This is a genomic window from Streptomyces rhizoryzae (genome assembly GCF_023155275.1).
GTDB classification, from domain to species: Bacteria; Actinomycetota; Actinomycetes; order Streptomycetales; family Streptomycetaceae; genus Streptomyces; species Streptomyces rhizoryzae.
The window spans coordinates 1-44,069 of the sequence record NZ_JALMUV010000055.1 but is presented as its reverse complement, the minus strand read 5'-3'; the positions used below and the strand labels follow the sequence as shown (position 1 = coordinate 44,069).

Here is a 44,069-nt window from a genome sequence, read left to right as displayed (position 1 = left end):
CCGTGCCACCCGCCGCCCCACAGCCCTGCCGCCCAGCCGCCCAGCCGCCCAGCCCCCCTGCCCCCCTGCCCCCCGCCCCGCGACACCCGCACTCCCTCAGCCCCGTCTCTCACTCTCCACCCCGGCCCTCCCGGTCCAGGAAGACCGGATTGGTCAGGGCGGCCATCGGGCCGGGGAGGCCCGGGGTGGTCGGGGGGTGGCGGACCTCGGCGCGTATGTAGGCGGCGTTGTCGGGGGTGGTGTGCCAGGTGACGGTGCCGGTGCCGGACGCGGGGAGCGGGGCGGTGTGCCGGGCGCCCTGGTCCGTGACGAAGGCGACCGTGCAGCCGGGGGCGCCGGAGACCGCCAGGCGGGCGGTGACCGGGGCCGAGCCGGGGAGCCGCAGGCGCTCGCCGATGCCGGCGTGGGCGCCGCGCCCGCCGGTGACCCCGAAGGACAGGTCCACCCGGGACGACTCGGCGACCCACACCCGGCCGGCCCGGATGCCGTCCTGGAGGGCGCGGCGGGAGAGGTCGTCGGCCAGCACCACCGTCTGCGGCATCCCGACGACGTCCGGATCGCGGTGGGCGTCGCTGTGGCCGACCGCGGGCAGCCAGGCGCCGCCGCCCCGGGCGTGGGCGACCAGGGTGTTGTCCCACTCGGCGAGGGTGATCTCGTCGTCGGGGCCGTACGGGCCGTTCCACACCTCGACGGCGTCCGCGTCGCCGAAGCCGAACTTCCAGCCGCAGCCGATGCAGGGAGCGTGCGGATGCGCCGGGATGACCAGGCCGCCGGCCCGGCGGATGGCGCGGGCATACCTGCCGAAGGCGTTGTCCCGCGCGCGGTACCGCCAGTCGATGAACACGCCGGGGTCGGTGCCCATCGCCACCACGTGGCCGTTGCGGGTGGTGATCTCCTCGCCGGTCAGGATCAGCAGGTCATCGCCCCACAGGCCCTCCCAGGCGCGGTGGCTCGCGGTGGTGTTGTGCTCGGTGGTGGTCAGGAAGTCCAGCCCGGCGGCCCGGGCCAGCGCCGCGATCTGCGCGGGGGTGCGCCTGCCGTCCGAGTGGACGGAGTGCAGGTGGCTGTCGCCGCGGTACCAGGCGCGGCCGCGGCCCCGGGCCCGCTCGGGCGGGTAGACGGGCGGCGGGGTCGTGCCCGGCGGGCCGTACCGCAGGGTGACGGTGACCTCGTAGTCCAGGCCCTGCGGGGCGATGGTGTACGGGCCGAGGGCGATGTGCCAGGTGCCCGCGCCGATCGGGCCGGGGAGGTAGCCGGGGGTGGCGTCGTCGGCGCGGAGGAAGAACTCCGAGCGGGCCCCGCCCGACCAGCCGCGGAACCCGGCGCCGCCCGGCGCCGTGCCGCGCTCGTCGAAGAGGCCGATGTCGCAGGCGTTACCCGCGGTGCCCTCGGGGACGGGCGGCTTGCCGTAGCGGTACGCGACCGCGAGCTCCCGGACACCGGGCGGCACCCCGACCGGGACGTAGACGAAGTCCGGGGAGCCGGCGGGCAGATGGCCGGTGACCGTCCGGGTCTCCTCGGCCGGCGCCTCCCCGCCGCCCGGGGTGGCCCGGGCCGGGCCCGCGAAGCCCACCGGGCCGAGTGTCAGGGCGCCCGCCGCGCCGGCGGCCGCCGAAAGTTTCAGTACCTCGCGTCGCTCCATCCCCGCCCCCGTGCCGTCGTCGGTGTCCGGCCCGCGTCCGTTCCGCGGTGTGAAAACTGTTGTACGCGCGTGTGACATGCGGGAAAAGCCCTGTGGATAACTCGCGGACGGTGCGGCACCATGCGGTCACCCCACGCCCCTGAGCGCGCCGTACGTCCGACATCCACGCCGACGCGGAGGTAGCAGCAGCATGCGGATCGCGACCACGATTTTCCTCACCGACGAGACGATCCGGCCGGTCCGGCTCGCCGAGGAGCTGGAGCAGCGCGGGTTCGCCGGGCTGTACCTGCCCGAGCACACCCACATCCCGGCCTCCCGCGACACCCCGGCGCCGATGGGCGACCCGCTGCCCCGCGAGTACGGCCGCACCCTCGATCCGTTCATCGCCCTCGGGCAGGCCGCCGCGGTCACCGAGCGGCTGCGGCTGGGCACCGGCATCACCCTGGTCGCCCAGCACGATCCGGTCGACCTGGCCAAGCAGGTCGCCACCCTGGACCACCTCTCCGGCGGCCGCTTCACCCTCGGCGTCGGCTACGGCTGGAACGTCGAGGAGGCCGCCGACCACGGGGTGGACTGGTCGGTGCGGCGGGCCCTGGTCCGCGACCGGCTGGCGCTGATGCGCGCCCTGTGGGCCGAGGAACCGACGGCCTACCACGGGAAGTTCGGGTCCGTACGGGCGTCCCTCGCGCACCCCAAACCGGCCGGCGGGGCGCCGCGCATCCTGCTGGGCGGCGCGGCCGGGCCCCGGTTGTTCGGGGAGATCGCCTCGGGCGCGGACGGCTGGCTGCCGATCGGCGGGCGCGGTCTGGGCGAGGCCCTGCCGGCCCTGCGCCGGGCCTGGGAGGAGGCCGGCCGGGCGGGCGCCCCGGAGGTGGTGCCGTACGCGGTCCGCCCGACACCGGGGAAGCTGGCGCACTACCGGGAGCTGGGCCTGCCCGAGGTCGTCCTCCAGCTGCCGGCCGCCGGGGAACCCGAGGTCCTGCGGACGCTCGACGACTACGCGCAGTACCTGTGAGGCCACGCCCGCGGCCGGGCGGGAGCGGGAGGGGCCGGGGGCCGGCACGGGCCCCGGGGGAGCCGCCCGCCCCGCCCGCCTACGACCCGCGGCGTAAGCCCCCTCCACCCGGACCGGGACCGCAGACCGATCCGCCGCGGGCCGGGCGGGCGTAGCGTCGGTGGTACAGGCAATCGGACCACCTCCCGGAGGAGTTCCGCGGAGCCCCGGGAGACCAAGGAGACGCCATGCCCCGCCTCGACCACACGATCGTGCACAGCAAGGACCGCTTCGCCTCGGCCCGCTTCCTCGCCGACCTGCTGGACGCCCCCGAACCCAAGGCGTACGGCCCGTTCGCGGCGCTCAAGCTGGACAACGGGGTCACCCTCGACTACGCCGAGCACGTCGCCGGGGGCCGGGAGTTCATCGCCACGCACTACGCGTTCCTGGTGACGGAGGAGGAGTTCGACGGGATCCTGGCCCGTATACAGAAGCGCGAGCTGCCGTACTGGGCCGATCCGATGCACACCAAGGCGCAGGAGATCAACCACCACGACGGCGGCCGGGGGCTGTACGTGAACGACCCCGACGGCCACAACATGGAGTTCCTGACCCGGACGTACTCCGAGGAACTCCTCTCCTCCCTCTGACCCGTGAGGCACCCGCCCGGACCCGTGAGGCGCCCGCCGCACCGGTCCGGCGGGCTGCTGCCCGGGCGGGCTCCGTGCCACCGGTGGCCGCCCGCCGCGTGCCCGCGCGGCCACCGGGGTGTGCCCGGGCGCGGGTCGGGGAACGTGTCCGGGAACCGGTCCGGAGACAACCTCCGTTTGACGTGATCAGCGGCACACCACTCGCTTCCCCACCCGCGGCGGAGATGTCGGTGGCCGCTCGTATGCTCGGTGCATGACTTCCAGCGCGCAGGGACCTGACCAGGGATCACACCAGGGATCTGACCAGGCGTCCGGCCGGGCCGCGGCGGCCCCGCGGCCGACGGCCAACGCCATGCGCCGGGCGCTCAAGCGGGCCCGGGACGGCGTGGCCCTGGACGTCACCGAGGCCGCGGTCCTCCTCCAGGCCCGCGGCGACGACCTGGCGGACCTGTGCGCCTCCGCCGCCCGGGTGCGGGACGCCGGTCTGGAGTCCGCCGGCCGCCCCGGTGTCATCACGTACTCCAAGAGCGTCTTCATCCCGCTGACGCGCCTGTGCCGCGACAAGTGCCACTACTGCACCTTCGCCACCGTCCCCGGCAAGCTGCGCCGGGCCGGCCACGGGATGTTCATGTCCCCCGACGAGGTGCTGGCGATCGCCCGCCGCGGCGCCGAACTGGGCTGCAAGGAAGCCCTGATCACGCTCGGCGACAAGCCCGAGGAGCGCTGGCCCGAGGCCCGCGAGTGGCTGGAGGCCGCCGGGTACGACGACACCATCGCCTACGTCCGCGCCATCGCCATCCGCATCCTGGAGGAGACCGGGCTGCTGCCGCACCTCAATCCCGGGGTGCTGTCCTGGACGGACTTCCAGCGCCTCAAGCCGGTCGCCCCCTCGATGGGCATGATGCTGGAGACCACCGCCGAGCGCCTGTGGAGCGAGCCCGGCGGCCCCCACTACGGCTCGCCGGACAAGGAGCCCGCGGTCCGGCTGCGCGTCCTGGAGGACGCCGGCCGCAGCTCCGTCCCGTTCACCAGCGGCCTGCTGATCGGCATCGGGGAGACCTACGAGGAGCGCGCCGAGTCGCTGTTCGCGCTGCGCCGCGTCTCCCGCGCCTACCACGGCATCCAGGAGCTGATCCTTCAGAACTTCCGCGCCAAGCCGGACACCGCGATGCGCCGGATGCCCGACGCGGAGCTGGACGAGCTGGTCGCCACGGTGGCCGTCGCCCGGCACCTCATGGGCCCGTCCGCCTGCCTCCAGGCGCCGCCCAATCTGGTCGACGAGGAGTACGGCCGGCTGATCCGCGCCGGGATCGACGACTGGGGCGGCGTCTCCCCGCTCACCCCCGACCACGTCAACCCCGAGCGCCCCTGGCCACAGATCGACGCGCTCGCCGAGCACTCCGCCGCCGAGGGCTTCCGGCTGCGCGAACGCCTGGCGGTCTACCCGGAGTTCGTCCGCCGCGGCGAGCCGTGGCTGGACCCGCGCGTGCTGCCGCACGTCACCGCCCTCGCCGACCCGGAGACGGGTCTGGCCCGCGAGGACGCCGCGGTGGTGGGCCGCCCCTGGCAGGAGCCCGACGAGGGGTTCGTCCCCTCGGGCCGCACGGACCTGCACCGCACCATCGACACCGAGGGCCGCAGCGCCGACCGCCGGGACGACTTCGACGAGGTGTACGGGGACTGGGCGGCGCTGCGCGAGGCCGCCGCGCCCGGCATGGCCCCCTCCCGGCTGGCCGGCGACGTCCGGCAGGCCCTGGCGCAGGCCGCCGACGACCCGACGAAGCTCACCGACGACGAGGCGCTCGCCCTGCTGCACGCCGACGGCCCGGCGCTGGACGCGCTCTGCCGGATCGCCGACGACCTGCGCCGCGCCACGGTCGGCGACACCGTCACGTACATCGTCACCCGCAACATCAACTTCACCAACGTCTGCTACACCGGCTGCCGCTTCTGCGCCTTCGCCCAGCGCCGCACGGACGCCGACGCCTACACCCTCTCCCTCGCCCAGGTCGCCGACCGCGCCCAGCAGGCGTGGGACGTGGGCGCGGTCGAGGTCTGCATGCAGGGCGGCATCCACCCCGATCTGCCCGGGACGGCGTACTTCGACATCGCCCGCGCCGTGAAGGAGCGGGTCCCGGGCATGCACGTGCACGCCTTCTCCCCGATGGAGGTGGTCAACGGGGCGACCCGCACCGGCCTGTCGATCCGGGAGTGGCTGACGGAGGCCAAGGCCGCCGGGCTGGACACGATCCCCGGCACCGCCGCGGAGATCCTCGACGACGAGGTCCGCTGGGTCCTCACCAAGGGCAAACTCCCCACCGCCACCTGGGTCGAGGTCATCAAGACCGCCCACGAGCTGGGCATCCGCTCCTCGTCCACGATGATGTACGGCCATGTCGACCAGCCCCGGCACTGGCTGGGCCACCTCCGGCTGCTGGCCCGGATCCAGCAGGAGACGGGCGGCTTCACCGAGTTCGTCACCCTGCCGTTCATCCACACCAACGCCCCGGTCTACCTGGCCGGAATCGCCCGCCCCGGGCCCACCACCCGCGACAACCGCGCGGTGACGGCGATGGCCAGGATCCTGCTCCACCCGCACCTCACCAACATCCAGACCAGCTGGGTGAAGCTGGGCACCGAGGGCGCCGCGGAGATGCTCCGCTCCGGCGCCAACGACCTCGGCGGCACGCTGATGGAGGAGACCATCTCCCGGATGGCCGGGTCGAGTTACGGCTCCTACCGCTCCATCCAGGACCTGATCGGCATCGCCGAGCTGGCCGGCCGCCCGGCCCGCCCCCGGACCACGACCTACGGCGACGTCCCCGCCGAGCGCCAGGCCGCCGCGCTGGCGTCCGACGGCCACCTGCCCGAACTGCTTCCGGTGGTCGAGTAGCGCCGCCGGCGCGCCCCGCCGCCCGGGGCGCGCCGCCGTCAGGTCACCCCCCGCCGTACTCCGCCTCGTGCTGGAGGATGCACTGCTGCCACTGCGACAGGGCCTCCTCGCGGTCCCCGCCGGCGTCCTGGGCGGCGACGATCAGCGCGTCGGCGGCCATCGCCGCGAGCCGTACGGCGACGTGGCAGACATCGCGCTGGGGGAGCGGCCGGAGGAGTTCCACCGCGCCGTCGCTGTCCCCGGAGAGCGCCGAGGCGACGACGGCCATGGTGGTGCGGTCCCACTCGTACTCGGACATGGGAAGAGCATGCCCAGCGGGCGGCGCGCCCATCATCGGACGCCCGGCCGGGCGGGAAACCGCCGCCCGGCGGACCGGGGGCGCGCCACACGATACGAAGCTGAAACAAACCCCGCCCCGACCCGGTCAATTCCGGTCGATACAGTGCTGCGCCAGGGGCGACCGCAAGGCCCCGGAACCGGTGAGCGTCGGGAGAGCGCAGTGAGCGAACGCAGCGAGCGGCCGGCATGAGCGGGGCGCCAGGCACCGCCGCCATCTGGGGCCGCGCCGAGCAGCAGGACTTCCGCAGCCGGGTGCGCGGCTGCCTGCTGGGCGGCGCCATCGGCGACGCGCTCGGCGCCGGCATCGAGTTCGACTCGCTGGACGCGATCCGCGCGACACACGGCCAGGAGGGCGTCACCGGGCCGGTGCCCGCCTTCGGACGGCGCGGCGCGGTCACCGACGACACCCAGATGACCCTGTTCACCGTGGACGGCCTGATCCGGGCCCAGGTCCGCCGCGACACCGGCGCCTGGCACCCGCCCACCGACGTGCACCGCGCCTACCTCCGCTGGGCCGCCACCCAGCGCGACTGGGGCCCGGACGAACGCCGGGACGACGACGGCTGGCTGGCCCGCGAGGAGTGGCTCTACGCCCGCCGGGCCCCCGGCCGCGCCTGCCTCAGCGGCCTCGGCGACGAGGCCATGGGCACCCTGGAGGCGCCCAAGAACCCGGACTCCAAGGGCTGCGGCGCGGTGATGCGCTCCGCGCCGTTCGGGCTGCTCGTCGGCTGGGAGCCGCAGCTGGTCTTCCAGCTCGCCGTCGAGTGCGCCGCGCAGACCCACGGCCACCCCACCGGCTATCTGGCGGCCGGCGCGTTCGCCGTGATCAGCCACTGCCTGGCCCGCGGCGAGGACCTCGACGGCGCCGTCCAGAAGGCGCTGGCCCACCTCGCCACCCGCCCCGGCCACGAGGAGACCACCGACGCCCTCAAACGCGCCCTGGGCGCCGTCCGGCAGGGCATGCCGACGCCCGCCCGGGTCGAGTCGCTGGGCGAGGGCTGGACCGCCGAGGAGGCCCTGTCGATCGGTGTGTACTGCGCGCTGGTCGCCGAGGACGTCCGGCACGGCCTGCTGCTCGCCGTCAACCACGGCGGCGACAGCGACTCCACCGGCGCGATCTGCGGCAACCTCCTGGGCACCCTGCACGGCGAGACCGCCCTGCCCCCGGACTGGCTGGTCGAACTGGAGGGCCGCTCCACCATCCTCCAGCTCGCCGACGACTTCGCCATGGAGATGACCCAGGGACCGGCCCTGCACGGCCCCGCGGGCTCCGCCCCGGGCTGGCTCGCCCGCTACCCGCGCGCCTGAGCCCCCCGGGGCGCGCACCGGCCCGGCGCCCGCCCCGGGCCCTCAGCGCATCAGCTCCCCGGCGTTGACCAGCAGCGACTGGCCCGTGATGGCCCGCGCCCGGTCCGAGGCGAGGAAGACCGCCGCCTCCGCCACGTCCGCGTCCGTGGCCAGGTCCGGCAGCGCCATCCGCCCGGCGAGCCGGTCGCGCACCTCGGACTCCGGCACCCCCTCGGCCCGCGCCGTGTGCCGCACGTACGCCGCCACCGGCGGGCCCCACATCCAGCCCGGCTGCACGGTGTTGACCCGGATCCGGTCCGGCCCCAGCTCGCGCGCCAGCGAGTACATCGCCGAGACCAGCCCGCCCTTGGACGCCGCGTAGGCGGCCTGCGGCACCTGCGAGGGCGCGGCCACCGACGACTGGGTGCCGATCATCACCACCGAGCCGCCGCCGCCCGCGGTCATCGCGGGCAGGCAGGCCCGGGTCATCCGCAGGGTGCCGAAGAGGTTGACGTCCACCACCCGCCGCCAGGCGTCGAAGTCGGCGTCCCGCAGGCCCCCGATGTGGTCGTCCAGCGCGGCCACGTGGATCACCGCGTCGATCCCGCCGAACCGCTCCACCGCCAGCCCGGCCAGCGCCGCGCACTGCGCCTCGTCGCCGATGTCGGTCGCGCGCCAGGCGGTGCGCCCGCCCGCCGGGTCGATCCGGGCCGCGGCCGCCGCGAGGTTCCGCTCCGTCCGGGCGCCCAGCACCACCCGCGCACCGTCGCGCACGCACGCCGCCGCGACCCGGTGCCCGAGCCCCGCGCCGACCCCGGAGACGATGACGGTCCTGTCGCGCAGCAGCATGCACCCGCCTCCCTGTCACCCGCCCGCCAACCCGGCGCACCGGCAGCGTGTCTGACGCTGCGTCAGGTATTCCGCGCCGGGGGCCAGGGTAGGCGGGCCGGGCGGGAAAGGCCAGGGCGGCGCCCGGTGGGGGGCGCCGCCCGGCCGGTCAGTCCCAGGCCGCCGCCTGCGTCCCCTCGAAGCAGTACTTCACCCACGAGCGGGTGCGGTTCGGGCTGGTCGTCGGCACCGCGCAGAACCGCACCCGGAAGGTGCCGCCCACCGACGCCATGGGCGTGAAGATGTCGTGCCCGTAGTTGATCGAGGCGGAGCGCGACGAACCGCCCGTCACGCTCACCGTCACCATGTCCCCGGCCACCCCCGCCACCATCCGGCCCCAGACGGCGCCGCAGCGCTTGCTGTACCGCAGGTGCAGGCGGACCGGATTGCCCACCGCCGGCTCGTAGGTCAGGGCGTCCGCCGCGCACCCGGTGGCGGTCGGGTTCCGGCCGTCGCAGCCGGCGCCGGGGCAGGTGGCCGGCGGGTCCTCGAAGAGTTTGGGGAGCTGCTCGGCGGCGAGGGTGGCGAGCGCGCCGACCACGGACGTCACCACCCCGATCACCAGGGCGTGCCGGGCGTGCGCGCGCAGCCGGCGCCCGGCACCGCGCAGCAGCCGGCCCGGACCGCGCAGCCGCCCGACCGGGCCGCGCAACCGGGCGAGCAGCCGCCGGGGGAGAGAGGGGGGCGGGGGAGTCGGGGGATCCGCCGGATCCCGCACACGGGGGCCACTGGTCATCCGGCCTCCAGGAAGTCCTGCTCGACGGGCCGTCCGGCGTCCGCCGCCGGGCCGCGGGCCGCTGGGCCGAACCGCCGGTGCGTGATGCCGTGGACCCTTCAGTCTCCGGCACCGGCGGGCCCGCCGGGAAGTCCCTTTCCCGCCGCCTTCGGGCCACCCCGCCGCCCCGCCGCCCGGCCGCTCGCGCACCGCCCCGCTACGGCGTTCCCGCGGTCGGCCGCACCTCCCGCCCCACCGCCCCGTTACGCCGCGTCCCGCCCCGCGGTCCCCAGGGCCGTGCCCAGCCGCCGCAGCCCCTCACCGATCTCCGCCGGACCGTGCGTCACGAACGACAGCCGCATCGCCGCCGGGTCCGGCCGCCCCGCGAAGAACGGCGCCCCCGGCACGTACGCCACGTCGTGCCGCACCGCCTCCGGGAGCAGCGCCGCCGCGTCGTACCCGGCCGGCAGCGTCGCCCAGACGAACATCCCGCCCGCCGGACGGTTCCACCGCGACCCCGCGGGCAGCGCCCCCGGCAGCCCGGCCAGCAGCGCGTCCCGCCGCTCCCGGTAGGCGTCCCGGACCCGCGCCAGATGCGCGTCCAGGTCGGCGTGCGCCAGATACGCCGCCGCGGCGGCCTGGTCCACGGTCGAGGTGTGCAGGTCGGCGGCCTGCTTGGCGATCACGCAGGCCCGGCGCAGCGCGGCCGGCGCCCGCAGCGTGCCCAGCCGCAGCCCCGGCGCCATGACCTTGGAGAACGACCCGAGCAGCACCGTCCGGTCCTCCGCACCGGGGAACGACGCGATCCAGCGCTGCGGCTCACCCTCGAACCGCAGCTCCCCGTACGGGTCGTCCTCGGCGATCCACAGCCCGCGCCGGGCCGCGACCTCGGCGACCGCGGCCCGCCGCCGGTCGGACAGCGTCCGCCCGGTCGGGTTCTGGAACGTCGGGATGACGTAGAGCAGCTTCGGCTTCTCCCGCGCCGCGATCTCGTCCAGCGCCGCCGGGTCCAGCCCCTCGTCATCGGTGGGCACCGCCACCACCCGGGCCCCCGCCAGCGAGAAGATCTGGAGCGCCGCCAGGTAGCAGGGGTCCTCCACCAGCACCACGTCGCCCGGTTCCAGCAGCGTGGTGGCCAGCAGCGTCAGCCCCTGCTGGGAACCGGTGGTGACCAGCAGGTCGTCGGCGCCGGTGGGCAGCCCCCGGGCGGTGGTGCGGGCCGCGACGGCCGCCCGCAGCGCCGGATCGCCCTCGCTCGTGGAGTACTGGAGCGCCCGCCGCGGCGCCCGCGCGAGCACCTCCCGGAACGCCGCCGCTATCCCCTCGGTGTCGAACAGTTCCGGCGCGGGCAGCCCGCCGGCGAACGAGATGACCTCGGGCCGGGCGGTCAGCGCCAGGATGTCGCGTACGGGCGAGCTGCCGGTCCGGGCGGCCCGCGCGGCGAGACCGGGAACGGGGGCGGGGGCAGAGGTCAGGGCCTGGTCCGGCATGGCAGCTCCAATCACGGGTGCTCCGCGTTAACCGTCGTTAGCGTCGGATGCCGGGCAGCATAGAAAGCCTCCGGCCGATCCGGCAGGACTGCCCGCATACTGAACCGGCCCCGGGTGGGCACCGCCGCCGCACCCCTCCACATCTGACGCGGTGTCAGCTACACCTGTCGGCCATGACGACCGACGACCCCTGCCCCGACGGCGACCTCGCCGCCTACGCCGCGCTGCCCGCCACCGGCCCCTACGGCGTCCACCCCGGCCACGCCCTGATCACCATGGTCGAACCCCACCCCGGCCACGAACGCGCCTACAACCGCTGGTACGAGGACGACCACTACCTGGCCGGCGCGATGGCCATGCCCTGGATCTTCGCCGGCCGCCGCTGGGTCGCCACCCGCGAGCTGCAACTCCTGCGCTACCCGGCCGACTCCGCGATCGCCCGCCCGGTCACCGCCGGCTGCTACCTCGCCACCTACTGGCTCACCGCCGGCCGCTACGACGCCCACATGCGGTGGACCGTCACCGTGAACCGGCGCCTGCTCCGGGACGGCCGCATCAACCAGCACCGCACCCACGTCTTCACCGCCTTCCAGGACCACGCGGCGACCGTCTACCGGGACGGCGCCGAGGGCCCCCGGGACTTCCACGCGCTCGACCACCCCTACGCCGGGCTCGTCCTGGAGGTGATCGACACCGACGGCCCGGAGCACCGCGCGGCCCTGCTGGACTGGCTGTGCACCCACCACCTGCCGCACCGCCTGGCCGGCTCGCCGGCGGCCCTGGTCACCGTCTTCCGCCCGACGCCGCTGCCCGCCGACCGGATGCCCTACGTCCAGCAGGTCGAGGGCACCGGGACCCGGCTCACCCTGCTGTGGTTCCTCACGGAAGACCCGCGCCGCTGCTGGCCGGCGGGCCACTTCACCGGCCTGGACGCCGAGGTCGCCGCCGCGGGCCGGGGCCGCGTCGAACTGGTCGCGCCCTTCCTCCCCACCGTCCCCGGCACCGACCGCTACGTGACCGAACTCCGCTGACCGCGCCCGGACATGGCCGAGCCCCCTCGGCCGGGACGGCGATCCAGTCGAGAGGGCTCGTAACCGAGCTGGTGTCACACGGACTGCGGTCGGTGACGGCTCGGGTCAGGAGAGGTCGAACGCGCCGCCGGCGACGTCCGACACGAAGCTGCCCCAGGAGGAGTTGCCGAAGGTCAGACGCGGGCCCTCGGGGTCCTTGGAGTCACGCACCGCGATGGCCGCAGTGGTCGGCACGGCGATCTCCACGCAGGCGTTGGCGCCGGAGTACGAGGACTTGGTCCAGGAGAACGCGGAATTGGGCTGAACGGCCATGTTCACTCCACCTTACTCTGAGTTACCGCGGGTTCGGTGAGAACGACGCTACGCGCCAACATCACCAGCCGCAGAGGGCCCTTCACTCATCCGAATGGCATATTCCGTGATCTCTTCTCAGGTGCGCCGGCGCAGGTGTACCGTGCCGCCCCCGTTCATCGGTATGCAACATTCCGGGCGGGTGGGGCACCGGTGCCCCACCCGCCGCGCGGCCCTCAAGTCAGCGCATCCGCATGCCGCTTGGCGGCCTCGTCGATGAACTCCCGGCTGGCGTCCGCGCTCAGCGCCTGCGCCCGCAGGTGCTCGTACATGATCGTGTACTTGTGCACGTCGTTGGTCTTCTCCAGGTACAGGTCGCTGGTGACGCCCTCGATGTAGACCACGCTCGAATCCGCCGCGTCGTCGAACTCCAGGATCGAGAAGGTGCCCGACATCCCGGCGTGCGCACCCGTGCCGTACGGCAGCACCTGCACCGTGACGTGCGGCAGCCGGCTCACCTCCACGAGGTGCTCCAGCTGCTCCCGCATGATCAGGTGGCTGCCGACCACCCGCCGCAGCGCGCTCTCGTCCAGCACCACCCACAGCCGCAGCGGCCGCTCGCCGTCCCGCACCCGCTCCTGGCGCCGCATCCGGACCTGGATGCGCTTCTCCAGCTCCTCCGCGGCCAGCTCCGGGATCGTGCCGGGGATCACCGCCTCGGCGTAGCTGGGCGTCTGGAGCAGGCCCGGCACCAGCAGGGACTCGTACGTGCGCAGCGACGCCGCCTCGGTCTCCAGACCGATGTAGACGCTGTACGGAATGTCACCGAAGGCGTGCCACCAGCCTTGCTGGCGCGAATCCTTGGCCATCTGCATCAGCGAATCCACTATCCGGCGGTCCTCGACCTCGTAGACCCCGCACAGGTCGCGGACATCGCGCTGGCTGATGCTGCGGCGGCCGTTCTCCAGCCGGCTGATCTTCGACTGGGAGACCAGCAGCCGCTCGGCCACCTGCTCCGCCGTCAGGCCCTTCTCCTCCCGGAGCCTGCGCAGCTCCTGGCCCAATCGGCGCCGCCTCACGGTCGGGTTGACGTTGGACGCCACGGTACGTGCACCTCCGGCTCCGTACTGCTGTCATTTCCTCTGAGCAGACTGCCACTTCACGGGGACGCGGCGCAGTCGAATGACCACAGAAGGCGAGCGGACGTGCGCGCGGGGTGGCGGGCCCGGCCGTCGTCCGAACGGCCGGGCCCGCCACCCCGCGCTTCTCCCTGCGGCTCCCGAACGGTCCGGGGCGTGGTGCGGTGATGCCGGCGGGGTGCACCCGCCGGTGCGGGTGCGCCCCCGGTGGAGCGGTGGTGCCCGGCGGTACCCGGGGGCGGCGCCCTGCGGCGTCCGCGGGCTTGCGGGGTACCGGGTGCCGGTGGGTCTCAGCGGGCCCCGACGCGGGCCATGCTGCCGTGTCCGTGCCGCCGCGACTGGCCCGGTACGCCGGCCGCGTCGGCCGTCGGGTGGGCCGCCGCCTTGCGGGCCCCCGGGCCGCCGCCCGGTGCCGAACCCCGCCGCGGCTGCGCCGCGACGCCGTTCTGCACGTCCATGACGGCGTGCGCGACCAGTCCGCCCATCGGGTCGTGGCGGATGAGGTCCCGGAGCCGGGAGCGCGATGACCGCCCCTCGTTCCCCGGGTACAGGTGCTTGCCGAGGCCGACCGCGTGGGCCAGCGCGGCGAGCGCCGCGGTCCGCGGGTCCGGTGGGACGCCGGTGCGGATCGCGTTGTCGAGCCGGGCCCTGATCTCCCGGCTGATGGCCGTCTCCGTCGCCTGGTAGCGCGTCGTCGGCAGCACCCCGCACATCTGGCCCGCCACGGCATGCACCATGCCGCACCGTTCGAGATGCGTGAGGTAGGTCTGGCGCAGCCCCAGCCGGGGCCCGCCGATCCAGTGGACCGCGCGCACCGGACTGCCGCGGCGGCGCAGCAGTTCGAGAGCGGAGTCCAGGGTCGGATCTCCTGTCGGCCGTGCCATCACCACGGCGATACGATCCCCGTCTGGGGCTATCCGTCCTGCCAGGGCCAGCTCCACTAGCTGGGCCCCGGCAAGGCCGAGGTCGAGCGACTGCGGCTGCGCTGTGGTGCCCGTGGCCGGGTCCAAAGCCAGCAGCAGAAGCTCCTCCGGAATTGTTCTGCGGCTCCTGCCCATCCAAGCCTCCCCGCGTGGATGAATGACAGGGTGACCCCTCTCACATTCATCTGTCGAGGGTGCGTGGGGGGTTCGGGAGGGAACCGGTAGGTATGTCGTTCTCGTCTAGCACGTCGGCGACATCATCCGAGGGGTGCGGCGCAGACCGGTTCGCGTGGCGGTGGGAAGCCGCCGCGCGGACACAGGACACTTGGCCAGACTGGTTCCGTTCGGAACAGCTGGCACCAGGCAGGGCAGTGCGACGTAGTGAAGGAGACATCGGTGGCGGGCGAGTCCCCCGACAAGTCGGACAAGAAGTCGGGCAAGGAGCAGTCGTCGGGGGCGGCGACACGCACCGAACGCGATCCGCGGCTTGCTGTCCTCCGGGAGGACCGGGGGGAACGGGGCGAAGGTGCACGGGGCGAACAGGGTGCACGGGACGGCGTGGAGCGGTCCGGGGAGGTCCCTGGGGAGCGGTCCGGGGAGGGTTCCGGGAAGGACTCCGGGAGGGCTTCCTCCGAGGGTTCCGGGAGGGACTCCGGTGAGAGGGCCGGTGCGAGCGGGGGCGGCAAGGGTGGATCCGGCCTGAAGTCCGCCCGGACGTCCGCCGATAAGCCCGCCGGGGAGCCCGCGAAGGGGTCTGAGGCGGCCCAGGAGGGCGCGTCGGTGGCTGCGGAGGGTGAAGCGAAGGCCAAGGGTGCCGGAGGCCGTCTGCCGGCCGGCGCACCTTCGGAGGCCGAGCCTGAGCGGTCGGGGAAGGACGAGCGGTCCGGGAAGGGCGAGTCGTCGGGCAAGGCTGCGCCGGAGGGTGAGTCCGCCGCGTCCGGGAGACCCGCTGGGGGGAAGGGGGGCGCCGAGTCGGAGAAGGGCGCGGAGCCGGAGAAGGCTGCCGCGGCCGAGGACGGCGGCGAGCCCCAGGGCGCCGCCGAGCCGAAGCGCGGCGACGAGTCCAAGGGTGCCTCCGGGAAGGGCGACTCCGGGAAGGGCGACTCCGACGAGGGTGCCTCCGACGAGGGTGCCTCCGACGCGGGTGGCTCCGGGGAGGGCGGGGGCGAAGCCGTTGACCGGGCGACCGCTGTGTTCCGCACGACCGGCGCGGCGAAGGCCGGTGCCCAGAAGGGCAAGGACGGGCAGGGCGCCGAGCAGGACGGGACGGGCGCGGGCGACGGCGACGCGCCGGCCGATGACGCCACCCGGGTGTTTGCCGTAGCGAAGCCCGCGGCGTCGGAGACGTCCGGCAAGGGTGCGGCGGAACGTCCCGCCGACCAGCCGACCACCGTCTTCAAGCTCGGCAAGGACGTCGGGAAGGGCGTCGGCAAGGACGTCGGGAAGGGCGCGAAGGACTCCGCGAAGGACGCCAAGGGCGGCGACGCCAAGGGCGGTGCGGCGGAGCGGGACGCCGAGCGGACCAGCCAGTTCGTGGCGCTGAAGTCGGCGGACGACGGTTCGGCCGAGCGGTCGATCGGCAAGACCGCGCCCAAGACCCCGCTCCGCGCCCCGGGGAGCACGGCGGACGAGGAGAAGGGCAAGGACCAGGAAAAGGGCGCGGGCAAGGACAAGGACAAGAAGGACCAGGGCGGAGAGCAGGGCAAGGGCGGGAGCGAGGGCGCCGGGAAGGGCGTCGACGGTAAGGAGAAGGGCGCCGCCGCGGGCAGCGTGGCGGCCAAGGCTCCGGAGAAGGCCCCGGGGAAGGCTCCGGCCACGACCCCCGGCGCGATGCCGCCCGCCGCGCCGCCCAAGCCCGCCCGTGAGCCCGTGGCCGGTGCCGGGGCCGCCGCCGGTGCGCCCGCGCCCTCCGCGGCGGAGGCCGAGTCCGAGCGGACCCGGCAGGAACCGCTGCCGCCGCTCGACCTGCTGGCGAAGCTCACCAACACCCCGCCGCCGCCCGAGACGCCGATCCGCTCCGTCGTCCGGCGGGTCAAGATCTGGACGCCGCTGGTGGTGCTGCTGGTGATCATCTTCGCGGTGGTCCAGGCCGTGCGTCCGCTGCCGGCGCCGGTGCTGTCCCTCGGCGACGCCAAGTCCTCGTTCACCTTCGGCGGCCAGCTGTCGATCCCGTGGCCCGCGCAGGGGCAGGCGGCCGTCAAGGTCGTGGGCTCCGGTGACGTGGGGACGTTCGGCGAGCAGAAGCCGGTGCCGACCGCCAGCGTCGCCAAGATCATGACGGCCTACGTGATCCTCAAGGGCCACCCGCTCAAGAAGGACGAGAAGGGCCCGCAGATCGAGGTCGACGCCAAGGCGGCGGCCGAGAGCAAGTCCGAGAGCGAGTCGCGGATCAAGGGGCTCACTGCGGGGCAGAAGTTCAGTGAGCAGGACATGCTCAAGATGCTGATGATTCCGTCCGGCAACAACATCGCCCGGCTGCTGGCCCGTTGGGACACCTCCTCCGCCAACGAGGCGGCGTTCGTCAAGAAGATGAACGACGCCGCCAAGGACCTGGGGATGACCAACACCACCTACACGGACCCCAGCGGCCTGGACCCGAAGACCGTCAGCACCGCCGTCGACCAGCTCAAGCTGGCCGAGGCCGTGATGAAGTTCGACGCGTTCCGGCCGATCGTGGCCATGCCCAACGCCGAGATCCCCGGGCTGCCGGAGAAGATCTACAACAACAACGGCGACCTGCTGCTGGCCGGGCTGAGCATCAAGGGCATCAAGACCGGCTCCAGTACGCCGGCCGGCGGCACGCTGTCCTGGGCGGCCTACAAGACCGTGGACGGCAAGGACCGGCTGATCCTGGGCACGATGATGGACCAGCACTTCAAGGGTCTGGACCCGGACGCCTCCAACAGCCTCACCATGGTCAAGGACAACAGCAAGAAGGTCATCCAGGCGGTGCGGGACGCGCTGACCTCGGCCAAGGCGGTCACGAAGGGCCAGGTCGTGGGCTACGTGGACGACGGTCTGGGCGGTCTGACGCCGCTCGTCGCGACCAAGGACCTGAGCGCGGTCGGCGTCCCGGGCCAGCGGTTGCAGCTGAGCCTCGGTGACGAGGGCAAGGGCGTGCCGCACGAGGCGAAGGCCGGCACCGTCGTCGGCGAGCTGACCGTCGGCAGCGGCGCCAGCCAGCAGAAGGTGCCGGTGGCGCTCCAGACGGACCTGGCCAAGCCGACGTTCGGGGCGAAGCTGACGCGTCTGGGCTGAGGTGACGGCCGGACGGCCGGGCGGGTGTCCACCCCTCCCGGCCGTCCGCGCGTTTCCGCCCTCGTGCGCTGTGGGGGTGCGGCGTCGGCCCGTGACCTATGGGGGTGCGGCGTCCGCCCGTTCGCTGTCGGGGCGCGGCGTTCGTCCGCTCCCTCCAGGGGCGCGTCGCCGGTCCGCTCGTCCCGTTCCCGCCGCGGCCGTCCGGCCGCCCGTTCGCCCGCCCGATGTGACCGGAGCCCGCCATCGACGCGTCACAAACACCGAAGCCGAAGCCGAAGCCGCAGTCGGAGCCGAAGCCACATCTGCCGCCGGAGCCGTTGGCTACCGGGGCCGCCCGCAGCGCGGTGGTGCTGGTGCCCGCGGGGCTGATGCTGCTCCTGGGGCTCTGGGGGATCCGCCGCCGGGACGCCGTCTGGCGGGACGAGGCGGTCACCTACGACATGGCGCACCGCAGCCTGCCCGACCTGTGGGCGACCCTGCTCCACGTCGATGTCGTGCACGGCCTGTACTACGCGCTGATGCACGGCTGGTTCGCCGTCTACGACGCCACCCTCGGCCCGGCGCTCGGCCCGGCGTTCGGGGACGCGGCCGGTACGGCGATCGGCCTGCGGCTGCCGTCCGTCGCCGCCATGACCGCCGCCGCGGCCGGGGTCGCCCTGCTCGGCCGGCACCTGGCCGGCCGGCGCGCCGGGCTGTTCGCGGGGCTGGTCTTCGCACTGCTGCCGATCGTCCAGCGGTACGCGCAGGAAGGCCGTTCGTACGCGCTGGTCTGCGCGCTGGTCGTCTGGGCCTCGTACGTCCTGGTACGGGCCGCGGCCCGGCCGCGCCGCGCGCGGTGGCTGGGTTACGCGGCGCTGATGCTGGCCGCCTGCCTGCTGCACGAGTTCGCGTCGCTGGCGCTGCCCGCGCACGGCGCCGCCGTCGCGCTGGCCCGGCTGCCGCGCCGCGTCCGGCGGTCCTGGGCGTTCGCCGCCGGCGGCGTCCTGGCGCTGCTCGCCCCGCTCGCCGTCTTCAGCACCCGCCAGTCCGACCAGCTCAGCTGGCTGACGTGGCCGGACCCGTGGCAACTGCTCACCTTCGCCGGACTCGCCGCCGCCGGCTGCCTGTGCGCCCGCGTCCCGGTGCGCCCCCGCGGCCCGATCGGCCTGCGTGCCCTGGCCCTCCCGCTGCTCCTCCTCCCCACCGTCCTCCTCCTGCTGCTGTCCGACATCGAGCCCACCTACGTGGACCGCTACGTCCTCTACTACGTCGCCGGGTTCGCGCTGGCCGCGGGCGCGGCGCTGGCCGGGCTGCCGCGCCCGTCCGGTACCGGGGGCGCGACCCGCGCCCGGCGGCTGCGGGCACCGGTCGCGGTCGTACTGGTGGCGGCCGTCCTGCTGCCCGTCGACGTCCACCTGCGCAGCCCGGACAGCCGGGCCGACGACGCGACCTCGGTCGCCGAGGCCGTCCGGCAGTTGTCCGCACCGGGCGACGGGCTGCTCTTCACCCCGTCCCGCCGCCGCATCTGGGCGGCGACCCGTCCGCAGGACTTCCGCGGCCTGCGCGATCTCGCCCTGGAGGGGAGCCCGGTGACGTCCGGCACCCTCTACGGCACCGAACTGCCCGGTGCCGCGATCCGCGCCCGGATGCTGGCCAGTCGCCGCATCGTCGTCGCCGCCGACCCGGCCGGCCAGCCCCTCGACACCAACGACCAGGAACGCACCAAACGGGCCACCCTGCGCACGGCGTTCGTCCCCTGCACGACCCGGAACGTACGGGGCGCCCGGGTCACCGTGTACGCCCGGGTGGGCGGGGCGGGGGGCGGGGGGCACTGCTGAGGGGGCGTGGGCGGGCCCGTGCCGGATTCGCCGGCCTGCTGCCGGTGGCCGGGCGGCCGCACCCGGGTGAGTGCCCCGCCTCCCGCGCTCGCCCCGTCAGGCGTCGGGCCGCCGCCCCGGCCGAGCCCGGCGCCCCGGCCGAGCCCGGCGCCCCGGCCGAGCCCGGCGCCCCGGCCGAGCCCGGTGCGCCGCCGCCCCGCCGTACACAGCGCGCCTGTCGCGCGCCTGTCGCACGCCTGCCGTCCCGCCGTACCCAGCGCGCCGCTGCCCCGACCCCCGCCGCACACCACGCGCCTCCCCCTACACCAACCCCGCCGTCCGCTCGTCGATGCCCAGCAGTTCCCGCAGGGCGGTCGTGCCCTCCGGGGTGAGGCGGACGGCCCGGCCGGTCCCGATGCGGCGGATCCAGTGCCGCTCCAGGAACCGTTCGCAGAGCCGGGCACCCGCCGTACCGGCCAGGTGCTGGCGGCGTTCGGTCCAGTCCAGGCAGCCGCGGGCCTGCGGGCGGCGACCGCCGCGCAGCGCGTCGTCCGGCACCCCGAGGACATCGGCGAACCACTCCCGCCCGCTGCCGGTGAGCGCGAAACCGCCGTCCTGGTCCAGCAGCCCCCGCGCGGTCATGGCGTCGGTGAGGGCGACGCCGAGGCGCCCCGCCAGGTGGTCGTAGCAGGTCCGGCCGCGGGCCAGCGCCGCCGAGGCGGTGGCCGCGCGCAGTCCGCGCGGGGCGGCGGCCGGCGGGTCGAGGTGCGCGGTCACCGATTCGAGCAGCTCGGCGACGCGGGGCCCGGCCAGCTGGACGTAGCGGTGCCGGCCCTGCCGCCGTTCGACCAGCAGCCCGCCGTCGGTCAGCCGCGACAGGTGCTCGCTCGCGGTGGACGGCGCCACCCCCGCGTACGCGGCCAGCTCCCCGGCCGTCCAGGCCCGCCCGTCGAGCAGCGCCAGGCAGAACGCGGCCCGCGTCCGGTCGGCCAGCAGCGCCGCCAACCGCGCCAGCTCCTGGCTGTAGTCGGGCTGGTGGTGAGCAGGACGGTCGTGGCCACGCTCGGGGCGGGCGTGGCCGGCCTCAGGGTGGCCGTGGTCGTGGCCAGGCTCAGGGTGGGGCGCAGGGGTGACGCCGGGCCGGAGGCTGTCGGTAGCCGGCACGGGATCCGACGGCCTGGCCCGCCCCGAGGGCCTGGACCGCGCCCGCCGCCCGTACGCCCCTTCCCCTACCTGCTCCGTTACTCGCTCCGTTGCTTGCTTCGCCGACGTCATACGCCCATTCTCCGCCGCAACACTTCGGCCACCACCGACACGTCCTCGCCCTACTGTGCCCGCATGACACCCCCCGACCCCCACCCGAACGCACCGAGCGCGCGGAACGCACCGAGCGCGCGGAACGCACCGAGCGCACCGATCACAGCGAGCGCACCGAAAGCACCGGGCGCACTGAACGCATCGAGCCCAGCGAGCGCACCGGGTGCACCAGGCGCACTGGACACCCCGCACGCACCGGACACCCCCCACGCACCGGGCACCCCACACGCACCGGTTACACCGAACGCACCGCACCCGCCCACCGGCCAGGCCGCAGCCGCCCGGTCCGGCTCCCGGACGTCCGCCTTCCACGCCCTGCACCACGCCCCCGGCCACCCGCTCCTGCTCCCCAACGCCTGGGACAGCGCCTCGGCCGCCGTGTTGGCCGGGGCCGGGTTCGCGGCGGTCGGTACGACCAGCCTCGGGCTCGCGGCCGCCCTGGGTCTGCCGGACGGCCGGGGCTGCCCCGAGGTCCGGGACGCCACGCTCGACCTGGCCCGCCGGCTGGCGGGCCGCCTGCCGTGCCCGTACACCGTCGACATCGAGGCCGGATTCGGCGGAAGTCCCGACCAAGTCGCGTCGCTGGCCGCCGAGTTGGCGGACTGCGGCGCCGCCGGCATCAACCTGGAGGACGGGCTCCCCGGCGGCGGAGGGCTGCACGACGCGGCCCGCCAGGCCGACGTGCTCACCGCGATCAAGGAACGCGTCCCGGACCTGTTCGTCAACGCCCGCATCGACACCCACTGGCAGCGGGACGCCCCGCTGCCCCTGGCGCACACGCTCGCCCGCGCGGAGACCTACCTGGCCGCCGGCGCCGACGGCATCTTCGTCCCCGGGGTCGTGGCCGACGCGGACATCGCCACTCTCGTCGCCGGCATCCCCGCGCCCCTGAACATCCTCTTCGCACCAGGCCGCCACACCGTCCCCCACCTGGCCGACCTCGGCGTCCGCCGCATCAGCACCGGCTCACTCCTCTTCCGCACGGCCCTGGGAGCGGCCCGCGCGACAGCAGAAGCGCTCCGAACGACGGGGCCCGCCGAGCGTACGAGGGCGGACGCGACCCGTACGACGAAACACGCGGCCCCCACGACGGCGCAGGCCGACCGCACGACGGCGCACAGCGCACGGACCAGAACCCTCACGACCCCTACGAGTGCGAACCCGGCCCGCACAACGACGGCCCCGCCCGACACGGCCGCGACCTCAACCGGCACCGCGACGGCCCCGACCCCGACCGACAAGGCGACGGAAGACCCGACCGACACGGCGGCGGACGCGGCGCTCACGAAGGCCCGCGCGGCCGGTACGACGGACCGCACCCTCCCCACGGCAAACCCCGACGGGCCGGCGGAACCGGCGCCACCATCGACGGCAACGCGCCCCACCGAACCCCCGACCTACGCAGAACTACAGAGGCTGGCGAGAGGAGTGAGGTACTGAGCCCAGCCGCCCCGAGAGGCCACGCACCCGCGGCAAGTCCGAGCCCGGCGCTCCCCTACGGCCCCCTACCGGGACCGGCCTTGCCCCTACCGGGACCGGTCCGACGACTCCTGGCGCCGCCGCTGCACCGCGATGCCCACGCCCGCCGCGCCCAGCGCGGCCGCGCCGCCGAGCAGGCCCGCCTTCGGCAGGTGCCCGGCCTTCTCCGCGAGCCCGGCCAGCCCCTCGTCGGGGAGGATGATCGACGTCCGGCTCTCCGTCGGCGCCGTCGAATCCGCGGCGAACGCGGCGCCCGAGGGAAGCAGCAGGACGGCCAGTGCTCCGGTCGCGACGATGGCGGTGCGGATCACGGAACGGCGCTGAGCACGCATGGGCACTCCTCGACGGGGGGCCGGCGGCCACCCGGTTCTGGGACGGATCGATGTGCGGTACGTGAGAGCAAGCTACGGAGGGTCCATAACGGCGATCCATACGTTGTGTAACAGCCAGCCCGACGCCTCCGGTCAGTCGTGTGACGAAACCGCCGCCCGACGGCGCCCCTCACCCCCAGGCGCCGCCCCACACCACCGGATACCGCTCCCCACGCCAGCAGGTACCGCCCCCTCACCAGCAGATACGCCCCGCACGAGCAGATACCGCCCCCTCACCAATCGATATCGTCCGGCGGCTCCGGCAGCGCCTCCTCCACCTCACGCCACCCCACCGGAGCGCCGCCCGCAGGCCCGGCGCCCGCGCCCGGAGCCGCAGCCCCAGAGTCCCCGGCCCCAGCCCCGGCCCCCGCACCCGAAGCCCCGGCCCCAGCAGTCACCCCGAGAACCGCTTCCGCCCCGCCACCGGCGCCCTCCCCGGCGGCATCCCGCCCGTCCAGCACCGCCAGGATCTGCTCGCCGTACTTGGCGAGCTTGTTCTCGCCCACGCCGCTGATCGCGCCCAGCGCGGCAATGCTCGCCGGCCGCGCCACCGCGATCTCCCGCAGCGTCGCGTCATGGAAGATCACATACGCCGGAACGCCCTGCTCCTTGGCCGTCCGGCCCCGCCAGCCGCGCAGCGCCTCGAAGAGCGGCAGCGCCTCCTCCGGAAGATCCACCGGCGCCCGCTTGCCCTTGGCCGCCTTCGCCTTCGCCGCCCGCGCCGGCTTCTCCGGCTCCCGCCGCATCAGCACCTGGCGCTGCCCGCGCAGCACCTCACCACTGGCCTCGGTGAGCACCAGCGTGCCGTAATCACCCTCCACGGCCAGCAGCCCCTGAGCCAGCAACTGCCGTACCACGCCCCGCCATTCGGCCTCGCGCAGGTCCTCGCCGATCCCGAAGACGCTCAGCGCATCGTGATCGAACTGAATGACCTTGGCGGTCTTCCTGCCCAGCAGGATGTCGATGATCTGGCCCGCCCCGAACTTCTGCCCCCGCTCGCGCTGCAACCGCACCACCGTCGACAGCAGCTTCTGCGCCGGCACCGTCCCGTCCCACGTCTGCGGCGGTGTCAGGCACGTATCGCAGTTGCCGCACGGGCCGTCGCTGTCCTGGCCGAAGTACGCCAGCAGCTGCACGCGCCGACACTCCACCGTCTCGCACAGCGCCAGCATCGCGTCCAGGTGCGCCGACAGCCGGCGGCGGTGCGCGTCATCGCCCTCCGAGCCGTCGATCATCTTCCGCTGCTGCACCACGTCCTGGAGGCCGTACGCCAGCCACGCCGTGGACGGCTGCCCGTCCCGCCCCGCACGGCCGGTCTCCTGGTAGTACCCCTCCACCGACTTCGGCAGGTCCAGATGGGCCACGAACCGCACGTCGGGCTTGTCGATCCCCATCCCGAACGCGATCGTGGCGACCACCACCAGCCCGTCCTCCCGCAGGAACCGCGCCTGGTTCGCCGCGCGCACCCGGGCGTCCAGCCCCGCGTGGTACGGCACCGCGTCGATGCCGTTGTCCACCAGGAACTGCGCGGTCTTCTCCACCGAGGCCCGGGAGAGGCAGTAGACGATGCCGGCGTCCCCGGCGTGCTCACCGCGGAGCAGCTCCAGCAGCTGCCGCCGCGGCTCGCTCTTCGCCGCGATCCGGTACTGGATGTTGGGCCGGTCGAAGCTCGCCACGAAGTGCCGGGCGCCGTCCATCCGCAGCCGGGACGTGATCTCGGTGTGCGTCGCCCTCGTCGCCGTCGCGGTCAGCGCGATCCGCGGCACGTCCGGCCAGCGCTCGTGCAGCATCGACAGGGCCAGGTAGTCAGGCCGGAAGTCGTGGCCCCACTGCGCCACGCAGTGCGCCTCGTCGATCGCGAACAGCGAGATCTTCCCGCGGTCCAGCAGCTGCACCGTCTGCTCGACCCGCAGCCGCTCCGGCGCCAGATACAGCAGGTCCAGCTCGCCGGCCAGGAACTCCGCCTCGACCAGCCGCCGCTCCTCCAGATCCTGCGTCGAATTGAGGAACCCGGCCCGCACCCCCAGCGCCCGCAGCGCGTCGACCTGGTCCTGCATCAACGCGATCAGCGGCGAGACGACCACCCCGACCCCCGGTCGCACCAGCGAGGGAATCTGGTAGCACAGCGACTTCCCGCCGCCCGTCGGCATCAGGACGACCGCGTCCCCGCCGCCGATCACATGCTCGATGATCTCGCGCTGCTCCCCGCGGAACGCGTCGTACCCGAACACCCGGCGCAGCACCTGCACCGCCTCGTCAGCCCCCAGGGCTTCCGTCTTCTCCTCGACCACGACCACTCCCACATCCGCCGGACCCACCCCGAAAGCCTACGAGCTTCCCCCCACCCCCCGCCGACCCTGTGGATAACTCCCGCCGACACGCCAAGATCATCAATGCCTGTGGACCTGCGGCATCCGGGTCCTGGCCGTGGGCCGCGATCCACCGGCCTGCGCGGCGGCCCTCACGACGCCCGGCCTTCCCCTCCGCGCCGAGCCGCGAAGTCCCCGAACCGCTCCACCGCGGCCCCGAGGTCGGCGGGTCCGCAGCGGAGGTGGAAGACGGAGCCGTCGGACCACGCCTGGAGCCAGGAGGCTCCCTCCGCGACCTCGGTCCGGTCGAGCGTGACTCCGCTGAGTGCGGTCTCATCGAGATCGATTTCGACGGACCAGCCGGGATTGTCCAGCGTCTCGATGCGGATGCCGTACTCGTGCTCCCACTCACCGTCGCACTGACGGGAGTACCAGGCGGTGAGAGCGCTCAGGGGGTCCAGGGACACGGGGTGTTCTCCCAGGTTCGGTCGGGCGGGCGCGGCCATCCGGAAGGTTCACGTGAGGCGTCGGGATCGTCACGCCCGTCTTCCGGTCGAAATGCGCCGGGCCGACCATGTCGACCCGCTTGGTCATCTTCCACGGTGCGGGATCGTGCGGGTTGTCCTGCGGCGCCCACTCCGCGTAGTGGGTGACCTGGCCGGTCGTCCCGTCCCGCCGGAAGGTGGTGTGCGGACCGGTCGCGTCCGGATGCGGCCGGAGCCTTTTTGCGCGGGCGAGACCGAGCGGGTCCAGCTGGATCAACGGGTTGTCGACGTAGGCATGGTGGTTGAGCGCGGGAGCGAGGCCCAGCGGATCGGCGGAGAGGTAACGGCCGGCCTCCGGGTCGTAGTACCGGTGGTGGTTGTAGTCGAGCCCGGTCTCGTCGTCCCGGTACTGGCCGGGGAAGCGCAGCGGACAGTCGGCCTCCGTTCCGCCGCCGCCGACCGTCGAGCCCCACAGATCCGTCGTCCTGCACCAGGCGATCCGCCCGTCAGGGGTGACGAGTTCACTGGGGGCACCGACCGCATCGGTGATGATCGCGTAGAACCGCCGGTCGATCTCCGCTCGCGTGGCGTCGGCCGGCCACGTGCGGTGGAGCTGGCTTGCGGGCCGGTACTCACCCGGTTCCCAGTCCCAGGTGGTGACCACGGTCCGGCCCTCGGCCGATACGGATGTCTGCTCGGCGAGGCAGTCGTCGTCCCAGGAGAACAGCACGGCGGGGCTGTCCACGTCGGTCCGCTGCTTCGCGATGCGCCTTCCGAGCGGGTCGTAGCGGTACTCCCAGGTCTGGCCCCCGGCCGTCACGGTCCGGACCAGGCGGTCGTACGCGTCCCGTACGAAGGTCCGTTCCCGGATCGTGCCGGAGAGCGTGCGGCGGGTCTCCCGGACCAGCCGGCCCTGCCCGTCGTGCTCGTAGGCGGTACGGCCGGCCGAGCGGACCAGCGTTCCGCTGTAGAGCCGTTCCCCCGACGTGTCCCGCCCGGGCCCGGAGTGCCCGGTCGCCGACGTGACGTTCCCGAGGGCGTCGTAGGCGTACTGCTCCGTCCAGCCGGCGGCCTGGACCGCGGTGACTCGACCGACGGCGTCGAGACCGTACGCACGAGGGCCACGGACCATGTCGGAGACGGCGGTCGGACTGCCGTCCGGGCGGTAGGTGTACGTGCGCTGCCGGAGTGCGCCGTACCCGGCCGGTGCCTCGCCGACGGCAGGGACGCGGGCCCACACCGCCTGCCCGGTCAGCCGGTGGGCCGCGTCCCAGCTCTGGGTGAGCGCAGCGCCCCGGCCCAGGTACCGGGTCGTCTCCCGCCCCCCAGGTCACGCCCGAAGGAGAGCCCGCCGCCCGGCGTCGCCAGCGTCGCCGGGCGGCCGTTCGCGTCGTACGTCCACTCCGAGGTCGCGCCGGTCGGAGTGGTCCGGCGGAGCCGTCGGCCGGCCGCGTCGTACTGGTGGGCCAGGGACCGTCCGTCGACGGTTTCCGTCAGGATCCGGCCGACGGCGTCCCGGGAGAAGATCACGGTGCTGTCGGCGGAGGCTTCCAGCAGCCGGCCGAGGGCGTCGTAGCGGAAGGCGGCGGGCGTGGTCCCGTCCGCTTCCCGCAGATTGACCCGGCCCTCGGTGTCACGGGTGAGCCTGACGGTCTGTCCGCAGCCGTTGGTCCGCTCGATCGGCCGCCCGGCGGGGTCGTTGCGGTAGGTGAGCGTCGATCCGTTGAAATCCGACTCGGAGACGAGGTGGCCGGCGGGGTCGTACGTGTAGCGGCATACCTGGCCCTGGGGGTTGCGGACGCCGATCAGCCGCAATTCCTGGTCGTAGGTGAAGTCGTAGCGCGTGCCGTCGGCATCCGTCCGCGCCGTCACCCGGCCGAACGGGCCGTATACATAGGTCACGGCCTCCCCACCGGGGCCGACGTGCCGGGCGAGGTTGCCGGCGGCGTCGCACTGCCACTCCTCCCGTGCCCCATCGGCGCCCACCCGCCAGGCAGGTTTGCCCTCGACGGTCCACCCCAGCCGGGTGACGCCCCCGAGCGGATCGGTCACCGTCACCACGCGGCCGAAGGCGTCCCGGGTCACCCGGGTGACCGCGCCGAGCGGGTCGATCACCGCGACCGGCAGCCCGGCCCGGTCGGTCTCGTAGCGCCGCACCGCCCCGAGGGGGTCGGTGACGGTGGCCAGCCGACCGCGTTCGTCGTAGCCGTAGGTGGTCGTGGCGCCGAGCGGGTCGACGGCCGACAACAGGCTGCCGTGGGCGTCGTAGGTGTACCGCCAGACGTGGCCGTCGGCGCCGACGATCTCGGTGGGCAGGCGGAGTTCGTTATTCGACGCCGTCTCCGACGTGCCGTCGGGCCGGTCGACCCGCAGCGGATCGCCGTTGCCGTCCAGGGTGTGGCGGGTGGTGTGCCCGAGCTCGTCGGTGCGTGACAGCAGGCGGCCGTAGCGGTCGTACTCCGTGTGGATGGTGTTACCGACCGCGTCCACGGTCCTGGTGATGTGGTGGTACCGGTCGTAGTGGTACTGCCGCGCATGACCGAGGCTGTCGGTCACCGTGGTGATCCGCTGCCGCGGGTCGTACGCGAAGGTCGCGGTGAGGACGTCCTCGGAGCCGTGCGCACGGCACACCCTGCCGTCGGTGTCGTACTCGTACCGGTACCAGAACCCGTTGCGGTCGGTCCACGAACTGAGGCGGTCCCGGCTGTCGTAGCTGTGGACCAGCGGGACGCCGGAAGAGCCGGTGATCTCGGTCAGGCGGCCCCGGATGTCGTAGTCGTAGGCCACCACGGTGGTGCCCAGTCCGTGGTGCGTGCCGTCCAACAGGCGCAGAGCCTCGATCCGAGGGCCCGCTGCCGTCCGGACGGTGTCGACACCGACCCGGTAGCCGCCGGAGTGGCGGAGCTCGACCGGGAGGCCGTCATCCCCCGCGAGACAGTCCACTCGATCACCGTGGCGGTCGGTCATCGCGCTGATCGAGCGTGTCGATCCCCCTCGGGAGCTGGGGCGAACTGCCTGTGCCAGCCCGTCTCCGGGTCCTCGATCACGATGGTGTCGGTGTCCGGGTCCCAGGTGAGCGGCCAGCGGGCTCCCTCGGAGGGCAGTACCTGCCGGCCGAGCCCCGAAGGTCGCGGGTAGTGCAGGATCTCCGCATCCTCCCCCGCGTAGTGGATGCCGTCCGCGTCGACCTGCACACGCTGGTCGAGCGTCGAGGACCAGCCGGGCCCGAACCAGCGGCCTGCCGCGTAACCGGACGCGTACGCCCGCCGGACCACCAGCGGCAGGAGACCGGGCAGTTCCAGATCGATGTCCGACATCACCATCTGGCCGGAGACCACGTCCACCGGGTCGCCCGCGGTCCGGCACTTCCGGTTGCCGTGCGAAGACCGGCCCGGCTTGCCAGCTCCACTCAGCCCGGTCCGGCCCTTGCCGGTCACGTGCGGGCTCCGGGGCAGGTCGTTCTTCCCGCCGTCGAGGATCTTCTTCAGCTCGGAAGCGTGTTTGGTGTCGGCCTCCCGCGTATTGCGGGCCACCTTTTTCAGGTTGTCGCCGGCTGAGCGGTAGAAGTTCTTGAGCGCCTTGCCGGCGTCCTCGGCCAGCGTTTTGCCGAGCTTCTGCGCCCCGTGTTCCAGCGCCTTGACGATCTGGTTGCTCATTCGAAGCTCACCCCCGCGATCTTGGACTGGAGCGCCTGCGCGTGTCCGGCCACCGCTTCGGCGTGGCTGTGCAGGGGCCGCGCGTGCGATTTCACGGCGTCGGGATCGATGCGGAAGCCCGAGCCGCCCGCACCGCTTACCGACACTCCCAGCGCGGACTCGGCGGCCTGGAACACCAGCCCGCTCACCGCCCCCGACACCACCTCGACGAGCGGATCGATCGCCGCCTCGATCACCTGGCCGATGATGTACTGCTCCAACTGCTGCTCAAGCGCGTTGACGAGACGCTTCCCGGCCTCTTCGATCGCGATCACCGCGGCCTCGGCCACTCCGAAGGTCGCCGCGGCAGCCGCTTGGTCCGCCACGAACGTCACCGCCAGAACGACCAGTTCGGCGATCGTCTCGACCTTCATCCCCACGATCACGTCCGCCGCCACGTCCAGCGCCGTCGCCACGGCGTGAGACGCTCGGACCAGCTCCGCCAGGTGCCGGTCCGACAGCCTGTGGCGCAGCCCTGTCGATGCAATGCCGACCGCAGCCTGCGCTCGGGTTTGGCTTCCCGCCCCCTGTTCGAACGCATGGAGGCCCGTGTTCCTGCGGATGTGGCCCACGACCCCTTACGTCCTCCTCCACCAGGAGACCGGCCTCCTCGGCGAGGCGCCAAGCGGCTCGGAGATTCGCGCTGCGAGTTGGGTGATCGACCTCACCGAGAAGAAGCCACTGCTTTAGCCCGGTGGACGTCCACCGGAGCCGGGCGACGACGCGGCCAGTCCTCCGTACCGGGGGCAGCGCAACGGTGGCCGGCACCCTGTTGCCGTCTTCGACGGCGACGAACCGCTTGGACGCACCGCCGGCGGCCCCATCCTGCTCACGCACGCGGTCGCTTCTCGTCATCCCGGTCCGGGGATGCCAGGCACGGGGCGGAGGATGCTCGACCGGGGGCGCGCTTGCCCTTTTCAGCGACAGCGAGGGTTCTGGCGGCCGTGCGTACGTGAACCGCGCTTCGAGCGTAGTGATTTATGCCCAAAAGGATCCGTGCGGGTGGCCGGATGGGGGCCGGCGTAGAACGCCGACGGGCTGTAGGGTGACAAGGTTGTCCTTTAGCTGGCGAGCCGGCTACAGTGCGCCAATGACCCAACCACGTCCCGAAGTCGGCGTCTCCCGGAAGGCGGCCGGCGGCGACACCGACCTCCCGCCGCTACGGACGATCGACCTATTCGCCGGGTGTGGGGGACTGACACAGGGCTTCGTGGATGCACTCCATGAGGGCCGGGCGGTGTACCGTCCGGTCGCCGCCGTAGAGCTTGACCCCGCTGCGGCGGCCACCTACGCCGTGAACTTCTCCGAACGCTTCGGGGCCCACGTCCACCAAGGGGACATCGCACAGTGGGTGGACCGGCCTGGAGCGCTCCCTGAAGCCGACATCGTGTTGGGTGGCCCGCCGTGCCAGGGATTCTCGCGGCTCGGTAATCAGGATCCGAACGATGAGCGTAATCAGCTCTGGCGTCATTACCTGAAAGTGGTTTCGACGGTTCGGCCGATGATGTTTGTGATGGAGAACGTCGACGCATTCAGGAAGTCGCCTGAATTCGGGCTTTTGGTCAACGAAACGCTTACCGGAGGAACTCTCTCAGAATACCGTATCCTTGACGATCTTCTTAACTCCGCCGATCACGGTGTCCCGCAGCGACGCTTTCGGACCATCGCAATTGGTATCCACAAGGATTTGTTGTTGCCTTCGGACTCGGGGGCTCCCGTCCGTGTCGAAGAGGTCTCGGATATGGAACTGCAGTCCCGGTTGATTCCGGGGCCTGCCGACGGGCCTCAGCGGACGGTATGGCAGGCGATCTCGGACCTTGTCCTGCGCAAGTTGTCCCCGGAACTTCCCGCTCGGCGGAGAACCGTGAACGGGCAAGAGGTCGCCGGTCCCTTCTCCATGGGCGAACTGCATTTGAGTCGAAATGGAATAAAGCCAATTTCGATGGCGCGTTATCGATCCATTCCGGAGGGGGGGAACAGGTTCGATATTCCCTTCGAGCTTCTCTCTCGTTGCTGGAAGAACCACAAGACCGGTTCCGCAGACGTCATGGGTCGACTGCATCGAGACAAGCCCTCGGTCACCATCCGTACTGAATTCTTCAAACCGGAGAAGGGGCGCTACCTGCACCCGTGGTTGCACCGTCCCATCACACACCTGGAGGCGGCCCGCTTGCAGGGCTTCCCCGAAACCTTCCAGTGGTGTGGGAGCAGGACGCAGATCGCGCGACAGATCGGCAACGCCGTGCCCGTCGGATTGGGCCGGGCCATCGCCGAGCATCTGGCACCGCTGCTTCTGGCCCAGAGGGACCTCCACGACTCCCGTACCCCGAGAGTGCCCCGCGTGCGGAAGCCGCGGCGCAGGCTCACGACGGCGGCGTGAGCGGGGAACGGGCTCCTGCGGCTGCGATCGGGCAGGGCTCTTTCCGTGGTGAGCCCCTGCGGGCATAGCGACCAGATATAAGGTTGTTTCGCTGGACAACGACGTCGGGGTGCCCCACTGTCAACCCGTGCCCTGGGGAGGGCATGAGGTGGTGGTGCCTCGACCGAGCCTGACGTCCGCGGCCGTATGAGACCGCGGCACCGACGCCCCTCCGCACGGCGATCGGGCCGTCGGCCCCACGATCGCGGAACGACGCGGATCCAAGGGGTGGGGATTGAACGAGTTCGAAGATCAGTACGAGGCGTTCAAGCGTCTCATCAAGACGCACACGCCGGAGCAGGCGTTGGCGACGATCAAGCTCTTCGGCATGTCCGACGAGCTCGCCAAACGGATCGCGGAACGTCACCAGCAGGAGACCATCGCCATCCGGGAGAAGCGTGAGCCCGGCTCCGTCGTTCGGAACAACCGCGAAACCTGGTACGTAGGTCCTCAGGACGACGACCGCTGCTGGCCCGCCCTCAGGAACCTGTTGGCGAAACAGTCGTGGAACGAGGAGAGCCTGCGCGGCCTCGACTCCGCGTCGACCAAGGTCGTCTCCATGCTCGACCACCCGTTGGAGAGCGCCTTTTCGACCAGGGGGTTGGTGGTCGGGTATGTGCAGTCGGGTAAGACCAGCAACTTCACGGCCCTCATCGCGAAGGCGGCGGACGCCGGATACAAGTTCTTCATCGTCCTCGCCGGCATCCACAACGGCCTGAGGCTACAGACCCAGCTCCGCCTCGAGCGGCAGCTGGTGGAGCCGGTCATAGACCAATGGCACACCCTCACCGGACGCGTCGGGGACTTCGAGCCTCCCGCCGGCAATCCGGCCGCGTTCTTCGGTGAGAAGAGTCAGCAGCACGTTCTGTGCGTGATCAAGAAGAACGTTCCCAGGTTGCGGAAGCTCAAGGCATGGTTGGAGAAGGCGCCCGACTACCTGCGTAACTGCCCGACGCTGATCATCGACGACGAGGCCGACCAGGCGAGTGTCGCCTCACGGAGCACCAACCCGCTGATCCGGGAGATCATCGATCTGTTCCCTCGTGGGGGGTACCTCGGATACACGGCCACGCCCTTCGCCAACCTGTTGATCGATCCCGCGGCCAAGGACCTCTATCCGGAGGACTTCGTCGTCAATCTGCCCAAGCCCCGCGGTCACTTCGGAACCGAAGTGCTCTTCGGGCGGGATGCGTTGGACGGTGAAGGCCCGCAAGAGGTACCGGACGGGTACGACATGATCCGCACGGTCCCCGACGAGGAGGTACCCCTCGTCAGACCAGGGCGTGACGAAATCGAGGGGTTCGTACCCGAGATCAGTGGTGCCTTGCGGACGGCTGTGCTGTACTTCTGGCTCGTCACCGCCGCTCGACGGGTGCGCGGTACGGGCGTTCCCCATTCGACGATGCTGATCCACACCAGCGTGAGCACCCTTGTCCACGAGAGCTTCGAAGGGCCCTTGGAGGCGTTCCGCAAACGGACGGTCGGGTATGTCGAGGCCGCCGACGGCGAACTTCTCGATGAGTTGAGGCAGCTCTGGGAGTCCGAGGTCGCCCGCGTCCCCGGTAACGAGCCGGACCTCGGGGAGACACCGGTCCCTTTCGACGCCCTCCTGCCGCTGTTGGCCGGTGTGGTGGACGACTGCCGCATCATCCTGGACAACTCGAAGAGCGTGAAGCGACTGGACTACGAGGCGGGTCCTGTCGTCGCCATCGCCGTGGGCGGCAACACCCTTTCGCGTGGCCTGACCCTCGAAGGACTGGCCGTCAGTTACTTCGTGCGAAACGCCACGACGTACGACTCGCTGTTGCAGATGGGCCGTTGGTTCGGGTTCCGTGAAGGATACGCCGACCTGCCGCGTATCTGGATGACGGACGGGATGCGCGACTGGTTCCGGCACATCGCCACCGTCGAGTCCGAGATGCGTCGGGATATCGATGTATACATGGTCGAAGACAAGACGCCCAGGACCTTCGCCGTCCGCATGCGCACCCACCCGTCGCTCCGCATCACGGCGGCGGGCAAGATGAGGGACGCGGTCAAGGCGAACGCGGCGTACGGGGGCCAGCGTGTGCAGACCCGTTACTTCCGGACGTGTGACGCCGAGTGGTTGCAGGCCAACCGGCAGGCCGCCCACGACCTCGTCGACCGGTCCCTGCGTCTGGCGGGAGCCCGACACGAGGACAGAGGAGTCCAGGGCCGCCACATCCTCCGGGGCGTGCCCTACGACATCGTCCTGGACTTCCTCGGCGAGTATCGATTCCACGGCAAATCGTTGGATTGCGACGCGAAACTGCTGCGCAGCTACGTCGAGCGCCGGGTGCGATCCGGGGGCGGAGGCGCGCTCAAGCGTTGGAATGTGGCGATCATCGGGAATCCGCTCAGCGACGACCCGGACAAGCGGTACGAGTTCACCCCCGGGCTCGCCGTCGATCGAGTCATTCGTGCGAAGCTCGGCGAGAGCAGAAGTGACGCCGCCGACATCAAGACCCTGATGAGCCGCCGCGACGCAGGTGTCGACCTCGACCTCAGTGCGCTGACGGAGATCAGCGAAGAGGCGCTCAAGAACGCCAGACGCGAGCAGGCACCGGACACCGGGTTGTTGACCCTCTATCCGATCGACGCCCTGTCGCCGTCACCGACGAACCGCAAGAGTCGTGCCCCGCTCGACGCCGTCGACCATGTCATCGGCGTCGGTCTGGTCTTCCCGAAGCCTCTGGGGGAGGACAGCGAGGTGGAGTACTGCAGCGCAGACCTGTCCGGCGTACAGGACGACGAGGAGGAGGACCTGTCGCTGCTCTTCGAGGAGGACGACAGTTGAGCGGGGGCGCCGACCTGCGGCGTGTGCTCGATCGACACTGGGCCGAATTGGACCTGACCCCGCTCGGCCCCGAAGCCGCCCTAAGGACCTCCTCGCTCCCCGTCGTCACCGAGCATGGGCCGGTCTCCGCGGCGACCGACGGTAACTCGTTGCGCCACTTGTTGATTCCTCTCCGAGGACGTCGCCGGATCCCCACAGGGCGGATCGGTGGAACATTGCGCGTTACGGAGCGAGCGCTGGAGGACGAGGAGACCTACGGTCGTTTCGCGGACATTGTCTGCATCCGAAGAGATCTCGATGATGTCTTCACGGGGCTTTGCGCTGACGTCCTTGTGGCCCTGGAAGCAGACGGACGGCACCCATACCGCACGACGCTGGCGGTGGTGAACCGCTGGCGTCAACTCTTCAGCGGTGTGCCTCGTGCGCTCACCGAGACGCAGGAGGTCGGCCTCGCCGGTGAGTTGTCGGTCCTGCTCCGTCTACTCGACAAGGACCCGGGTGCCGTGAGTTTGTGGACCGGTCCGGAGGGGGCGTGCCACGACTTTTCCGACGGCTGTTACGCCGTCGAGGTCAAGAGCACATACACGACGTCGGAACGCCGGACGTTCGACGTCCATGGGCTCGACCAGTTGGAGCCGCCGCAGGGCGGGCGCCTGATGTTGGCCTGGTACCGGTTCGAACGAACCCCGCGGGGGCGCACCGTCGGCGAACTCGCCGCAGAGGTGGCTCGGCTGTGCGTCGACGAGTCGGAACTGTGGCTTCGACTGGCACGTGCCGGTTACCGGCGCGGACAGACGGATGAGGAGGGCGCTCTGCGTTTGTCACCCGTCGAAGAGCGTTGGTACGAGGTCGATGAGGCATTCCCCCGCCTCACGACGCCATCCCTGAGGAAGCCGGTACCCGACGGACTCCTTGACGTGCGCTATACCGTCGATCTGACTGGCGTCCACTCGCCGATGCTGGATCACCCGGCCGTGGAAGCCTTCCTGGAAGAAGTGGGGCGGACACCATGACCGCGGAGTCCCCATGTTGGCTGTCCGAGCGCTATGCCCCCGGCGGTGGAGGGACAGCCGAGGGTGCTTTGAAGAATCTCGACGGCACCGAGCTCGACCCGCTGACGCTTCTCGTGAGGGAGTCGGCTCAGAACAGCTGGGACGCACGGACCGGCGACGGCCCCGTGGACTACCGAGTGGAACTGCGAACGCTCGGGCCCAGCGAGGCGCCGGTATGGCGGAACCTTTTCGCCGCGGGTGCACCCCAGCTTCGACACCTCAAGCTTCGGACCTCGTTGGCGCGCTCCGCTCTGCGCATTCTTACCGTGACCGACACGGGGACGAGAGGGTTGGGTGGCCCCACTCGCGCAGACGTCGCGGTTCCAGGGCAGTCCGATTTCGCCTCGTTCGTTCGCAAGACCGGCAGCTCGAGCAAGATCACAGGTCGTGGCGGCACCTACGGTTTCGGAAAGGCGGTATTCCACCTCCTCTCCGCATCACACACGGTGGTCGTGCACACGCGCTGTCGGGTAGGCGACCGGTTGGAGACCCGACTCATCGGGTGGGCGGTGCACGAGAGCTACACAGTGGAAGACGACGACGGTACGAAGACCTTCACCGGCCGTCACTTCTGGGGAAAGGTCCGGCACGGTTACGTCGAGCCGCTGGTCGGGGAGGAGGCCGACGAGGCCGCCGGAAGCCTCGGCCTGACCTCTCTTCCCGACGGTGAGACGGGGACGTCCGTCACGATCCTCGACCCCGTGTTCGGTGAACGCGACGACGCAGAGGCCATGCGGTGGATCGTCGACGCCATGGTGTGGAACCTTTGGCCGAAAATGCTCCCGGAGGGGGGAGACGCACCTATGCGCTTCTCCGCCAGCCACGAGGGTCGAGTTGTTCCCGTGCCCAGGCCGTCGGAAGTACCGCACCTCCGCCCGTTCGTCTGGGCCTACGACGACATGAATCGCCTCGTCGAACACAAATCCTTGGGCCGCGTCCTGGGTCGGCTCGGTATGCGGAAGTTCCTCTCACCCCAAGGAACCCCTCCTCGGGTGGCGCAGGAGGCGGGGGTCGGGGAGCGACTTCACCACACCTGCCTTATGCGACCGGTCGATCTGGTGGTGAGATACCTTGAGGGACCTCCCTTCTTCGAGGAGAGCGGGGGCTACGCGGCGGTCTTCCGGGCCGACGCCGGAATGGACCGGGTTTTCGCGGCGGCGGAGCCCGCGTCGCACGACGCCTGGTTGGTGGACAAACTCAGTGGAGAGGACCATCGCCTGGCGAAGCACGCCCTCCGCAAGATCAACGACGCCATGAAAGGGGCTTCCGGACCGGCCCCGGTGTCGAACGAGACGGGCGAAGGCGTCTCTCTTGCCGGGATGAGCCGACTCATGGCGGGACTTATGGCGGGTACGGCCGGGGAGGGCGCGGAAGCCGACTTCGCCACGGGTACGCCCCCTACCGGAGGCCCCGCGGGCACCGGACGGGGTTTCGAGGGGACGGCCGGATCCGGTGGGGTTCCCGGCCCCAGGGGAGGAACGACCGGCCCGACAGGTCGCCGGCGTGTTCTGTACGACGGGGTTCCCGAACACGACGTCGTCGATGGCGAGGCCGTCCTCGTGCAACGTTTCACCCTGCCCGACGCGGGGCCGTGCGTCGTACACGGGCGTCCCGCCGTCGCGTTGGGCGACGGTCGCGGGGTCGAAGCGGAGCCGCCCATCGGAGCGTCGATTCCCACGGTATTGGGGTGGCGTGCGGGCGACGGCCCCATGGCGGCCGGAACCTCGTTGCGTGCGGACGGCGGTGACGGCACGGTCTGGTCTCTGATCGTCAGGCCGGCCCCTGACACCATGACCGAGCTGACGATCACGGTTGAGGCCGGGGGCGACGGCTGGTGAACCGTCGTGCCTATCCCTATCGCAGAGCGACCGTCGGATCGGTGTCGATGGCCGAGTGGTCCCTCAAGTCTGAGGAAGGGGACGCCGTTCCGCTGCCCGCCTTCATACCCGACTGGGACTTCCAGAGGGATCTGTCCCTTGAGACGGTGGTCGGAGTCGACCTGGACGCGGTCAGAGCTTCGACCGGACTCCCTCACGAGGCCGAGCTCGCCCTTTCAGTGGTGTGGAGTTCTACGGGCAGCGGCCTTCGACGGCTGGCCGACCGGGTCAGACTGCTTGGTGGAGGCACTCGTTCGGTACAGCTCTCGTTCACCGTGATCGGACGTGACAGCGGTGGTCTGCTGTCCCTCGACACACAGCTGATCCTCGCAAAGGCCCTGGACAACTCGGACCCAACTGGTGCTCGGCGCGCAGGATCCGTACTTTGGCATCACCGGGCCGGGGTGCGCCTGCAGGGCGATGCGTCGCAGTTCCCCATGGCGGTGGTCGATTTCAAGAACGCGGGCTACCCGGAGAAGGCTCCTTGGTACCTCGACATCGGTTCCAACCTGGAAGCGGCGACGATGGGCGCCGTCGTACTTCTCGTGAACAGCGGTACTCCGGTTGTGCTCAATGCGCTTCGCCGAGCAGAGAAGGCGTCGTACGCGGAACGACTCATCCAGTCCGCCGTCAGGCAGGACGTCGTCCGCCTGATGATCGAACGGGCCGTAGCGGACGAAGATCTGACGGATGCCTCTTGCTTCGAGACGGACACGCTCGGTCACACGCTGCTCGGGCTCCTACACACCTTCCTCCCCGGGACATCTCTCACCTCCCTGCGCATGACACGTCGCACGGACCCGGCGCTCTTCTCGGCGAAGATCCAGCACGCCGTCGGACTCTTCTCCAGGGAGACGTGATGGTCTATCTGTATCCGCGTCTTCTGCCCGCAGCCGCGTCCCACCTTCGGGAGGAGTATCTGCAGCGCTCGGTCGAATACTTGTGTGAACGCTCCGCTCTTTCCCACCCGGCCATGTTCTACGCGGCCACGGGTGGCGCCCGTCTTCCCGAGCAGAGGCTCGGCTCCCTTCGGGAGGCGGTGCTCGCATGTGCCGCTGAGCGCGGCTATCCCGCCAAGCCCGGCAGGAAGCAGGCGGCGGGTTTCGACATCGAGGTGGCGACGATCCTCCACCGGGACTCGGGCATCGTTCCGGCGGAGGCGGTGGCGGGTGATCTCTGGGCGTTTCTTTCGCTCGTCGTCCTGCCGGACGTGTCCCTGTGGAGGTTCACCGACCTGCACCACGACCGGGTACTGGGGACCGACGTCACACGCCATGTCTTCGGGCGGCTGTGGTGGCGGGCGCATCTTTTGTACGACGAAGACGGCGGAAGGGAGGACCTCTACGCCTCACTGTCCGTCCTCAACGAGTCGGCCTTCGACCAGATCTACGCCCGACGCACCTCGATCGGCGGCAGCCCACATCTGGTGCGGGCGATCGTCCGGGTCTGGCAGACGCTCGACGTCCCGCCTCAAGCGGAGAGGAAGGTGCTTCGGGATTTCCTCATACGGGTACTCAGGCTCAACGCCTTCATCTCTTTCGACACGCTGCCGGCGGACGTACTCGACGAGGAGTTGATGGGCGTGTTCCAGGAGTCGTTGTCCGTGGTGGTAGGGGTGTGAAACCTGACGCGGCCTAAGGTCTGCCGTGGGAAGGAGGCCCGCTTGTGGTCACCTTCCCACGGCGCGACCGGCGAATGGTTACTGCAGCAGGATCTCCTCGGGGCGTCGATTCGTGATCACGGTTCCCTGAGCGTCGAGGACGTGCTCGATACACGCCGTCAGGTCGCCGCCGTGGCCGTCCCTGGCCATGTTCCGCAGTTCCGCGACCAGACTCATACCGTTGAAGGAGGATGATCGGTTACTGGTCCTCCACCATCTCGGACTGGGCCGACTCTGAGTAGGCGCCGGTGGTGACGTAGACCCCGATCCACCCGCGTCGGAGCCGAGCGACCACCCGGGCGATCTGTTCCGCGGTGATGAGAGTGTCGGGTTTGACGCACTTAGCCTGCCCGAGTACGACGAGACTCGTGCCCGCGAGGCCGCGTCCGCCGCCGAGGTCGAGACGGCCGACGAAATCGGCACCGCCGTTACCCGACCGACGTGTAAGCCAGCCTTCGACGTACCTGTGCCCGGCTCCGCGCAACACGCCGATCGAGCCGCGCAACCTCTATCGCTCCTTCACTCGCGTCGCCGAGGCCGCCGGCCTCCGCGTCATCCGCCTGCACGACGCCCGCCACAGCACGGCCACGCTCCTTACGGCGGCCGGAGTCGCGCCCCGCGTCGTGATGGAGGTCCTCGGCCACTCTCAGATCAGCATCACCATGGACGTGTACACGTACGTTGTCCAGGACACCCAGCGCGAGGCCATGAGCCACATGGGCCGCCTGCTGCGGAGGCGCCCGGGTCGTCAGTGACCGCCGCCGTTGTCTTTTGCACGAGACGCGGAGCCCCGGACGATGGCAGTCCTGGGGCTCCGTGGCCTTTCAGAGGCTGGTCTCGGGCCCTGTTCAACAAGCGCGCGGGCGGCGACCAGGACCTCTTCCTTGAGCTGCTCCAACGGAGTGCTCCACTCGGCGTTCCAGTCGCCCAGTTGGATGGCGCACTCGACGATCGGCTGCAGGCGGTCGGGATAGTCAAGTTCCATCGCTGCTTCGACCCATATGAGGTCGGCGCCGGTCACCGGGTCCAAGGAACCGTCAACGATCTGAGCGGCCAACCAGTAGGCCAAGGCCCACTTGGCGGCGATCGGGTCCGCGGGTGCCTCGAATCCCAATCCCAGCTCGTCCACGACCTGGTCGAACAGCTCCTGTGCCTCATGCTCCTCACGGCGGCCCAGGCCGGTCAGGAGGGCAAGCGACGGGGAATCGACATCGGCCAGGAGAGCGTCGAGGCCGGCTTGGATCAGGCGGTCCGAGCCGACGTGACGTCCGAGTGCCCGAGCTCGTGCCAGCTGCCTCAACCGGTCGAGGCCCTCGTCCCTCGTCACGCCGGATGCACCCCGTCCCGCCCCCGTTGATGTCAGAAGTAGATGTCCAAGGGCCCTCACATACGGAGATCCGTATGTGAGGGCCCTTGGACCTGGTGCCCCCGGCAGGATTCGAACCTGCGACACCCGCTTTAGGAGAGCGGTGCTCTATCCCCTGAGCTACGGAGGCGGGGGTGGGACCGCCGCGAGCGGTGGTCCCAGACAGGGTAGCGGATGGGGGTCGGGGGTGGGGTTAGTCGGGCGTTAGTGGGACGGCAGGGGGGTGGCTGAGGCTGGTGGGCGTTCGGAAGCGAGACGTGGGAGAGAGCGACAGCTATGGGAGACGTGATGAAGAGCGCCGTGACCAACCGCTTCGGGGGCCGTGCCGGCCGTCGTGTTGCCGCCGCCGTGGTGGTCGCCGCGGCGCTGGGTCTGGGGATGACCGCCTGCGGGCCGGATTCCGGGGCGGCGGGCGCTGCCGGGTCCTCGGCGCCTTCGGCCGCGTCCGGGGCGCAGCAGGGGCAGACCCCGGGTGAGACCACCACGGGTGGGTCTTCCTCGGGCGGGGCCTCGTCGGATGCCTCTGGGGGGAAGGGGCAGGGGCAGAGCCAGGGTCAGGGCCAGGGGCACAGCGGGTCCGGGGCGGCGCCGTCGGCGGGGCACGGTAGCGGTGGCGGGAGTGGTTCCGGTGGGGGTGGTGTGGCTCATGGGGGGAGTCACCGGACGATCGTCGGCAAGCTGGAGTACCTCGCGCCCGGCAAGGTGCTCGTCAAGCCCGAGGGCGGCGGTATGCCTCACGCGTTCATGATTTCCAACTCCACGAAGATCCTCGGTGCGGCCGCGATCTGCTCCGTCAACGGGAGCGATGTCACCATCGGCGACGACGGCTACGGCACGTCGACGTGCACGGAGGCGCAGTTGGAGAAGGCGGCGAAGACCAGCAGTGTGACGGTCCGCGTCACCATGGACCGCACCGAGGGCGCTGAGAAGGTGGAGGAGAAGTACCACCCGTAAGGGGCGGTCCGTCTCGTCGTCTCAGGGGCTCGTCGTCTCAGGGTCTCGGCGTCTCGTCGTCTTGCCGCCTCGGGCGGTTCGGTGCCTCGGTTCTCAACTTGCCCGGGGTGCGGGCGGTTCGAGGCGCCGTTGTGTCCGGCCCGGTCAGCCGATGTGCCAGCTGAGGGTGGAGTCGGCGGTGGTGAGGGCGACGAGGAGGAGCAGGTCCGCGGCGCCGAGGGCCAGGCCCAGGAGGGCGCGGCCGCGGCGGGTGGTGCCGCGGGACAGGGCGAGGCCGCCCAGGACCAGGGCGCACGGGCCCAGCACGATGTTGAGGACCAGGGTGCCGACCAGGCCGAGGACGAAGGATGCCACGGCCATGCCGTCGGCCTGTGAACCGCGGGAACGGGCGGAGCGCGGAGAGCGGGGGGCGCCGGAGGCGTCCTCGGGGGAGTTGTGGGTCTTGTGAGTCTCAGGGGACTTGGGGGTCTCGTGAGCCTCGGGGGACTTGTGGGTCTCGTGGGTGGTCTGGGTGGTGTGGTGGGTGAGGGCGGTCATCGGGGGCTCCCCTCGTTGTGGTGGCGGCGTTCGCGCAGGGAGAAGACGAGCAGCCAGACGGCGATGGCCGTGCCGGCGACGAGGGTGACCGGGACCGGGAGGTGCGCCGCGGTGCCCAGCGCGATCCCCAGGAGGAGGAGGGCTGCGACGAGGAAGAACATGATCTGCCTTTCCGGGGCCGGTTTCCGGGGCGGGGGCCGCTGTCGGTTCGGGCCGGGCCCGCGGCGGTTACGGCCGCACAGATTTGAGAGGACAGTTGTTCACTGACTTCTCCAGTGTAGGGCCGGACCCCGGTGGAATGGTTCGGAGAACGGTTGTTTACTGGATGACATGAGTCACAGTGTGGGCGGAGCGCGGCAGGCGCAGAAGCAGAAGACCCGTCAGGCGCTGCTGGACGCGGCGCTCGGCCTGCTGGAGGAGCAGAGCCTGAGCAGCCTGGGCCTGCGGGAGGTCACGCGGGTGGTGGGTATCGCCCCGACCGCGTTCTACCGGCACTTCCGGGACCTGGGCGAGCTGGGTGTCGCACTCGTCGAGGAGGCGCTGGGCAGCCTGCACGTGATGGTGCGGGCGATCCTCGCCGAGCAGGACGCCGCCGAGGAGCGGATAGACCGGACGGTCGCGGTCGTCGAACGGCATGTGCGGGAGCATCCGGCGCATGTGCGGTTCGTGGCGCGGGAGCGGCGGGGCGGCGTGCGGGCGGTGCGGCACGCCATCGCCGGGGAGCTGGAGCGGTTCGTCGAGGAGGTCGCCGCGGCGCTCAAGGCCCAGCCGCTGTCGGCCGGTTGGCGGGACGAGGACGTGCGGATGCTGGCCGAACTGTACGTCGACCGGCTGGTGACGACCGCCGGGGAGCTGCTCGACGCCCGGGAGGAGGGCGGTGAGGAGGCGGCCGGCCGGGTGGTGTGGCGCGCGCGGCGGCAGCTGCGGCTGATCAGCATCGGGCGGCGGCATTGGGGGGAAGAGGGCGTGGGCGGCGCTGTTCCCGGGGCGAGCGGGGGCGCCGGTGGCGCGGAGGGGGTCGGAGAAGGGGACGGGGTCGGAGAAGGGGACGGGGACGGGTGAGGGGGAAGGGCGAGGGCGAGGGGCAGGGGGGAACGGCACGGCCGGGTGGGGAGTGGGCGGGGTCCGGGGTGGTGCGCTGGCCCCGGTGGTCGGCGTGACGCCGCCCCGGACGGCGGGGGTGCTCACGGGTGGGTGGTGGCCGGGGTGATGCGGACGCGGTAGGTGCCGTCGGGGTTCTCGGTGAGGACGGTGACGGTGACGCCGGTGGTGCGGTCGGTGAAGGTCTCGCCCGGGCGGAAGGTGGCGTCGGTCAGGTCCGGGTCGACGTAGCGGGCGTCGCCGTAGCAGCCGCGGCTGTGCGGGGTGCCGTCCACGACGCGGATGGGGGCGCGGCCCGACGGGACGTCGGTGGCCACGTGGTAGACGAGGATGCCCGGGCGGCACACGATCGGGTCGAGCAGGCCGCTGGCGCGCGCCTCGACCACGAAGGCGGTGTGCGGGCCGGTCGGGACCACGACGATCTTGGTGCCGCCGGGGGTGGAGACCGGGGTGAGGTCGTGCTCGGCGGGCAGCCCGCGGGGCGGCGCGCAGTGCACCTGGCCGGGCGTCAGCCAGCCCATCTTCCACTTGTGCCAGCCGAGGAAGTCGTTGCTCGGCCCCCAGTCCTCGTCCATCGGGTCCCAGTGGCCCACCGGGGCCCGCCCCGTGCGGTCGTCCGTGTAGTAGAGGTCGGGCAGTCCGAAGGCGTGCGCGTTCTCGTGGTTGAGGACCCGGAACGCGCTCAGGCCGGTCTGCCGGCTCCAGATGAACGACACGTTCCGGAACGGCGCGCCGCGGCCCGTCCGCAGCCCCAGATCGGCTCCGCTGAAGGTGACCGACAGCACCGAACGGGTGGCCGGCGGGCCCGCGTTGGGCGACAGGATGACGTTGACGACGTCGTAGTCGCGGAAGTCCACGAACGGGTCCACGGCGTGCACGATCTCCCGGGACAGGGCGTGGTAGCCGCCGTCCGCGGACGCGTCGAAGGTGGCGCTGCGGGTGATCCCGTACGCCGCCAGCGGGCGCGACATGCGCAGCCAGCGGAAGAGGGGCTTGGGTACGTAGGTCAGCCGCCCGTACGAGCTGGCGCGGAAGTAGTCGGTCGCGGCCGGGAAGAACTCGGCGAAGCGGGCCATGGGGGAGAGCGTCGCCGGGGCGTCCGGGAAGTCGATGAAGAGGGTGAGGGCCCGTACGGTCCCGGAGGCGCGGGCGAAGCCGGCGGGGGTGGGGGCGGCCTCGGAGACGTTGTCGGTGATGCCGGGGAGGGCGCAGGGGCCGGTGGGGAAGGCGGGCCCCGGGCGGTGAGGGGGCGCCGTTACGGCCTTCGGGGGGTGGGGCGGGTGAGGGGGCTGG

38 protein-coding genes, 1 tRNA gene and 1 pseudogene are annotated in these 44,069 nt (G+C 71.9%); 17 read left to right on the top strand and 23 right to left on the bottom strand.

Features of this window, described 5'->3' with window-relative positions; all coding sequences use genetic code 11:
- Window positions 1-109: 109 nt before the first annotated feature.
- Window positions 110-1,642: a CehA/McbA family metallohydrolase gene (locus MUU72_RS31090; RefSeq protein ID WP_248016774.1), complete on the bottom strand. Its 1,533-nt coding sequence runs from the start codon at window positions 1,640-1,642 to the stop codon at window positions 110-112.
- Between the two features lie 190 nt (window positions 1,643-1,832).
- On the opposite strand from MUU72_RS31090, the gene MUU72_RS31085 reads away from it, so the two are divergent.
- The 3 genes from MUU72_RS31085 (at window position 1,833) to MUU72_RS31075 (ending at window position 6,179) form a co-directional block, all read left to right on the top strand.
- Window positions 1,833-2,657, top strand: a complete 825-nt coding sequence (locus MUU72_RS31085) for a TIGR03619 family F420-dependent LLM class oxidoreductase (protein WP_248016773.1) — start codon at window positions 1,833-1,835, stop codon at window positions 2,655-2,657.
- A gap of 227 nt (window positions 2,658-2,884) precedes the next feature.
- Window positions 2,885-3,286 carry a VOC family protein gene (locus tag MUU72_RS31080; protein ID WP_248016772.1) on the top strand — a complete coding sequence of 134 codons (402 nt, stop codon included), beginning with the start codon at window positions 2,885-2,887 and terminating at the stop codon, window positions 3,284-3,286.
- Between the two features lie 253 nt (window positions 3,287-3,539).
- Entirely contained in the window at window positions 3,540-6,179 is a 2,640-nt protein-coding gene (locus MUU72_RS31075) for a bifunctional FO biosynthesis protein CofGH (RefSeq protein ID WP_282505039.1), read from the top strand.
- Window positions 6,180-6,222: 43 nt separating this feature from the next.
- Here MUU72_RS31075 and MUU72_RS31070 read toward each other — a convergent pair whose 3' ends face one another.
- The gene (locus MUU72_RS31070) at window positions 6,223-6,477 is read right to left on the bottom strand and encodes a hypothetical protein (protein ID WP_248016771.1); all 255 of its coding nucleotides are present in this window, start codon (window positions 6,475-6,477) and stop codon (window positions 6,223-6,225) included.
- 227 nt (window positions 6,478-6,704) lie between these two features.
- On the opposite strand from MUU72_RS31070, the gene MUU72_RS31065 reads away from it, so the two are divergent.
- A complete protein-coding gene (locus tag MUU72_RS31065; RefSeq protein ID WP_248016770.1) occupies window positions 6,705-7,826 on the top strand; it encodes an ADP-ribosylglycohydrolase family protein in 1,122 nt (373 codons plus the stop codon).
- A gap of 42 nt (window positions 7,827-7,868) precedes the next feature.
- Here the strand turns inward: MUU72_RS31065 and MUU72_RS31060 are convergent, their stop codons facing one another.
- The 3 genes from MUU72_RS31060 to MUU72_RS31050 form a co-directional block, all read right to left on the bottom strand.
- Complete coding sequence (locus tag MUU72_RS31060) at window positions 7,869-8,654, bottom strand: SDR family oxidoreductase (protein ID WP_248016769.1); 786 nt, start codon at window positions 8,652-8,654, stop codon at window positions 7,869-7,871.
- A 148-nt stretch (window positions 8,655-8,802) separates the two neighbouring features.
- Window positions 8,803-9,429: a DUF2690 domain-containing protein gene (locus MUU72_RS31055; protein WP_248016768.1), complete on the bottom strand. Its 627-nt coding sequence runs from the start codon at window positions 9,427-9,429 to the stop codon at window positions 8,803-8,805.
- A gap of 242 nt (window positions 9,430-9,671) precedes the next feature.
- Window positions 9,672-10,898 carry an aminotransferase-like domain-containing protein gene (locus MUU72_RS31050; RefSeq protein WP_248016767.1) on the bottom strand — a complete coding sequence of 409 codons (1,227 nt, stop codon included), beginning with the start codon at window positions 10,896-10,898 and terminating at the stop codon, window positions 9,672-9,674.
- 173 nt (window positions 10,899-11,071) lie between these two features.
- On the opposite strand from MUU72_RS31050, the gene MUU72_RS31045 reads away from it, so the two are divergent.
- Window positions 11,072-11,929, top strand: coding sequence for a hypothetical protein (locus MUU72_RS31045; RefSeq protein WP_248016766.1), 858 nt, complete (start codon window positions 11,072-11,074; stop codon window positions 11,927-11,929).
- 105 nt (window positions 11,930-12,034) lie between these two features.
- Here MUU72_RS31045 and MUU72_RS31040 read toward each other — a convergent pair whose 3' ends face one another.
- The 3 genes from MUU72_RS31040 to MUU72_RS31030 form a co-directional block, all read right to left on the bottom strand.
- Entirely contained in the window at window positions 12,035-12,241 is a 207-nt protein-coding gene (locus MUU72_RS31040; RefSeq protein WP_248016765.1) for a DUF397 domain-containing protein, read from the bottom strand.
- 215 nt (window positions 12,242-12,456) lie between these two features.
- Window positions 12,457-13,323 (bottom strand): helix-turn-helix domain-containing protein, encoded by an 867-nt coding sequence (locus MUU72_RS31035; protein WP_248016764.1) that lies wholly within the window; start codon window positions 13,321-13,323, stop codon window positions 12,457-12,459.
- 326 nt (window positions 13,324-13,649) lie between these two features.
- Complete coding sequence (locus tag MUU72_RS31030; protein ID WP_248016763.1) at window positions 13,650-14,417, bottom strand: GOLPH3/VPS74 family protein; 768 nt, start codon at window positions 14,415-14,417, stop codon at window positions 13,650-13,652.
- A gap of 645 nt (window positions 14,418-15,062) precedes the next feature.
- Between MUU72_RS31030 and MUU72_RS31025 the strand changes: the two genes are divergently transcribed.
- Window positions 15,063-17,540 (top strand): D-alanyl-D-alanine carboxypeptidase, encoded by a 2,478-nt coding sequence (locus MUU72_RS31025; protein ID WP_308403900.1) that lies wholly within the window; start codon window positions 15,063-15,065, stop codon window positions 17,538-17,540.
- A gap of 368 nt (window positions 17,541-17,908) precedes the next feature.
- The gene (locus tag MUU72_RS31020; RefSeq protein ID WP_372503275.1) at window positions 17,909-19,357 is read left to right on the top strand and encodes a glycosyltransferase family 39 protein; all 1,449 of its coding nucleotides are present in this window, start codon (window positions 17,909-17,911) and stop codon (window positions 19,355-19,357) included.
- A 300-nt stretch (window positions 19,358-19,657) separates the two neighbouring features.
- Here the strand turns inward: MUU72_RS31020 and MUU72_RS31015 are convergent, their stop codons facing one another.
- Window positions 19,658-20,350, bottom strand: coding sequence for an ArsR/SmtB family transcription factor (locus MUU72_RS31015; RefSeq protein ID WP_248016776.1), 693 nt, complete (start codon window positions 20,348-20,350; stop codon window positions 19,658-19,660).
- A gap of 324 nt (window positions 20,351-20,674) precedes the next feature.
- Here MUU72_RS31015 and MUU72_RS31010 point away from each other — a divergent pair, with 324 nt between their 5' ends.
- Entirely contained in the window at window positions 20,675-22,093 is a 1,419-nt protein-coding gene (locus tag MUU72_RS31010) for an isocitrate lyase/PEP mutase family protein (protein WP_248016760.1), read from the top strand.
- A gap of 86 nt (window positions 22,094-22,179) precedes the next feature.
- On the opposite strand, the gene MUU72_RS31005 is transcribed toward MUU72_RS31010, so the two are convergent.
- The 7 genes from MUU72_RS31005 to MUU72_RS30975 form a co-directional block, all read right to left on the bottom strand.
- Window positions 22,180-22,464, bottom strand: a complete 285-nt coding sequence (locus tag MUU72_RS31005) for a hypothetical protein (protein ID WP_248016759.1) — start codon at window positions 22,462-22,464, stop codon at window positions 22,180-22,182.
- A gap of 272 nt (window positions 22,465-22,736) precedes the next feature.
- The gene (gene recQ, locus MUU72_RS31000) at window positions 22,737-24,806 is read right to left on the bottom strand and encodes a DNA helicase RecQ (RefSeq protein ID WP_443743071.1); all 2,070 of its coding nucleotides are present in this window, start codon (window positions 24,804-24,806) and stop codon (window positions 22,737-22,739) included.
- A 158-nt stretch (window positions 24,807-24,964) separates the two neighbouring features.
- Window positions 24,965-25,279: an Imm53 family immunity protein gene (locus MUU72_RS30995; protein ID WP_248016758.1), complete on the bottom strand. Its 315-nt coding sequence runs from the start codon at window positions 25,277-25,279 to the stop codon at window positions 24,965-24,967.
- Entirely contained in the window at window positions 25,221-26,537 is a 1,317-nt protein-coding gene (locus tag MUU72_RS30990; RefSeq protein WP_248016757.1) for an RHS repeat-associated core domain-containing protein, read from the bottom strand. The genes MUU72_RS30995 and MUU72_RS30990 overlap by 59 nt, the downstream gene beginning before the upstream one ends.
- An 11-nt stretch (window positions 26,538-26,548) precedes the next feature.
- A complete protein-coding gene (locus tag MUU72_RS30985) occupies window positions 26,549-28,240 on the bottom strand; it encodes a hypothetical protein (protein WP_248016756.1) in 1,692 nt (563 codons plus the stop codon).
- Between the two features lie 20 nt (window positions 28,241-28,260).
- Window positions 28,261-28,953 (bottom strand): DUF6531 domain-containing protein, encoded by a 693-nt coding sequence (locus tag MUU72_RS30980; RefSeq protein WP_248016755.1) that lies wholly within the window; start codon window positions 28,951-28,953, stop codon window positions 28,261-28,263.
- Window positions 28,950-29,408: a hypothetical protein gene (locus MUU72_RS30975; RefSeq protein ID WP_248016754.1), complete on the bottom strand. Its 459-nt coding sequence runs from the start codon at window positions 29,406-29,408 to the stop codon at window positions 28,950-28,952. Before MUU72_RS30975 ends, MUU72_RS30980 begins: the two co-directional genes overlap by 4 nt.
- 674 nt (window positions 29,409-30,082) lie before the next feature.
- Here MUU72_RS30975 and MUU72_RS30970 point away from each other — a divergent pair.
- The 6 genes from MUU72_RS30970 (at window position 30,083) to MUU72_RS30945 (ending at window position 38,779) form a co-directional block, all read left to right on the top strand.
- Window positions 30,083-31,372, top strand: a complete 1,290-nt coding sequence (locus MUU72_RS30970; RefSeq protein ID WP_248016753.1) for a DNA cytosine methyltransferase — start codon at window positions 30,083-30,085, stop codon at window positions 31,370-31,372.
- 274 nt (window positions 31,373-31,646) lie between these two features.
- The gene (locus MUU72_RS30965) at window positions 31,647-34,229 is read left to right on the top strand and encodes a Z1 domain-containing protein (protein WP_248016752.1); all 2,583 of its coding nucleotides are present in this window, start codon (window positions 31,647-31,649) and stop codon (window positions 34,227-34,229) included.
- Entirely contained in the window at window positions 34,226-35,242 is a 1,017-nt protein-coding gene (locus MUU72_RS30960) for a PD-(D/E)XK motif protein (protein ID WP_248016751.1), read from the top strand. The genes MUU72_RS30965 and MUU72_RS30960 overlap by 4 nt, the downstream gene beginning before the upstream one ends.
- Before the next feature lie 68 nt (window positions 35,243-35,310).
- On the top strand, window positions 35,311-37,119 hold the full coding sequence (locus MUU72_RS30955; protein ID WP_248016750.1) for a hypothetical protein: 1,809 nt from the start codon (window positions 35,311-35,313) through the stop codon (window positions 37,117-37,119).
- A gap of 41 nt (window positions 37,120-37,160) precedes the next feature.
- Window positions 37,161-38,018, top strand: a complete 858-nt coding sequence (locus tag MUU72_RS30950) for a hypothetical protein (protein ID WP_248016749.1) — start codon at window positions 37,161-37,163, stop codon at window positions 38,016-38,018.
- Window positions 38,018-38,779, top strand: coding sequence for a DUF6339 family protein (locus MUU72_RS30945; RefSeq protein ID WP_248016748.1), 762 nt, complete (start codon window positions 38,018-38,020; stop codon window positions 38,777-38,779). Before MUU72_RS30950 ends, MUU72_RS30945 begins: the two co-directional genes overlap by 1 nt.
- A 78-nt stretch (window positions 38,780-38,857) precedes the next feature.
- Here MUU72_RS30945 and MUU72_RS30940 read toward each other — a convergent pair whose 3' ends face one another.
- On the bottom strand, window positions 38,858-38,995 hold the full coding sequence (locus MUU72_RS30940; RefSeq protein WP_248016747.1) for a hypothetical protein: 138 nt from the start codon (window positions 38,993-38,995) through the stop codon (window positions 38,858-38,860).
- 22 nt (window positions 38,996-39,017) lie between these two features.
- A complete protein-coding gene (locus tag MUU72_RS30935) occupies window positions 39,018-39,305 on the bottom strand; it encodes a restriction endonuclease (RefSeq protein WP_248016746.1) in 288 nt (95 codons plus the stop codon).
- 4 nt (window positions 39,306-39,309) lie between these two features.
- On the opposite strand from MUU72_RS30935, the pseudogene MUU72_RS30930 reads away from it, so the two are divergent.
- A pseudogene (locus tag MUU72_RS30930) lies at window positions 39,310-39,573 on the top strand (tyrosine-type recombinase/integrase); the annotation flags it as partial.
- On the opposite strand, the gene MUU72_RS30925 reads toward MUU72_RS30930, so the two are convergent.
- Together MUU72_RS30925 and MUU72_RS30920 are read right to left on the bottom strand one after the other, a co-directional pair.
- A complete protein-coding gene (locus tag MUU72_RS30925) occupies window positions 39,567-40,145 on the bottom strand; it encodes a hypothetical protein (protein ID WP_248016745.1) in 579 nt (192 codons plus the stop codon). The pseudogene MUU72_RS30930 and the gene MUU72_RS30925 sit on opposite strands and share 7 nt — an antisense overlap.
- A 93-nt stretch (window positions 40,146-40,238) precedes the next feature.
- Window positions 40,239-40,314, bottom strand: a tRNA-Arg gene (locus tag MUU72_RS30920).
- A gap of 509 nt (window positions 40,315-40,823) precedes the next feature.
- On the opposite strand from MUU72_RS30920, the gene MUU72_RS30915 reads away from it, so the two are divergent.
- Complete coding sequence (locus MUU72_RS30915; protein WP_248016744.1) at window positions 40,824-41,138, top strand: hypothetical protein; 315 nt, start codon at window positions 40,824-40,826, stop codon at window positions 41,136-41,138.
- Window positions 41,139-41,282: 144 nt separating this feature from the next.
- On the opposite strand, the gene MUU72_RS30910 is transcribed toward MUU72_RS30915, so the two are convergent.
- Window positions 41,283-41,675, bottom strand: coding sequence for a DUF4190 domain-containing protein (locus MUU72_RS30910; protein ID WP_248016743.1), 393 nt, complete (start codon window positions 41,673-41,675; stop codon window positions 41,283-41,285).
- Window positions 41,672-41,836, bottom strand: coding sequence for a hypothetical protein (locus MUU72_RS30905; protein ID WP_248016742.1), 165 nt, complete (start codon window positions 41,834-41,836; stop codon window positions 41,672-41,674). The genes MUU72_RS30910 and MUU72_RS30905 overlap by 4 nt, the downstream gene beginning before the upstream one ends.
- Before the next feature lie 169 nt (window positions 41,837-42,005).
- Here MUU72_RS30905 and MUU72_RS30900 point away from each other — a divergent pair, with 169 nt between their 5' ends.
- The gene (locus tag MUU72_RS30900; RefSeq protein WP_248016741.1) at window positions 42,006-42,737 is read left to right on the top strand and encodes a TetR family transcriptional regulator; all 732 of its coding nucleotides are present in this window, start codon (window positions 42,006-42,008) and stop codon (window positions 42,735-42,737) included.
- A 122-nt stretch (window positions 42,738-42,859) separates the two neighbouring features.
- On the opposite strand, the gene MUU72_RS30895 is transcribed toward MUU72_RS30900, so the two are convergent.
- Window positions 42,860-44,069 (bottom strand): M6 family metalloprotease domain-containing protein (locus MUU72_RS30895; protein WP_248016740.1); only part of this gene is annotated, 1,210 nt, incomplete at its 5' end.

What these genes read in the sequence shown, in the direction of transcription:
- MUU72_RS30945 (WP_248016748.1), top strand. Translation starts at nt 38,018, where the DNA reads ATGGTCTATCTGTATCCGCGTCTTCTGCCCGCAGCCGCGTCCCACCTT.
- MUU72_RS30905 (WP_248016742.1), bottom strand. Translation starts at nt 41,836, where the DNA reads ATGTTCTTCCTCGTCGCAGCCCTCCTCCTCCTGGGGATCGCGCTGGGC.
- MUU72_RS31060 (WP_248016769.1), bottom strand. Translation starts at nt 8,654, where the DNA reads ATGCTGCTGCGCGACAGGACCGTCATCGTCTCCGGGGTCGGCGCGGGG.
- MUU72_RS31070 (WP_248016771.1), bottom strand. Translation starts at nt 6,477, where the DNA reads ATGTCCGAGTACGAGTGGGACCGCACCACCATGGCCGTCGTCGCCTCG.
- MUU72_RS31085 (WP_248016773.1), top strand. Translation starts at nt 1,833, where the DNA reads ATGCGGATCGCGACCACGATTTTCCTCACCGACGAGACGATCCGGCCG.
- MUU72_RS31030 (WP_248016763.1), bottom strand. Translation starts at nt 14,417, where the DNA reads ATGGGCAGGAGCCGCAGAACAATTCCGGAGGAGCTTCTGCTGCTGGCT.
- MUU72_RS31010 (WP_248016760.1), top strand. Translation starts at nt 20,675, where the DNA reads ATGACACCCCCCGACCCCCACCCGAACGCACCGAGCGCGCGGAACGCA.
- MUU72_RS30970 (WP_248016753.1), top strand. Translation starts at nt 30,083, where the DNA reads ATGACCCAACCACGTCCCGAAGTCGGCGTCTCCCGGAAGGCGGCCGGC.
- MUU72_RS31040 (WP_248016765.1), bottom strand. Translation starts at nt 12,241, where the DNA reads ATGGCCGTTCAGCCCAATTCCGCGTTCTCCTGGACCAAGTCCTCGTAC.
- MUU72_RS31075 (WP_282505039.1), top strand. Translation starts at nt 3,540, where the DNA reads ATGACTTCCAGCGCGCAGGGACCTGACCAGGGATCACACCAGGGATCT.
- MUU72_RS30910 (WP_248016743.1), bottom strand. Translation starts at nt 41,675, where the DNA reads ATGACCGCCCTCACCCACCACACCACCCAGACCACCCACGAGACCCAC.
- MUU72_RS31020 (WP_372503275.1), top strand. Translation starts at nt 17,909, where the DNA reads ATGCTGCTCCTGGGGCTCTGGGGGATCCGCCGCCGGGACGCCGTCTGG.
- MUU72_RS30900 (WP_248016741.1), top strand. Translation starts at nt 42,006, where the DNA reads ATGAGTCACAGTGTGGGCGGAGCGCGGCAGGCGCAGAAGCAGAAGACC.
- MUU72_RS30980 (WP_248016755.1), bottom strand. Translation starts at nt 28,953, where the DNA reads ATGAGCAACCAGATCGTCAAGGCGCTGGAACACGGGGCGCAGAAGCTC.
- MUU72_RS31045 (WP_248016766.1), top strand. Translation starts at nt 11,072, where the DNA reads ATGACGACCGACGACCCCTGCCCCGACGGCGACCTCGCCGCCTACGCC.
- MUU72_RS30940 (WP_248016747.1), bottom strand. Translation starts at nt 38,995, where the DNA reads ATGAGTCTGGTCGCGGAACTGCGGAACATGGCCAGGGACGGCCACGGC.
- MUU72_RS31005 (WP_248016759.1), bottom strand. Translation starts at nt 22,464, where the DNA reads ATGCGTGCTCAGCGCCGTTCCGTGATCCGCACCGCCATCGTCGCGACC.
- MUU72_RS31080 (WP_248016772.1), top strand. Translation starts at nt 2,885, where the DNA reads ATGCCCCGCCTCGACCACACGATCGTGCACAGCAAGGACCGCTTCGCC.
- MUU72_RS31055 (WP_248016768.1), bottom strand. Translation starts at nt 9,429, where the DNA reads ATGACCAGTGGCCCCCGTGTGCGGGATCCGGCGGATCCCCCGACTCCC.
- MUU72_RS31050 (WP_248016767.1), bottom strand. Translation starts at nt 10,898, where the DNA reads ATGCCGGACCAGGCCCTGACCTCTGCCCCCGCCCCCGTTCCCGGTCTC.
- MUU72_RS31090 (WP_248016774.1), bottom strand. Translation starts at nt 1,642, where the DNA reads ATGGAGCGACGCGAGGTACTGAAACTTTCGGCGGCCGCCGGCGCGGCG.
- MUU72_RS31065 (WP_248016770.1), top strand. Translation starts at nt 6,705, where the DNA reads ATGAGCGGGGCGCCAGGCACCGCCGCCATCTGGGGCCGCGCCGAGCAG.